At 66.9% G+C, this 55,834-nt stretch carries 53 protein-coding genes (1 of these 53 cut by a window edge); 17 read left to right on the top strand and 36 right to left on the bottom strand.

The annotated features are described in order from the left end of the window. Positions 1-520, top strand: partial view of an amino acid ABC transporter ATP-binding protein gene (locus AAG801_RS07620; protein ID WP_101490176.1) — the 3' portion only. The gene continues 218 nt to the left of window position 1, outside the view; 520 of the gene's 738 nt are visible here — the last part of the coding sequence; its start codon lies off the left edge, out of view; the stop codon is at positions 518-520. Positions 521-586: 66 nt separating this feature from the next. Here AAG801_RS07620 and AAG801_RS07615 read toward each other — a convergent pair whose 3' ends face one another. The 4 genes from AAG801_RS07615 to AAG801_RS07600 all read right to left on the bottom strand — a co-directional run bounded on the left by AAG801_RS07615 (position 587) and on the right by AAG801_RS07600 (position 4,567). Next, on the bottom strand, positions 587-1,534 hold the full coding sequence (locus AAG801_RS07615; protein WP_341887848.1) for a nucleoside hydrolase: 948 nt from the start codon (positions 1,532-1,534) through the stop codon (positions 587-589). Positions 1,535-1,605: 71 nt separating this feature from the next. After that, positions 1,606-2,643: a DctP family TRAP transporter solute-binding subunit gene (locus AAG801_RS07610; protein WP_341887847.1), complete on the bottom strand. Its 1,038-nt coding sequence runs from the start codon at positions 2,641-2,643 to the stop codon at positions 1,606-1,608. A gap of 41 nt (positions 2,644-2,684) precedes the next feature. Then, positions 2,685-3,983 carry a TRAP transporter large permease gene (locus AAG801_RS07605; protein ID WP_341887846.1) on the bottom strand — a complete coding sequence of 433 codons (1,299 nt, stop codon included), beginning with the start codon at positions 3,981-3,983 and terminating at the stop codon, positions 2,685-2,687. Further along, complete coding sequence (locus AAG801_RS07600) at positions 3,980-4,567, bottom strand: TRAP transporter small permease (protein ID WP_341887845.1); 588 nt, start codon at positions 4,565-4,567, stop codon at positions 3,980-3,982. Before AAG801_RS07600 ends, AAG801_RS07605 begins: the two co-directional genes overlap by 4 nt. A gap of 378 nt (positions 4,568-4,945) precedes the next feature. Here AAG801_RS07600 and AAG801_RS07595 point away from each other — a divergent pair, with 378 nt between their 5' ends. After that, a complete protein-coding gene (locus AAG801_RS07595) occupies positions 4,946-5,428 on the top strand; it encodes a GreA/GreB family elongation factor (protein ID WP_062471040.1) in 483 nt (160 codons plus the stop codon). 79 nt (positions 5,429-5,507) lie between these two features. On the opposite strand, the gene AAG801_RS07590 is transcribed toward AAG801_RS07595, so the two are convergent. Then, the gene (locus AAG801_RS07590; RefSeq protein WP_341887844.1) at positions 5,508-6,974 is read right to left on the bottom strand and encodes a PLP-dependent aminotransferase family protein; all 1,467 of its coding nucleotides are present in this window, start codon (positions 6,972-6,974) and stop codon (positions 5,508-5,510) included. Positions 6,975-7,273: 299 nt separating this feature from the next. Here AAG801_RS07590 and AAG801_RS07585 point away from each other — a divergent pair, with 299 nt between their 5' ends. After that, complete coding sequence (locus AAG801_RS07585) at positions 7,274-7,597, top strand: hypothetical protein (protein ID WP_341887843.1); 324 nt, start codon at positions 7,274-7,276, stop codon at positions 7,595-7,597. 329 nt (positions 7,598-7,926) lie between these two features. Here the strand turns inward: AAG801_RS07585 and AAG801_RS07580 are convergent, their stop codons facing one another. Beyond that, positions 7,927-8,250: a hypothetical protein gene (locus tag AAG801_RS07580; protein ID WP_341887842.1), complete on the bottom strand. Its 324-nt coding sequence runs from the start codon at positions 8,248-8,250 to the stop codon at positions 7,927-7,929. Between the two features lie 378 nt (positions 8,251-8,628). Here AAG801_RS07580 and AAG801_RS07575 point away from each other — a divergent pair, with 378 nt between their 5' ends. After that, positions 8,629-8,904 (top strand): glyoxalase superfamily protein, encoded by a 276-nt coding sequence (locus AAG801_RS07575; RefSeq protein ID WP_341887841.1) that lies wholly within the window; start codon positions 8,629-8,631, stop codon positions 8,902-8,904. Between the two features lie 47 nt (positions 8,905-8,951). Continuing rightward, positions 8,952-9,206 (top strand): hypothetical protein, encoded by a 255-nt coding sequence (locus AAG801_RS07570; RefSeq protein WP_159278616.1) that lies wholly within the window; start codon positions 8,952-8,954, stop codon positions 9,204-9,206. A gap of 335 nt (positions 9,207-9,541) precedes the next feature. Here the strand turns inward: AAG801_RS07570 and AAG801_RS07565 are convergent, their stop codons facing one another. Further along, complete coding sequence (locus tag AAG801_RS07565) at positions 9,542-10,468, bottom strand: alpha/beta hydrolase-fold protein (RefSeq protein WP_341887840.1); 927 nt, start codon at positions 10,466-10,468, stop codon at positions 9,542-9,544. 459 nt (positions 10,469-10,927) lie between these two features. On the opposite strand from AAG801_RS07565, the gene AAG801_RS07560 reads away from it, so the two are divergent. After that, on the top strand, positions 10,928-11,491 hold the full coding sequence (locus tag AAG801_RS07560; RefSeq protein WP_101488608.1) for a hypothetical protein: 564 nt from the start codon (positions 10,928-10,930) through the stop codon (positions 11,489-11,491). 273 nt (positions 11,492-11,764) lie between these two features. On the opposite strand, the gene AAG801_RS07555 is transcribed toward AAG801_RS07560, so the two are convergent. Then, positions 11,765-12,274, bottom strand: coding sequence for a DUF1993 domain-containing protein (locus AAG801_RS07555; RefSeq protein WP_319359073.1), 510 nt, complete (start codon positions 12,272-12,274; stop codon positions 11,765-11,767). Positions 12,275-12,666: 392 nt separating this feature from the next. Further along, complete coding sequence (locus tag AAG801_RS07550; protein ID WP_341887839.1) at positions 12,667-13,059, bottom strand: hypothetical protein; 393 nt, start codon at positions 13,057-13,059, stop codon at positions 12,667-12,669. Positions 13,060-13,884: 825 nt separating this feature from the next. On the opposite strand from AAG801_RS07550, the gene AAG801_RS07545 reads away from it, so the two are divergent. Then, on the top strand, positions 13,885-14,835 hold the full coding sequence (locus tag AAG801_RS07545; RefSeq protein ID WP_341887838.1) for a class I SAM-dependent methyltransferase: 951 nt from the start codon (positions 13,885-13,887) through the stop codon (positions 14,833-14,835). Positions 14,836-15,890: 1,055 nt separating this feature from the next. Here AAG801_RS07545 and AAG801_RS07540 read toward each other — a convergent pair. From AAG801_RS07540 to AAG801_RS07485, 12 genes are all read right to left on the bottom strand, one after another. After that, positions 15,891-16,862, bottom strand: a complete 972-nt coding sequence (locus AAG801_RS07540) for a nitronate monooxygenase family protein (protein WP_341887837.1) — start codon at positions 16,860-16,862, stop codon at positions 15,891-15,893. A 15-nt stretch (positions 16,863-16,877) separates the two neighbouring features. Continuing rightward, positions 16,878-17,810, bottom strand: a complete 933-nt coding sequence (locus AAG801_RS07535; RefSeq protein ID WP_341887836.1) for an FAD-binding protein — start codon at positions 17,808-17,810, stop codon at positions 16,878-16,880. A 2-nt stretch (positions 17,811-17,812) separates the two neighbouring features. Next, on the bottom strand, positions 17,813-18,562 hold the full coding sequence (locus tag AAG801_RS07530) for an electron transfer flavoprotein subunit beta/FixA family protein (RefSeq protein WP_341887835.1): 750 nt from the start codon (positions 18,560-18,562) through the stop codon (positions 17,813-17,815). 37 nt (positions 18,563-18,599) lie between these two features. Continuing rightward, on the bottom strand, positions 18,600-19,598 hold the full coding sequence (locus AAG801_RS07525; RefSeq protein ID WP_341887834.1) for a tripartite tricarboxylate transporter substrate binding protein: 999 nt from the start codon (positions 19,596-19,598) through the stop codon (positions 18,600-18,602). 53 nt (positions 19,599-19,651) lie between these two features. Then, on the bottom strand, positions 19,652-21,604 hold the full coding sequence (locus AAG801_RS07520) for an acyl-CoA synthetase (RefSeq protein WP_341887833.1): 1,953 nt from the start codon (positions 21,602-21,604) through the stop codon (positions 19,652-19,654). A 55-nt stretch (positions 21,605-21,659) separates the two neighbouring features. Further along, positions 21,660-22,658 (bottom strand): tripartite tricarboxylate transporter substrate binding protein, encoded by a 999-nt coding sequence (locus AAG801_RS07515; protein WP_341887832.1) that lies wholly within the window; start codon positions 22,656-22,658, stop codon positions 21,660-21,662. A gap of 44 nt (positions 22,659-22,702) precedes the next feature. Further along, a complete protein-coding gene (locus tag AAG801_RS07510) occupies positions 22,703-23,911 on the bottom strand; it encodes a CaiB/BaiF CoA-transferase family protein (protein ID WP_153280714.1) in 1,209 nt (402 codons plus the stop codon). A gap of 62 nt (positions 23,912-23,973) precedes the next feature. Then, on the bottom strand, positions 23,974-24,792 hold the full coding sequence (locus AAG801_RS07505; protein WP_341887831.1) for an enoyl-CoA hydratase: 819 nt from the start codon (positions 24,790-24,792) through the stop codon (positions 23,974-23,976). Beyond that, the gene (locus AAG801_RS07500; RefSeq protein WP_341887830.1) at positions 24,789-25,931 is read right to left on the bottom strand and encodes an acyl-CoA dehydrogenase family protein; all 1,143 of its coding nucleotides are present in this window, start codon (positions 25,929-25,931) and stop codon (positions 24,789-24,791) included. Before AAG801_RS07500 ends, AAG801_RS07505 begins: the two co-directional genes overlap by 4 nt. A gap of 11 nt (positions 25,932-25,942) precedes the next feature. Beyond that, positions 25,943-27,151: an acyl-CoA dehydrogenase family protein gene (locus AAG801_RS07495; RefSeq protein ID WP_341887829.1), complete on the bottom strand. Its 1,209-nt coding sequence runs from the start codon at positions 27,149-27,151 to the stop codon at positions 25,943-25,945. Between the two features lie 18 nt (positions 27,152-27,169). Then, the gene (locus tag AAG801_RS07490) at positions 27,170-28,360 is read right to left on the bottom strand and encodes an acetyl-CoA C-acyltransferase (RefSeq protein ID WP_341887828.1); all 1,191 of its coding nucleotides are present in this window, start codon (positions 28,358-28,360) and stop codon (positions 27,170-27,172) included. Positions 28,361-28,391: 31 nt separating this feature from the next. Next, positions 28,392-30,527, bottom strand: coding sequence for a 3-hydroxyacyl-CoA dehydrogenase NAD-binding domain-containing protein (locus AAG801_RS07485; RefSeq protein WP_341887827.1), 2,136 nt, complete (start codon positions 30,525-30,527; stop codon positions 28,392-28,394). A gap of 155 nt (positions 30,528-30,682) precedes the next feature. On the opposite strand from AAG801_RS07485, the gene AAG801_RS07480 reads away from it, so the two are divergent. Next, entirely contained in the window at positions 30,683-31,597 is a 915-nt protein-coding gene (locus tag AAG801_RS07480; RefSeq protein ID WP_099795006.1) for a LysR family transcriptional regulator, read from the top strand. 46 nt (positions 31,598-31,643) lie between these two features. Here the strand turns inward: AAG801_RS07480 and AAG801_RS07475 are convergent, their stop codons facing one another. The 9 genes from AAG801_RS07475 to AAG801_RS07435 form a co-directional block, all read right to left on the bottom strand. After that, entirely contained in the window at positions 31,644-32,024 is a 381-nt protein-coding gene (locus tag AAG801_RS07475; RefSeq protein WP_341887826.1) for a cupin domain-containing protein, read from the bottom strand. A 57-nt stretch (positions 32,025-32,081) separates the two neighbouring features. Next, complete coding sequence (locus AAG801_RS07470; protein WP_341887825.1) at positions 32,082-33,260, bottom strand: amidase; 1,179 nt, start codon at positions 33,258-33,260, stop codon at positions 32,082-32,084. Positions 33,261-33,286: 26 nt separating this feature from the next. Further along, positions 33,287-34,297, bottom strand: a complete 1,011-nt coding sequence (locus tag AAG801_RS07465) for an ABC transporter ATP-binding protein (protein ID WP_341887824.1) — start codon at positions 34,295-34,297, stop codon at positions 33,287-33,289. Between the two features lie 61 nt (positions 34,298-34,358). Beyond that, positions 34,359-35,399: an ABC transporter ATP-binding protein gene (locus AAG801_RS07460; RefSeq protein ID WP_341887823.1), complete on the bottom strand. Its 1,041-nt coding sequence runs from the start codon at positions 35,397-35,399 to the stop codon at positions 34,359-34,361. 4 nt (positions 35,400-35,403) lie between these two features. After that, positions 35,404-36,303: an ABC transporter permease gene (locus tag AAG801_RS07455; protein WP_341887822.1), complete on the bottom strand. Its 900-nt coding sequence runs from the start codon at positions 36,301-36,303 to the stop codon at positions 35,404-35,406. Positions 36,304-36,327: 24 nt separating this feature from the next. Further along, a complete protein-coding gene (locus AAG801_RS07450; RefSeq protein ID WP_341887821.1) occupies positions 36,328-37,281 on the bottom strand; it encodes an ABC transporter permease in 954 nt (317 codons plus the stop codon). 35 nt (positions 37,282-37,316) lie between these two features. Further along, positions 37,317-38,978, bottom strand: coding sequence for an ABC transporter substrate-binding protein (locus AAG801_RS07445; protein WP_341887820.1), 1,662 nt, complete (start codon positions 38,976-38,978; stop codon positions 37,317-37,319). Between the two features lie 207 nt (positions 38,979-39,185). Beyond that, entirely contained in the window at positions 39,186-39,428 is a 243-nt protein-coding gene (locus AAG801_RS07440; protein WP_101488631.1) for a hypothetical protein, read from the bottom strand. A 47-nt stretch (positions 39,429-39,475) separates the two neighbouring features. After that, positions 39,476-39,814, bottom strand: coding sequence for a Rieske 2Fe-2S domain-containing protein (locus AAG801_RS07435; RefSeq protein WP_341887819.1), 339 nt, complete (start codon positions 39,812-39,814; stop codon positions 39,476-39,478). A 175-nt stretch (positions 39,815-39,989) separates the two neighbouring features. On the opposite strand from AAG801_RS07435, the gene AAG801_RS07430 reads away from it, so the two are divergent. The 8 genes from AAG801_RS07430 to htpX all read left to right on the top strand — a co-directional run bounded on the left by AAG801_RS07430 (position 39,990) and on the right by htpX (position 47,824). After that, positions 39,990-40,733 carry a peptidoglycan-binding protein gene (locus tag AAG801_RS07430; protein ID WP_341887818.1) on the top strand — a complete coding sequence of 248 codons (744 nt, stop codon included), beginning with the start codon at positions 39,990-39,992 and terminating at the stop codon, positions 40,731-40,733. 148 nt (positions 40,734-40,881) lie between these two features. Further along, complete coding sequence (locus AAG801_RS07425; RefSeq protein ID WP_341887817.1) at positions 40,882-41,094, top strand: DUF2892 domain-containing protein; 213 nt, start codon at positions 40,882-40,884, stop codon at positions 41,092-41,094. 3 nt (positions 41,095-41,097) lie between these two features. Then, entirely contained in the window at positions 41,098-41,619 is a 522-nt protein-coding gene (locus tag AAG801_RS07420; RefSeq protein ID WP_341887816.1) for a sigma-70 family RNA polymerase sigma factor, read from the top strand. Positions 41,620-41,752: 133 nt separating this feature from the next. Then, positions 41,753-42,784 (top strand): dihydroorotase, encoded by a 1,032-nt coding sequence (gene pyrC / locus AAG801_RS07415; RefSeq protein ID WP_070060172.1) that lies wholly within the window; start codon positions 41,753-41,755, stop codon positions 42,782-42,784. Continuing rightward, positions 42,781-43,605, top strand: a complete 825-nt coding sequence (locus tag AAG801_RS07410; RefSeq protein ID WP_341887815.1) for an NYN domain-containing protein — start codon at positions 42,781-42,783, stop codon at positions 43,603-43,605. The genes pyrC and AAG801_RS07410 overlap by 4 nt, the downstream gene beginning before the upstream one ends. Then, a complete protein-coding gene (locus tag AAG801_RS07405; RefSeq protein ID WP_341887814.1) occupies positions 43,581-44,378 on the top strand; it encodes a DUF3025 domain-containing protein in 798 nt (265 codons plus the stop codon). The genes AAG801_RS07410 and AAG801_RS07405 overlap by 25 nt, the downstream gene beginning before the upstream one ends. 93 nt (positions 44,379-44,471) lie before the next feature. Further along, complete coding sequence (locus AAG801_RS07400) at positions 44,472-46,793, top strand: IgaA/UmoB family intracellular growth attenuator (RefSeq protein ID WP_341887813.1); 2,322 nt, start codon at positions 44,472-44,474, stop codon at positions 46,791-46,793. Between the two features lie 158 nt (positions 46,794-46,951). Further along, positions 46,952-47,824 (top strand): protease HtpX, encoded by an 873-nt coding sequence (htpX, locus tag AAG801_RS07395; RefSeq protein WP_101488641.1) that lies wholly within the window; start codon positions 46,952-46,954, stop codon positions 47,822-47,824. A gap of 90 nt (positions 47,825-47,914) precedes the next feature. Here htpX and AAG801_RS07390 read toward each other — a convergent pair whose 3' ends face one another. The 6 genes from AAG801_RS07390 to hmpA all read right to left on the bottom strand — a co-directional run bounded on the left by AAG801_RS07390 (position 47,915) and on the right by hmpA (position 54,333). Continuing rightward, complete coding sequence (locus AAG801_RS07390; protein WP_341887812.1) at positions 47,915-48,922, bottom strand: ProQ/FINO family protein; 1,008 nt, start codon at positions 48,920-48,922, stop codon at positions 47,915-47,917. Positions 48,923-49,149: 227 nt separating this feature from the next. Further along, the gene (locus AAG801_RS07385) at positions 49,150-49,776 is read right to left on the bottom strand and encodes a flavin reductase family protein (protein WP_341887811.1); all 627 of its coding nucleotides are present in this window, start codon (positions 49,774-49,776) and stop codon (positions 49,150-49,152) included. 5 nt (positions 49,777-49,781) lie between these two features. Next, positions 49,782-50,330 carry a VUT family protein gene (locus AAG801_RS07380; RefSeq protein WP_341887810.1) on the bottom strand — a complete coding sequence of 183 codons (549 nt, stop codon included), beginning with the start codon at positions 50,328-50,330 and terminating at the stop codon, positions 49,782-49,784. 8 nt (positions 50,331-50,338) lie between these two features. Continuing rightward, on the bottom strand, positions 50,339-51,985 hold the full coding sequence (locus AAG801_RS07375; protein ID WP_341887809.1) for an NAD(P)/FAD-dependent oxidoreductase: 1,647 nt from the start codon (positions 51,983-51,985) through the stop codon (positions 50,339-50,341). 151 nt (positions 51,986-52,136) lie between these two features. Next, entirely contained in the window at positions 52,137-53,057 is a 921-nt protein-coding gene (gene cysK, locus AAG801_RS07370) for a cysteine synthase A (protein ID WP_341887808.1), read from the bottom strand. A 91-nt stretch (positions 53,058-53,148) separates the two neighbouring features. After that, positions 53,149-54,333 (bottom strand): NO-inducible flavohemoprotein, encoded by a 1,185-nt coding sequence (gene hmpA, locus AAG801_RS07365; protein WP_341887807.1) that lies wholly within the window; start codon positions 54,331-54,333, stop codon positions 53,149-53,151. A gap of 135 nt (positions 54,334-54,468) precedes the next feature. Between hmpA and norR the strand changes: the two genes are divergently transcribed. Next, positions 54,469-55,834: nitric oxide reductase transcriptional regulator NorR (gene norR / locus AAG801_RS07360; RefSeq protein WP_341887806.1), on the top strand; the 1,366-nt coding region annotated here is incomplete at its 3' end.

The following is a 55,834-nucleotide window of genomic DNA, read 5'->3' as shown; positions in this document are numbered from 1 at the left end:
CAAGCTGCGCTCCAAGGTCGGCATGGTGTTCCAGCACTTCGAGCTGTTCCCGCACCTGTCGGTGACCGAGAACCTCACGATCGCGCAGATCAAGGTGCTGGGTCGCACGCCCGACGAAGCCAAGGTGCGTGGCCTGAAGATGCTCGACCGCGTGGGCCTGATGGCGCACAAGGACAAGTTCCCGGGCCAGCTGTCGGGCGGCCAGCAGCAGCGCGTGGCCATCGCCCGTGCGCTGTCGATGGACCCGATCGTGATGCTGTTCGACGAACCCACCTCGGCGCTCGACCCCGAGATGGTCGGCGAAGTGCTCGACGTGATGGTGGCCCTCGCCAAGGAAGGCATGACCATGATGGTCGTCACGCACGAAATGGCGTTCGCCCGCAAGGTCGCGAGCCGCGTGATCTTCATCGACGTGGGCGGCAAGATCCTCGAAGACTGCCCGAAGGACGAGTTCTTCAACCACCCGGAAAATCGTCAGCCGCGCACCAAGGATTTCCTGAACAAGATCCTGCAGCACTGATTCGCTGCCCGCTCAAAGCACAAAGCCACGCTGTCCGCAGCGTGGCTTTTTTCATGGGCGCCGTGTTCAGGGCAGCCGCGCGATGTGCGCCGTCAGCAGGTCGAAGAAGCCCTGCGCATCGCCGTCGACGATCCACTGCACGTTGGCCGGCCGCTTCAGGCTGCCGTGCCAGTCGGCCACGGTCTGGCCGAAGCCCATGCCTTCGCGGCTGTCGACTTCGACGTGGATGCGTCGGCCCTGGAACAGGTCGGGCCGCAGCAGGTAGGCCGTGACGGTGGCGTCGTGCACCGGCCCGCCGGGCATGCCGTAGTGCGCCATCTCCTGCGGCGCGTAGGCGTCGAGGATGTCGGCGACGATCGCGCCGGCGCGGTTGCCCAGCTGGCGCAGCCGCGCGATGCGCGCGTCGCTCGTGAGGATCTTGTGCGTCACGTCCAGCGGCAGCATGGTGATTGGCACGCCGCATTGCAGCACCGCCTCGGCCGCGTGCGGGTCGGCGAACACGTTGAACTCCGCCACCGGCGTGATGTTGCCGCCGTTGAAGTGCGCGCCGGCCATGAGCACCAGCTCGCGCAGGCCGCGCACGATGTCCGGCGCCTGCTCAAGCGCCAGCGCGAGGTTGGTCTGCGGGCCGAGCATGGCGAGCGTCACGCTGTTATCGGGTGCGGCGCGCAGCGTGCGAACGAGGTAGTCGACGGCGCCGCCTTCGGCCAGCGGCACGGCGGGGTCGTGCACGGCCACGCCCGTGAGGCCTTCGCGGCCGTGGATGTTGGCGGCGTAGATCGGTGTGCGCTGCAGCGGCCGTTCGGCACCCGCATAGACCGGAAGCTCCGGCCGTCCAGCCCATTCGCAGGCCAGGCGCGCATTGCGCGAGGTCTTGGCCAGGGGAACATTGCCTGCCACCGTGGTCAGCGCCTGAATCGCCAGCGATTCGGGCGCCGCCAGGGCAAACAGCAGCGCGATCATGTCGTCCGCGCCGGGGTCCGTGTCGATGATCAGGGTGGTGGGATGCAGCATGGCGACATTGTCGCGATCGTCACCACCACCCGTCACCCCGATGCACGGGGAAGAAAGGAACGCGGGGCTGCTTACTTCGCGCGGGCCGCGATGGCCTTCTCGGCCTTCGCCACCAGGTCGGCGCCGACGGTCGACTTCCACTTGTCGTACACCGGGCGCGTGGCCTTCACGAAGGCGTCGCGCTCGGCCGGCGTGAGGTTGGTCACCGTCACGCCCATGGCTGCGATGTCTTTCAGCACGGGCTTGTCGGCTTCGACCAGGCCCTTGCGCGCGATGGCGATTTCCTGCTTGCCGGCGTCGAGCGCGGCCTGGCGCACGATGGCCTGGTCGGCCGGCGTCCACGAGGCCCAGATTTCCTTGTTCACGACGAACACCAGCGGGTCGGCCACGTAGCCCCAGGTGGTCACGAACTTCTGGCCCACCGTGTGCATCTTGAGCACGGTGAACAGGAACAGCGGGTTCTCCTGGCCGTCGACCGCGCCGCTGGCGAGCGCAGGCTGCGCGTCGGCCCAGCTCATCTGCGTGGGGTTGGCGCCCAGCGCGGTGAGCATGTCGGAGTAGATCGGCGAGCCGACCACGCGGATCTTCATGCCCTTGATGTCGGCCGGCGACTTGATCGCGCGCTTCGAGTTGGTGATTTCGCGGAAGCCGTTCTCGCCCCAGGCGAGCGGCACCACGCCGGCCTTGTCGAGCGTCTTGAACATGTCCTTGCCCACTTCGCCCTGCGTGAGCGCGTCGATGGCCGCGTAGTCGGGCATCAGGAAGGGCATGGAGAACAGGTTGAGCTGCTTGACTTGCGGCGACCAGTTGATGGTCGAGCCCACGGCCATGTCGATCACGCCCTGGCGCAGCGCGCTGAACTCGCGCGTCTGGTCGCCTTGAATCAGCGACACGCCCGGGTACAGCTTGATGTTGATGCGGCCCTGGGTGCGCTCCTTCACGAGGTCGGCCCAGATCTTTCCGGCCTGGCCCCACGGCGTGGGCGGGCCCAGCACCAGCGACATCTTGTACTCGGGCTTGTAGGCGGCCTGCGCCATCGCGCCGGTCGAGAACAGGCCGAGCGTGGCGGCCACAGCGGCAAGGCCGAGCAGGGTGCGGCGGAATTTCATGGAAGGTCTCCTCTTTGTAGATGGTCGATGGAACGAAAAAATCAGTAGCCCAGCTTGCGGGGCAGCCAGAGCGCGAGTTCGGGGAAGGCGATCACCAGCACCATCACCACGAACATCGAGAACAGCATCCAGCCCACCCACTGCACGGTTTCTTCCATGCGCACCTTGGCGATGCGGCACGAGACCATGAGGTTGACGGCCAGCGGCGGCGTGAACTGGCCCAGCGCGACCTTCAGCGTGAGGATCACGCCGAACCACACCGGGTCCCACTTGTAGTGCTGCACGATGGGCAGCAGCAGCGGCACGAAGATCAGGAAGATCGACACCCCGTCCAGGAACATGCCCACGGTGATGAGCAGCAGGATCAGCAGCGCCAGGATGCCGTACTCGCCCAAACCGGAGTTGACGATGGCCTGCGTCACCGGATCGATGATGCCCAGCGTCGAGAGCGAGTACGCGAAGATGCCCGCCAGCGACACCACCAGCAGGATCACCGCCGACAGCTCGCCCGACTCGCGCAAGATCACGAACAGGTCGCGCACCTTGATGGTCCGGTGGATGCACATGCCCACGAACAGGCCGTAGAACACGGCGACCACGGCCGCCTCGGTGGGCGTGAACCAGCCTGCGCGCATGCCGCCCAGAATCAGCACCGGCGCCGCCAGGCCCCAGATCGCTTCGCGAAAGCTCTTCCAGAACGGCGGGCGCGGCAGCGTCGATTCGAGCGCGCCCATCTTGTGCTTGCGCGCCAGCCACACGGCCGGAATCATCAGCGCCAGGCCGGCCATCACGCCGGGGATCATGCCGGCCGCGAACAGCGCCGGCACCGAGGCGCCGGGCACCAGCACCGAGTACACGATGAACGCGACCGAGGGCGGAATCAGAATGTCGGTGGCCGCCGCGGCGCCCACCACGCTGGCCGAGAAGGCCGGCGGGTAGCCGGCGCGGCTCATGGCCGCGATCATCACCGCGCCCACGGCGGCGGCGTTGGCCGGGCCCGAGCCCGAGATGCCGCCCAGGAACATCGCCACGGCAATCGCCACCAGCGGCAGCATGCCGGGGCCGCGGCCCACGATGGCGATGGCAAAGTTGACGAGGCGCAGCGCCACGCCCGAGCGGTCGAAGATGGAGCCGACCAGCACGAACATCGGAATCGCCAGCAGCGGGTACTTGCCCAGGCCGGCGTAGAAGTTCTGCGGCACGGCCAGCAGGCCGAACCACTGGGCGTCGGCGTTGGCCAGCGCGATGCAGGCGGCGCCCGCCAGGCCGAGCGCGGCGCCGATGGGCACGCCCACCAGCATCATGAGCACGAAGGCGACGAAGAGCAGGGTGGCGATCACTTGGTGTCGCCCTTGCTGCTGTTGCTGTTGTCGTCAGACTTGTAGTTCGTCTTGCGGCCACGGCGGACCATGAGGCCGATGGCGCGCCCCGCGATGGCGAACGACACGATGGGCAGCCAGATCGAATACCACCAGGCCGGCAGGCCGATGCCGGGCGTGGTTTCCTCGAAGCGGTAGTCGTCCCACACCATGCGGATGCTGAGCGCGCCGATCAGCGCGAACAAGATGGCGATCATCAGCGCGCCGAACTGCGCAAGGCGCTTGCGCCGCGCCATGGAGCCGCTTTCAGAGAAGTACTCGATGCGGATGTGCCGGTCGCGCGCCACGGCGGCCGAGCCGGCCACCAGCGCCAGCATGATCATCAGGAACACCGAGAACTCTTCCGTCCACGCAAAGGACGAGTCGGTGAAGTAGCGAACGATGACGTTGGCGAAGGTAATGAGCGCCAGCGCGCCCATGATGAGGACCGTGAGCCAGTCTTCGATGGCGAGGGGAACCTTGGTCGGTTCGTCGGCGGCTTCGATGTCGGGGGGGAGGGGGCTGGCGGCGTCCAGCGTGGGGCCGGACTCGGGAGGAGTTGTCATCGAAGGAAAGGGCAGCTGAGGCAGGCGCCATGTCACCGGGCGGACGCCGGGACGCGATCCGTACACCTTGACAGGCGAGCAGCGCCCGATCCTAGGGGGTCAATGACCATTCATATATCGGGGGTTTCCTTAGCTGTTGTGGGGCGTTGACGGCCTCGGTTTTGTGGCCTTCGGGGCGTGCACAGGCCACCGGGTACTTCCCTCGGTACGTTCAATGTTCGCGTCAGACTGCGCGCTGTCTTTCAGTCACGACGTCTGACCATCGCCTTCGGGCCCATCGCTGAAGTTAACCTGCAGCCAACAGAAGCGTCGAAGGCTTCTGGAGCCCTTCATAATCAAAACCCGCCCCCCGCTTGTTCGAGATACCGACCTTTCGTCATGGATAAATTCTTGCTGCAACAGCAGGTGCTGGAACGGCTCGCCGAAGACCTGCTGCAAGCCGAACAGGCCGTGCGGGCAGCCCATGAGACGGCGACTCACGAAGAGAACATCGCCGAAAACAAATACGACACATTGGGACTCGAAGCCGCCTACCTGGCTACCGGCCAAGCTCGGCGCGCCGAAGCCATACGCCAGGCGATGGCCAATTGGCGCCAATTCCGCCCGCGTCCCTACGACGCCAGCATAGGAATACGGCTCGGCGCGCTGGTCTGCCTGGTCGATTCCGACGACAAGCAGCAACAGCTCTTTCTCGGCCCGGATGGGGGCAGCATGACGTTGGTCAGCGGCACTCAGCTTGTTCAGGTCATCAGCAGCGAAGCCCCTTTGGGCAGGGCAATGCTGGGCAAATGCGAGGGTGATGAGGTGTCGATACAGGTCGCTCCAATCCGACAGCAGTTTGAGGTGCTGCGGGTTCTTTAAGCCGCGACTGGACAGAAGCGGCGCGCGTGACGTTGAGAGTCAGTCGAAGGCGGCGGACCTCGACCTGCGTTGACGCTAACTAGGGTCTCGACGAACGTTGCTCGAAGATTGGCTCCGATTTCCCAGTTGTAGATTTCAGCTGCGCGTTGGCGAGATCTCCAAGACTCCTGATAGCCCCTTCCAAGCGCGGGTCGCCGAGATACCCGTAGTTGATGCGCAGGTGCCGGGTGTATCGGCGGTCGGCTGAAAACAGATGGCCCGGCGCTACGCCTATGCCGAGCCGAAGAGCGTCCTGGTGCAGTGCGAGCGAGTCGACACCTTCTGGCAGCGCGAGCCACAGGAAATAGCCACCCTCGGGGCGCGTGACCCGCGTTCCAGTCGGAAAGTATCGATCGATAAATCGCAAGCATGCAGCCTGCTGGCGGCTGAGCGAATGCCGCAGGGCGCGCAGGTGACGATCGAAACTCTTGTGTTGCAGGTACTCCTGCAACGCCAGTTGCGAAGGGAGTGCCGTCGCCAGCGAGCTCATCAACTTGTTGCGACCCAAAGTGGCTGCAAAGCGACCGCCCGCTACCCAACCGATGCGATATCCGGGTGCCAGGGATTTCGAGAAAGAACTGCAGTGCAGCACCCAGCCAGCCCGGTCCCAGGCCTTGGCTGGCGGCGGTCTCCGATCCCCATGCGCGAGCTCGCCGTACACGTCGTCTTCGATCAGCGGTATGGCGCGAGTGGCGAGCATGCTGACCAGTTGCTCTTTGGCTGCGTCGCTCATGGTGCAGCCCATTGGATTCTGGAAGGTCGGCATGAACCAGCAGGCCTTCACCGGATGCTGGTCGATCACGCGAGCAAGAGAGTCGAGATCTACGCCTGTTCGCGGGTGCGTCTCAACCTCGACCGCGCGAAGACCGCGCCGCTCCAGTGCCTGCAACGCACCATAAAAGGTTGGCGTTTCGATCGCCACGAGGTCGCCTGGCTGCGTCACCGATTCGAGCGCAAGATTGAGGGCTTCCATCGCCCCGCTGGTGATGACCAGTTCAGATGCAGGAACATCCATCCCGACGCTGCCGTAACGCAGGGAGATCTGATGGCGCAATTGGGCGTTTCCTGGAGACAAATCTTCGACGGTTTGCCAAGGATCCATCCGCTTGAGCGCTCGCGTCAGGCCGGCGGCAAGTTGCTCGAAGGGAAACAACTCTGGCGACGGAAAGGCCGAGCCGAGCGGGACCATATCGCGCTCGCGAGCCTGCGCAAGGACCTGAAAGACAAGCGACGAGACGTCGACCGACATGGACCGCAGGACAGGCTCGCTGGCGGCGAGTTCGTTGGCCGGCATTTCCGCGCCCGCTCGAACGAAGTATCCCGACCGCTGCCGAGCTTCGACAAGCCCTTGCGCCTCCAGCAGGTAGTAAGCAGAGAACACGGTGGACGCACTGATGCCCATTTGCGACTTCAGTTCGCGCACGGAGGGAAGGCGATCGTTCGCCTTCAGGCTACCCGCGCGAATACGCTGAGCGATGTTGTCGGCAAGCTTCTCGTAGCGGTTCATGGGCATCTCTTTCTGATACGGTCGTTCTGGACCGATCCCGAGATTGTCATATCAGACGTCGGCCTGCCCCGGCGCGACTATCGGCCTCCTTGCATCTGATACGAAAATTTTCAGCTGATCTGGTTCTGTACGTATCAGCCTGGAAGATGAACACTCGACAGCACGATGAGAGTGCTTCTGTGGTGCAGGCAGACTGCTCCGCCTTTCGACCCATGTCTTGCGTGCCTTTCGACGCGCCTTGCGGACGCCCATTTAGCTCACCGCAACCGTTTCGTTAGATTGATTGATTGATTGATTGATTGAATTTCCGTTTCTTCATCGGTCTATCGAGCTACTCGCCGCACTCGGGCACTTCGCCGTCTGTCACCATTGATATCCCTTCAATCATGAATTCAATCCCTATCTCTTTTGTTATTTTCAAAGTTCTCGTGCTCAGCGTGGGCATGTATTTAGCCGTCAAGTGGCATTACGAACGGGGACAGAAGGACAAGAATCAAAAGACAGCTGCAGTGGTACTGACATCCATCAAGGTGGGCGGGGCGTTCGTCGCTTCTGCGTTCCTCGTGCTCTTCCTCACCTTTGAATTTTGCAATTGGATGGGTCTGGACCTGGCCATGCAGTGATTGGAAGTTTTCGGTCGATAGCCCGGATACGGTGCGACCAACGGCACGACCCTTTCAGAGACGGACATCGACACGATGGCGCGGTATTTGGCTGGCATGCCGACGTGCGAGGCGAGCTCGCCGATGGCAAAGCTCTCGCCCAGAATTCAGGTCAAGTGATCGCCTAGCTGCATAGTCTCTGCTCCTGCGCCAACCTGCGTTGGTGCCGGGCATCAGGCCGGTGGCCTTCTTGCCAGCAGCCTTGAGGCGGCGCCGGAACTCGATCTGGCCATCTTCGATTTTCATATTCGATGAGCCCGCCGAGTGGCTGCTTGTGGCCGCAACGAGCCCTAGTCATCGACCTCAACAATCTGAGGCCCCAATCGACTGAGCTCGTTCCGCTGACTCTCGGTGAAGGTGCGTCGCGCGAGCACAAGCGACTGCAACCCGGTGATGCCTGCCAATGCCGCGATGGTCGCAATGGAGAGCCGCGAGGCGTCGAGCGCAATTTGCTGGATGCCTCGCAGACCGCAAAGCGGAATGACCTTATCGTCCGCCAAAGATACATCCATAAGAGTGACCGCAAAGACCTCCGCGTCCCATACGTAGCCGCCACCGACGGCTTCCACGCCGTCGAGAATCGACTGATTGGCTTGGCTCTCTTCAGGCGTCATTTTCGGTTCACTGTATTGAAGGCGGCGGGAAGCAGGCGCGCCCCGTCTGGAAAGCTGAGAGGCGCCGACGAACTTCCGCTCTTGGCCGACTGCAGCCGGTCGCCTTGCCATCGCAAAGGGCGCTGCTCTCGACAATTTCGCGCGATCATGAAAGCTAGAGCTGGAATGGATTGACACACCCCCCGAGGCAATGGAAAAGGCCCATTTAGGATGTGTGAATCCCCGTCCCACCATCAAAAATTCCTACGGATTTCGGTTGGGGCCCAGTGTCGATTCATGTACTTCATTGTGAATATGGGCCCTTCGATAATCCGGAGACGCACAACGTGCGTCTGATGAGTCCGCGCACATGAGATTAACTAAAAGGAAACAACGCTTGTGGAGCAACATCGCTTTGGGCCTATGCTGCCACCGTACCTCCAGGTGTCGCGCGAAGGCCGTGTGCAGCACTTGGCCGAACACAGCGGCACCTGCCGCGGTGCAGTTCTGCGCATTGCATGCAACGGAATCGATGGCTTTCATGCCGGGATGGCAGCCAAGCAGTGCGGCCATGCGTGTCCTGGCATCGAGGACACGGGGTGGGGCACGCGTGAGGTGACAGTTCGGCATTCCTTCGGGAATCGGTCGACGTTTGCCAACGCAGTGAGCACGTGACGGGCCGTCCGAATGCCCCGAACCGCCGACGGCCGTGGCTACAGTCGATGGCAGCCCTCGCCGTCGCGACGTTGATCGGCTGGGGGTGCCTTATTGGAGCGATCGAAGTGGTGGAAAGCGTGCGCACCGGGGTGCTCAACAATCGCAAAGGACCTGACATCCTTGCCGTCGAGCAGCCTGTCCTTTACTGGGCCCTGATCAGCTTCTACGCGGCGGCAACCCTGACCGCCGCCGGCTTGGCGCTTTTGGTGATGGCCATTGCCGTGCGCGATCTGATCAGTGCAAGAGGCCCTGAGCGATGAATGCGTCGTCTACGCGCCTGGCGACCTGCGTGCGCGTTGCCGAGGTGTAAAAGTGGCGCGATCTTTCCTATGTCGGCTGGAGCGCGAGATTCCGGCTTGAAGATGGCCCGCGGACCTCGAAGGGTCGAGGTGGTGACGAGCCCGTTGCCGGCTGTCAGTGCGGCGTAGTTCTCCTGGTCAACTCGCAAGCGACTGCGTTGCGACGCCGAATGACTGCTTCTGTCCGAAGCCGGGCTTCCGCTGATTCACAGAAAGAGGGTGTGAGACTGCAGTTTCACTCCTTCCTACATACGCACTCACAAAGAATTGACGAGTTGTCTGTTCGCTGCAATTTGTCAGTGCGCCGAGAGCAGATACTTCATGCCCTGCGTAAAGCCACGCGGCGCGACGGTGAGATGGTCCTCGTCGTTCAGGACCGCTGACTTCAGCTTCAAGCTTGGGTACTTTCTGCTCTGTAGCGTCGTCTCCATCGCCTGGTTGTCGGCAACCATGTCTACCGTCTGGTTGTAGCGCCGAACACCTTTGCGCAGCGCCTCATAGGCGCCGACATAAAGATAGACATTCGCCTTCAGGTCCCGGTTCTGTTTGGCGTAGCTCGCTTCGAGCTTCAAGGCATGTCGCTTGTCGTACCAGAGAGATGGGCTGCCGAGGATATAGCCGTTGAACAAGCCGGGCTCGGTGAAAAGGATCTGCATCCCAAGCAGGGCGCCGTAGGAGTGACCGAGAAAGATTGCTCTGGCCGGGTCGGCCCGGTAGCGAGCGGCGATGAACGGCTTTACCTGGTTGCGCAGATATTCTTGATAGGCGCGCGCCTGACCGTGGACCGCCTTGGCTGGCGCGGTGCTTGGGCCGTTCGGTGTCGGTGTGTAGTCGCGCTGGCGGCTGACCGCGCCGTCCTCGCCCTTTGCGTAAGACAGACCGACGAGGATGAATTCCTCGATCTGAGGCCCTTCAACGTTCAGGCGGCGCCCCAACTGCCGGACGATCGGGAAAGCGTAGTCGGCGTCAGTCACATACAGCACGGGGTAGCGCTGCCGCGGCTGCTTCGCATAGGACGGCGGCAAAGCAATGAAGACTTGGTAGCCGCGGCCTGAAACCGGATCGGGCACGTCCCATACCTCGCTGTCGACAATCTCGTAAGGCCGCCCCTCGCCGGGCTGCACCTTGGGCGTCGTTTGGGCCTGGGCGCGTGCCGGATCGCCAGAGATGCCGAAGCTGGCGATGAGGGCAACCAGCAAGGCATTCAGAAAACGTTGTTGCATGTGATGAGGTCTTCGCAGATCGGGGGAAATTCTGGTGCAGACCGAGAGGATGGCTTTCGTTCGACACCTGTCCCATGTTGAGTGTCTGCTTGTGACCGAATCGTTCCGGCGCAAAAAAACGGACGATTGTTGGCCCTTGGTGACCTTAGGGTGTTCGCGAACTGGGCGGCGTGAGCGAAGGTCCGGTTCTGGCCGATAGCACTCATTCGCGCGAGGCCAGAAGATGTCGGCACCCGCTGCATCGCCGTCCTTCGTGTGCACCCGCTTCAGACTGTTGCGAGACAGGCCTGCACGCCTGGCTATCTCGCGAATGCACAACCATTCATTTCATTTGCATCTTTTACTCAGAGCAAATCAGCCGGCGCATCATGCCTTGTGCATGTCGTATTGATGCACTTTGGGTCTCGGCTCGACCCACCCGGCCGCTCCGGTATCCAACTACTTCAATTGGAGACCCAAATGAAAAAATTCATTCCCAGCGCCATCGCCAGCCTCCTGATCGCAGGGGCAATCTTGCCGGCCGCCGCCAAGGAGAAAGTCGTCGACCGGAGCATCACGGAAGCGGAAGTCCTGGGGGCCCAGCAGGCCTGGTGCAAGGCGCTGGTCGACATCAGCGCTGCGAATTCCAGCGCAGGGCAGCCGGCCGCCAGGGCGCTGGCCGAGAAGGTCATCGACAGCGCCTACGCCTACCAGCTGGGCGCAGTGCTGTTCAAGCCGACGCTCACGACATCGCCGCAGACCTTCCGCACCGCTCGCGACGGCGCGCTGGCGTACTTCGTGGGCGGCAACCCTGCCTTTCCCAACGACACCGGCTTCGCCCTGAAGGGCTGGACCAAATGCGAGATTGCCAACAGTGCCGTGCTCATCCACGGCGACGTGGCCAGCACGCTGGGTAACGTGCTGTTCACCGACCCGGACGGCAAGGTCACCACGGTCGACAAGACCTGGACTTTCGTGAAGGACGGTGCCGGCAAGCTGCGCATCGTCGTGCATCACTCGTCGCTGCCGTACGCCGGCCGTTGAACGCCGCGTTCGAGTGCAGGCAGGCCCAGGCGCTAGTGCGGCGCCTTCAAGGGGACAGAGTCGAGAGCTTGCCCGTTCGCCTCATGTCCGGATGACCGCGTCTCGCGCAACTCTGGCGGTTGGAGATCGGCCTCTGTGCAGACATCGGGGGGGCCGAGTGCGACGTCGGCAACCGCTGCATAGCCGCCATCAGCAGACCAACGTCGAACGCGGAGGCTCTAGTTGCTATCGAGCGGCAGTGGCCAGAGTGGCTGAACGCCTGTCTGTCTTGGGTCAGTAGGCACCCATGTAGTCGCGCTTGCCGATCTCCATGCCGTTGTGACGCAAGATGGCATAGGTGGTGGTCACGTGGAAGAAAAACTGCGGCAGTCCATAGTGCAGAAGGTATGCGCTTGCGGTCAGCTTCTTTTCCTTGGGGGTGCCGGGGCGCAACACGATCTCGCGGCTCTCGCTTGAATCGAATTGCTCAGGCTTGAAGGAGCCGATATGGGCCAAAGCTTTGGCGATCAACGCTTGCAGGTCGGCGAAGCTGACCTCGGTGTCGGGCCAGGACGGCACCTCGGCACCCGCCAGGCGGGAGGCAATGCCCTTGGAGAAGTCTGCGGCGATCTGTACCTGACGCAGTAGCGGAAACATGTCAGGGAACAGCCGCGCCTGCAGCAGCGCATTGGGATCGATATTTTTCTGCGTCGCCTGGTCTTCGGCCTTCTTGAGCACGTCGGACAGGGCGCGCAGCATCTGCTGCATGACGGGAACGGAGGCGTTGTACAGCGGGCTGGTCATGGTGAGTTCACTTCTAAAATTTTGGGCACGATGGCCGGAGTTGGCGTGGCAGAGGCCCTGCCGACCATGCAAGGCTAACAGCACAGGGCGAACTGAATCGCCCCGGTTTTTGTGGCCAGCTTTTCTTCCCGCTGGTAGTCGGAGCAGCCGCGTTGAAGGGCAGTTCACTGGCAAGAAGCGGACGTCAATTGCAGACGCACGACAGGCCGCGATCGCTGCGTAGCCGCCCATCGTGGTATGCGCGCTTCAGACTGATGGCAGATGTTGGTTGCGCCGACGTTGAAGTCGGTTTCCGCTGCAAAGCAGTCGGTCGACCTCTCGCATCGAAGGACCGCATCGGGCCCAAAGCCGACTTTCTGGATCCTCCAAAGCTGCCGTTTGTGCGCGCCTTTTCAACCCCGAATAAGAAGCGCAAGACCCGCCACGAATTGACAAGCTGCGCCGAGCTTCGCGGCCTTCGACGCGCCAAGGAACGACGGCCACGACATGACGCCAGAGGCGCCGAAGACGACGAGAAATATTCCGGACCATGGAGGCGGAACACTCAATGCAATAACGACAAGCAAAAGCAGCTTGTAACAAACGGCCCAAGTCGCTTTGGCGGCAAGCCCGAGCCAGTCCGGGAGGTTGACCGGGCGATTCAGTACATAACGAATGCCCGAATCGAAGTGCTTGCGTGGCCGTAGTTCAATGCTCGGAAGAAGCGCAACGCAAACCCCAATGAAGAATCCGTTAAGCACAGCCAAGACCGGCGACGTACTCACAGCGAACGTGATGGCCGCCACGATTGCGCCCGATCCAAGGAGCCATTTGGCGAATTTGATTCCACCGAAAACAGGCTCAACCACAGCGCCGCACGACGGACATGTCTTCTCGCTCCGCTCACGTTGGCTCTGCCATTCCGGGGAGAAAACTCCAACGGCACTCGAACATTGACTGCACTTCATGGCTAGATCTGCTGCTGAGCGTCGATGTTCGCGAAGGTGCGGGATTGGCTCATCGTTGTTGAGTTCAGAAGGTAGCGTCGAATGTCGGGTTGTGGCCGACCGCCGACCGTCATGCTATCGGGGCGCTTGCGCATTTTCTTGCGTACTTCCCCGCGACTCGCGTCGCAAAGTTGTACCCCAGGTGCTGACTTCGGCCGCTTCTGTCCCGGCGGCCAGGTCCGTCAGAAGCAAATCCGCAACCCCAGAACCGCCCCACCCGTATTGGTGCTGGTCAGGATGTGAGCGAGGCCTGTTTGAAGGGTGCCGCAGCCGGCTAGGTCTGCTGCAGCCGGCGGCTGCGTTCCCGCCCAGCCACTAGGAACACCTGTTGCCGGTCGTCGAGAGCCTCTTCTCGCAAGTGAATGTCCTGCGGCTCGATGGAAGTGAGGCGTTTGCCGATGCGCAGTCCACGTTGGCTGGTTGAAGGATGGCTGGCGGCAAGGCTCGCCCTCAGCTCCTTCGCGATGAAATCGGCTGGTTGGATTTCGTCGCCGGAGCAGGTGTGCTCGTGATCAGCATGCTTCTGGTGCTTCCGGCCTCTTCCGAGGCTTGGCGGTCCAGTTCGCCCATTGAAGTCTTGGCCAGGACCACCGCGATATCCGGTCAGAATTGGAGCCTATGCCTATGCAGCCCCTGTTCGACGCAATCGCTTCAATGTCCGCACCGGTGGATGCGCAGCGCATCTTCCACGGCCGCGGTGGGCTTCATCCCGAGTGCACTCACTTGTCGCTCGACTTTTTCCCGCCGGTTTGGGTGTTGACCAGCTTCAAGCCTGCGACCGACGGCGAACTGGCTGCAATTGGCGCCGCACTGGAGCGTCGCTGGTCACAGTTGGCACCGGGTGAAACGCTGCAATGGGTGTTCCAGTGCCGGCATGAAGGCCAGAGCAGCACACGACTTATGGGCGGTTCGGTGCCCGACCCGCATTGGGTCACCGAGGAGGGCGCTCGCTATCGCGTTAACGTGGGCCGGGGCCAGAACCACGGGCTGTTTCTCGACATGGCCGAAGGACGGCGCTGGGTTCGTGCGTTTGTGAAGGCGCGCCCAGACGCCCGGTCGCGCGTCAAGGTGCTCAACCTGTTTGCTTACACCTGCGCGTTTTCGGTGGTCGCATTGCAGGCAGGGGCCCGGCACGTCACCAACCTGGACATGAGCAAGAGCGCTCTGGCCGTGGGGCAACAGAACCACCGCGCCAACGGCGTGCTCGCCGGCGCGAGCTTCCTCCCTCATGACCTTTTCAGTTCGTGGGGAAAAATCGCGCGCGGAGGCCCTTACGGGCTGGTCATCGTTGACCCACCGAGCTATCAAAAGGGAAGTTTCGTTGCGACCAAGGACTACGCCCGGCTGATTAAGCGCTTGCCTGACCTGCTGGAGCCCGACGGCCTTGTCCTGCTATGCCTCAATGCCCCAGAACTGGGACCAAAATTCCTGCAGGAGCAAATGAGCGCACTGGCGCCGGAGCTGGATTTCGTGGAAAGATTGGCGAATCCAAGCACCTTTCCCGACGTGTCCGACGGGCGGTCGTTGAAGGTGTTGGTGTACCGGGCACCGCCGGGTGTTCAACCTGAGGTCTGAAGGGGGCGCTACGCATTAGCGCCACGGGCGGACGGCCCCATGGAGCGCCTTCGTGTGAATTGAAGCAAGCTGTCGAATGACTGGTCCTGGCCGATAGTACCTATTCGTCTCGCAGGCGCCAACGACGGCAATCGCTGCAAAGCGGATGCCCGCATCGTCTGCCGACGATCAGCATGGAGCGCATAGTTGCCACCGAGGCTAACCCCACAAGCACCTCAACCGAACCGAATTCCCTCCATCACAAGGGCTTCAGCCGTCGCACCCAAAAGAACCTGTTCACCAGGGCGAGCCGCGAAACACGCAGCCCGCAGACCATCCGCTAGCTGCCAGCCTCAGGCGCCCCTCGTCGCGCCCTCTCGCTCACCTGAAACAGCTCCCCCGCCTTGCGAGAAAGTTCAGCCGCAAGCCAGAGCAGGTTGTCCAGCTGTCGAGGCCCGTCACCGCTGCACCAGTCGATATCTTCCCCGTGGCAGACCCACAGAAGAGCTTCGAGTTGCGAGAGGGTGTTTTCGAGAAGATCCGCCGGGTCTTGGGCGTTGTCTTCGGAAGCTACCGGCGTGCGAGGCCGGGCTATAGTCTTGGTAGCCATTTTGTGCGGTCCTTTAGAGGGTAGTGCACGAACTTGGTTAGACGGTCGGGGTGCTGATAACACCTCGGCCGTCGCCTTTTGATACCTCGCATCTGCATCGCTGCTTACGCACCGACGACCTGCCGCGAGGCAAGCAGCCTTCAAACATCTCGGTGGTGGGGGGTGTGGCGCCTTTCTTCTTCCCTTGGTGGGGTGTCGAGTGACAGGGGCATTCACTCTAGAGAAGAACCCGGCGAAGTGGCCGGTTCATGCGGCACGAAGTCTCGGCGAGCGCCAACAAATGCAGCTTCTGCGATGCGCCGAGCACGGACCTTGTGGGCCCGGTGCCGCGCCGGTCCGAAGCGGCTCCGAACGCTCACGCCGATGGGGTGCCTTGCGCAGCGAAATCAAGGAGGAGCCCGAAGGGCGGGGGACATTCGCGGAGCAAGGCGCCCCGTCGGCGGGAGCGCGGCAGAGCCTGAAGCCCTCAGTTCATCCAGCTGCGAGCCCGGTCCAGATGCTCACGGCACTCCCGCACCATGCGCTCCAGCAATTCAGCACACGTCGGGATGTCGTCGATCAGCCCGATGCACTGGCCGGCCGAGACCACGCCGTTGTGCACCTCGCCCGACTCCAGTGCCGCGCGGCCGCGTGCGCCGGCCACCAGCGGGCGGATGTCCTCGAACTCGCAGCCGCCCGGACGGCGTTCGGTGGCCACCACTTCTTCGGAGATCGCGTTGCGGAACACGCGCGCCGTGTTGTGCAGCGTGCGGAACATCAGCTTGGTGTCGCGCTCGGTCGCGGCCACCAGCGCCTGCTTGATGTTGTCGTGGATCGGCGCTTCTTTGGTCACGCAGAAGCGCGTGCCCATGTTGATGCCCTCGGCGCCGAGCGCCAGCGCGGCGGCCATGCCGCGGCCGTCGGCGATGCCGCCCGACGCGATGATCGGAATGCGCAGCTTGCGCGCCGCCACCGGCAGCAGCACGAGGCCGGGCACGTCGTCCTCGCCGGGGTGGCCCGCGCATTCGAAGCCGTCCACGGACACCGCGTCGACGCCGTTGCGCTCGGCCGAGAGCGCGTGGCGCACCGAGGTGCACTTGTGGACGATCTTCACGTCGTGGCGCTTCAGGGCCTCGATGAAGTCCTTCGGGCTGTTGCCCGCGGTCTCCACGATCTTCACGCCGCTGTCGATGATGGCCTGCACGTACTCGGCGTACGGCGGCGGCTTCACCGCCGGCAGGATCGTGAGGTTCACGCCGAAGGGCTTGTCGGTCATCGTGCGCGTGCGCGCGATCTCGTTGCGCAGGTCGTCGGGCGTGGGCTGCGTGAGCGCCGTGAGGATGCCCAGGCCGCCGGCGTTCGACACGGCCGCGGCCAGCTCGGCGCGGCCCACCCATTGCATGCCGCCCTGGATGATGGGGTAGCGGATGCCGAGCAGTTCGGTGATGCGGGTCTTCATCGTTGTCGCAGCCGCTTACAGCGTCGTCACGAGTTCCGGCACCGCCGTGAACAGGTCGGCCACGAGGCCGTAGTCGGCCACCGAGAAGATCGGCGCTTCTTCGTCCTTGTTGATCGCGACGATGACCTTCGAGTCCTTCATGCCGGCCAGATGCTGGATCGCACCCGAGATGCCCGCGGCGATGTACAGCTGCGGCGCGACGATCTTGCCGGTCTGGCCCACTTGCCAGTCGTTCGGGGCGTAGCCCGCGTCGACGGCTGCGCGGCTGGCGCCCAGGCCTGCGTTGAGCTTGTCGGCCAGCGGGGCCATCACTTCGGTGAACTTCTCTGCGCTGCCCAAGGCACGACCACCGGAGACGATGATCTTGGCGGCGGTGAGTTCAGGACGCTCGCTCTTCGTGACTTCACGGCCCACGAAGCTGCTCTTGCCGCTGTCTGCGACGCCTTCAGCCGTTTCGATCGCTGCGCTGCCACCGGTGGCAGCGGCTGCATCGAAGCCGGTCGTGCGAACCGTGATCACCTTGGTGGCGTCGGTGCTCTGCACAGTGGCGATGGCGTTGCCGGCGTAGATCGGGCGCTCGAACGTGTCCGGGCTGTCGACCTTGGTGATGTCGGAGATCTGTGCCACGTCCAGCTTGGCGGCCACGCGCGGGGCGACGTTCTTGCCGTTGGCGGTCGAGGGGAACAGGATGTGGCTGTAGTTCGCTGCGATCGCAAGGACCTGCGCTGCAACGTTCTCGGCGAGGTTTTCAGCGAGGCTGGGGCTGTCGGCCACGATGACCTTGGCAACGCCCGCGATCTGGGCGGCGGCCTTGCCGGCTTCGGCGGCATTGGCACCGGCCACCAGCACGTGGACATCGCCACCGCAGGCCAGCGCGGCGGTCACGGTGTTCAGGGTCGCGGGCTTGACGGTCGCGTGGTCGTGTTCGGCAATAACAAGTGCGGTCATGTTCAGATCACCTTCGCTTCGTTCTTGAGCTTGTCCACCAGGGTGGCGACGTCAGGCACCTTGATGCCTGCACCGCGCTTCGGCGGCTCGCTGACCTTGAGGGTCTTCAGGCGGGGCTTCACGTCCACACCCAGGTCTTCGGGCTTGAAGACGTCCAGCTGCTTCTTCTTGGCCTTCATGATGTTCGGCAGCGTCACATAGCGCGGCTCGTTCAGGCGCAGGTCGGTCGTGATGACTGCGGGCAGCGTGAGCGTCAGTGTTTCCATGCCGCCGTCGACTTCGCGTGCCACGGTGACCTTGTCGGCTGCGAGCTCGACCTTCGAGGCGAAGGTGGCTTGGGGCAGGTCGGCGAGTGCAGCCAGCATTTGGCCCGTTTGATTCGCGTCGTCATCGATGGCTTGCTTGCCGAGGATGATCAGCTGGGGCTGTTCCTTGTCGACCAGCGCCTTCAGCAGCTTGGCCACGGCCAGCGGCTGCAGCTCTTCGGTGGTCTCGACCAGGATGCCGCGGTCAGCACCGATGGCCATCGCGGTGCGCAGGGTTTCCTGGCACTTGGCATCGCCGCAGGACACGGCGATGACGTCGGTCACGATGCCCTTTTCCTTCAAGCGCACGGCCTCTTCGACAGCGATTTCGTCGAAGGGGTTCATGCTCATCTTGACGTTGGCAATGTCCACCCCGGTGCCGTCGCTCTTGACGCGCACCTTCACGTTGTAATCGACGACCCGTTTGACAGGCACCAGAACTTTCATGGCTGTTCCTCTTGAATGACAAAAAATGGGAAAGGGGTTACTCGAGCTTGGCGCCCGACTGCTTGATGAGGCGCTCCCACACGGGACGCTCCTGCTTCCAGGCTGCTGCAAAGAGTTCGGGCGAGCTGTCCTTGATCTCGAAGCCCATGGCCGCCACGCGCTCGCGCACGTCGGGCTGCTGCGTGGCCTTGCGCACCTCGTCGGCGATGCGGTCGACGATGGCCTTGGGCGTCTTGGCCGGCGCGGCAATGGCGAGCCAGCCGGTCACGCGGTAGGCCTCGTCCTTCAGGCCTTGCTCGGCCAGCGTGGGCACGTTGGGCAGCGTGCTCATGCGGCGCTCGCCGGTCACGCCGACGGCCTTGAGCTTGCCGGCGTCGATGTGCGGCTTGGCCGCGAGCGCGCTGGCGTAGGCCATCTGGATCTGGCCGCCGATCAGGTCTTGCACCATCGGGGCCTCGCCCTTGTAGGCGACGTGGTTCATGTCGGCCTGCTGCGTGAGGCTCATGTGCGCGCCGGCCAGGTGTGGGTAGGCGCCCACGCCGTACGAACCGTAGGCGACCTTGCCCTTGTTCGCGGCCACGTACTTCAGCAGCTCGGGGCCGGTCTTGGCGGGCACGCTGGGGTGCACCACCAGCACCAGCGGCGCCATCGCGATCTGGTAGACCAGCGTGAGGTCGCGCTGCGTGTCGTAGGGCAGCTTGTCGTAGAGGAACTCGTTGGTCATGAGCGAGTTGCTCAGCGACAGAACGATCGTGTAGCCGTCGGGCGCGGCCTTGGCGACCATGTCGGTGCCGATGATGCCGGCCGCGCCGGGCTTGTTGTCCACCACGATGGGCTGGCCCATGCTGGCCGCCATCTTCTGGCCCAGCACGCGCGCCAGCACGTCGGTCGCACCGCCGGCCTGGAAGGGCACGACGAGGCGGATCGGCTTGTTCGGGTAGGGCGCCTGCGCATGCGCGGGGGCCAGCGCGAACAGCGCGGCGGTCGAGGCTGCAGCGCACAGCAGGGCGCGGCGGGTCGAGGCTTGATGGGTCATGGTTTGTCTCCCGTTCGGTTTCAGAAAATCGTGTCGAAGAAGAAGCAGGTGAGTCACTTCAGCGCGATGCGCGTCTTGAAGGGCAGCGGTTCCAGGGCCTTCTGCAGCCGCTCCTGCAGCGCCGCGGCTTGCGTGCCTGCTGCGGCGGCGTCGATCTGCACCTGCACGAGGCTTTCGCCTTCCGTGGTCACCGCAGGTTGAGCCGCATCGCTCAGACCGAGTGCCGTGCAGACCTCGGCGACCGTGGCCGCCACCACCTGCCGCGCGGCCATGGCGCGCAGCTCGGGCTTGTAGATCTTGCCGACGTTGGTCATCGGCATCGTGGCGATCACCGACACCCACTTGGGCCGCGCGGGCGCTTCGTCGACGCGTGCTGAAGTGAAGGCCAGCAGCTCGTCTTCGGTGGCCGAGGCGCCGGGCACCAGCGTCGCGAAGATCACGGGCAGTTCGCCCGCGTAGGCATCGGGGGCGCCCACGGCGGCGCACAGCTGCACGGCCGGGTGCGCGCCCAGCGCGTCCTCGATGGTCTTGGGGTCGATGTTGTGGCCGCTGCGGATGATCAGGTCTTTCGAACGGCCCGTGAGGTGCAGCCGCTCTTCGGCGTCCATCCAGCCCAGGTCGCCGGTCGCGAGCCAGCCGTCGGCCGTGAAGGCCTTGGCGTTGTCGGCCGGATCGACAAAACCCGAGAACACGTTGGGCGACTTGAACAGCACCATGCCGGTCTCGCCTTGCGCCACTTCGCGGTCGCTCGCGTTGCCGTTCTCGTCGAGCGCCACGATGCGCACCTGCGCATATGGCAGCCGAAAGCCGACGCAGCCGGCGGGCCCGTTCACGCCGGGCGGCGTGATGGTCGAGATTCCGGCCATCTCGGTCATGCCCAGGCTCTCGTGCACATGCAGGCCGAACAGGCGCTCGAAGCGCGCGGCCAGCTCGGGCGCGAGCACGGCGGCGCCCGTGCGGCAGTAGGTGATGGACGAGATGTCGGCGCCGTCCAGCGGCACATTGGCCAGCGCGGCGAGCACCGTGGGCACGGCCGACAGCGAGGTCGGGCGGTACTTCTCGACCAGCTTCCAGTAGTTGGCCAGCACCTCCTTGTTGCGCAGCAGCGAGGGCGTCGGAATGATCACCTCCACGCCCGCCGACAGCGCCGAGAGCGAGGCCGGCAGCACGCCCGCCACATGGAACAGCGGGTAGCCGTTGATCGAGATGCCCTGCTCGTTCATGCCCGCGAGCTGCACGCTGGCCCAGGCGGTGAACACCTGCGCGCCGTGGCTGTGGCGCGCGAGCTTGGGCGCGCCCGTGGTGCCGCCGGTGTGGAAGTAGGCGGCGATGTCGGTGGGGGCGATGTCGCGGCCGCTCACGAGGCGGTCCGAAGGTTGTGCGGCGCGCAGCACGTCGAACTCGGCCACGCCTTCGGGCAACGCACCTGCGGAACCCGGCGCTTCGTCGTGCGGCGCCACGCGCAGCACGGTGGTGAGCGTGGGCACCTGGCCGCGCAGGCGCATCGCCTTCGACCACATGCCCGATTCGCTGTCCGAGCCGTACGCGATAAGCACCTTGGCGCGCGCCGCGGTCATCAGCGCGATCAGCTTCTCGTCGGTGAGCAGCGGGTTCAGCGGCTGCACGATGCCGGCTGCCTCGCCGCCCCAGAGTGCCAGGTGGTACTCGAGGCAACCGGGCAGCAGCACCGCGACCGCATCCTGAGGCCCCACGCCCAGCGTGTGCAGCAGGTTGGCGGTCTGGTGGATGCCCGCGAGCAGCTGCGCATACGACCAGCGGATGGGTTCATCCGCCGGGTTGCCGCTGCGCAGAAAGGTGAGCGCGGTCTTGTCGCCGAAGGCCGCGCCGGAATTGCGGAAGAGCTCGTAGGTGCTGCGCACCGTGAGCGCTTCTTCCAGCGGCGTTGCTTCGAGCGCGCGGATGTCGGCGAGCCCGCGCACCGGAAACCGGGGGCGGAACGGTGTGCCGATGACGTTGTTGTTGTTCTTGTCGTTGCCTGTTGTCATGGTGTCTCCTTGAGGTCGTCTGGCCGGCTGCGGACGGGGTGCCCCGTCGTGTGTCTTACTGGTTCGTGATCTTGTTGTCGCGAATGACCTTGCCCCAGCGCTCGAAGTCCTGGCGCATGCGCGTGGCGGTCTGCTCCGGCGTGCCGTAGGCCGCGAAGGAGCCCACGCTCTGCAGCTTCTCGCCGACTTCCTTGTCGGCCAGCGCCTTCTTCAGCTCGGCGCTCATGCGGTCGACCACGGCCTGCGGCGTGCCGGCCGGGGCCAGCAGCCCGCCCCACGAGGTGGCGTCGAAACCGGGGAAGCCCTGCTCGGCCACGGTCTTCACGTCGGGCAGCAGGCTCACGCGCTTGCCGGAGCCCACGGCGATCGGGCGCAGCGTGCCGGCGCGGATGTGCGGGATCACGGCCACGAGGTCGGAGAACATCGCGGGCACCTGGCCGCCGATGAGGTCGGTCACGGCCGGGGCGCTGCCGCGGTAGGGCACGTGCTGCATCTCGAACTTGCCGATGTTCTTCAGCTGCTCGGTCGTCAGGTGGCCGAAGCTGCCGGCACCTGCGGTCGTGTAGTTGAGCTTGCCGCCGTCGGCCTTGGCCTTGGCGATCAGGTCCTGCAGGCCGTTCACGCCGGGCAGGGCCTTCGGGTTCACCACCATCACGATCGGCAGGTCGTACACCGTGCCCACGGGCGTGAAGTTCTTGAAGATGTCGTAGGGCACGGTGCCGTACAGGTGCGAGGCCAGCAGCGTCGGCGTGGCCAGCATCACGAAGGTGTAGCCGTCGGGCGCGGCCTTGGCCGCAAAGGCCGCGCCGATGGTGCCCGAGGCGCCGCTGCGGTTGTCGACCAGGATGTTCTGCTTGAGCGACAGCGACATCTTCTGCGCCACGATGCGCGAAGCCACGTCGGTCGGGCCGCCGGGCGGGAAGGGCACGACCAGCGTGATGGGCTTGGTCGGCCAGGCCTGGGCGAAGGCGCTGCCGGCCAGGAGGGGGAGGGCCAGCGCGATCAGGGCGCGGCGAATGGGATTACGGGGGGAGCTAAGGAACGGAAAGGCCATGGACTTCTCTTCAGGGATGCGGGCGTTGTCTTCGCTGTGTGCAATCAGACGACGCCGTTCGTTTTCAGCGCTGCCAGCTTTTCATCCGACAGGCCGAGCAGGGACTTCAGCACGTCGTGCGTGCCTTCGCCCAAAGTGGGCGGCGCGCTGCGCACGGGCAGGCGCTCGCCATCGAAACGGTAAGGGGGCGCCAGCACGTCGACTTCGCCGGCCACCGGGTGCGGCTGCTTGGTCACCAGGCCGGCGTCGGTCGCGCGCTTGGAGTTCAGCGCCTCCAGCAGGCCCAGCACCTCGCCGCAGGGGATGCCCGAGGCGTTGAGCTTTTCGAGCAGCGCGGCGCGCGGGCGCTTCGCGAGTTCGGCGTGCAACTCGGGCAGCAGCACGGCGCGGTTGGCCGAGCGCAGGATGTTGGTCTTGAAGCGCTCGTCGGCCGCGAGGTCGGGGCGCTCGATCACCTCGGTGCAGAAGCGCGAGAACTGCGCGTTGTTGCCCACGGTGATCACCAGCGGGCCGTCGGCCGCGTCGAACACGCCGTAGGGCACGATCGACGGGTGCGAGTTGCCGTAGCGCGGCGGGTCTTCGCCCATCAGCAGCGCTTCGAGGCCGTAGTAGGCGGTGATCATCAGGCCGCAGTCGAACAGCGCCATCTCGATGTGGCGGCCGGTGCCGGTCTTCTCGCGCTGGTAGAGCGCGGCCAGCACGGCCTGCGCCGAGTACATGCCGGTGAACAGGTCGACGGCGGCCACGCCGAACTTCAGCGGCGGCTGGTTGGCTTCGCCGTTCAGCGCCATCAGGCCGGCCTCGCCCTGCACCACGAGGTCGTAGCCGGGGCGTGCGGCCTCGGGGCCGGTGCGGTCGTAGCCCGAGATCGAGCAGTAGATGAGGCCCGGGTTCTCCTTGCGCAGCTGTTCGTAGCCCAGGCCCAGCTTGTCGATGCCGCCGAACTTGAAGTTCTGCAGCACCACGTCGCACTGCTTGGCGAGGTCGCGCGCGATCTGCTGGCCTTCGGGCGTCTGCAGGTCGAGCGTGACGGAGCGCTTGTTGCGGTTCACGCTGTTGAAGTAGGCGGTCTCGGTCTTGCCTACGCGCAGGCCCCAGTCGCGCGTGTCGTCGCCGCGGCCCGGGTGCTCGACCTTGATCACCTCGGCACCCATGTCGGCCAGCACCATGCCGCACCAGGGGCCGGCGAGGATGCGGGACAGATCGAGGACGCGCACGCCGGCGAGCGGCAGCGAGGAATTCAGCGAGGGCATGGGAACAACTCCAGGAAAACGAAAGACCCCCGCATCTGCACGCGAGGGGAGAGCGCGTTGCGTCAGGACGCGTCGGGCTTGGGCGAGCGGCGCAACGCGACGAAGTCGGCCTTGCGCTTGCCGAGGAAGGCGCCGATGCCTTCGGCGGCTTCGGCGTCGGCCTGCGACGTCACCATGTAGACCGCTTCGGCCTCGAGTTGTTCCTCGAGCGTTGCGCGATGGGCCTGTCGGCACAGCGTCTTGATGCGTGCGCTCGCGCGCTGCGGGCCTGTGGCCACCTTGGCCGCGAGTGCGATGGCTTCGGCCAGCGCGCCGCCCTTGTCGGTCAGGCGGTTCACGGCGCCCATCGCATGCAGGCGCTCGGCCGTCAGGCGGTCGCCGGTGAGGCACAGCTCGGTGAGCACCTGGCGCGAGACGAACTCGGCGAGGAAGGCCGTGGCGCCACCATCAGGCGTGAGGCCGACCTTGATGTACGCCACCGTGTAGAACGCATCGCGCGTCGACACGAGCATGTCGCAGGCCAGCGCCATCGACAGGCCGGCACCGGCCGCGCCGCCTTCGACCGCCGCGATCACGGGCTTGCCGCAATCGCGGATCGCGCGGATCAGGTCGTGCAGGCCTTCGAGCTTCTCGCGGCGTTCGGCCTCGGGCAGTTCGCGGCGCTTGGCCAGCAGGTTCAGGTCACCGCCCGAGCAGAAGAAGTCGCCCGCGCCGGTGAAGACGATGGCGCCCACCTCGGGGTCGTTCTGCGCGTCGGTGAGCGCGGCGGAGAGTTCGGCGTACAGCGTCGGCGTGATCGCGTTGCGCGCGGCCGGGTTGCTGTTGGTCAGGATGCGGACGGCGCCTTCCTGGCTGATGAGAACGGTCTTCGCGTCGCTCATGCTGCCAGCTCCTTGCCGAGCGTGATGTAGCGCTGAAGGTGGTGGTCTTCGTCGCCGAGTTGGTGGTCGATCATCACGAGGCGCTTGGCGTAGTGGGGCAGCGGCAGCTCCCAGGTCATGCCGATGCCGCCGTGCATCTGGATGCTTTCTTCGGCCACCAGCGCGCCGATGCGGCCGATGCTGAACTTGGCGGCCGACAGCGCACGCTCGCGCGCCACGCGGTCGCTGCCGTCGATGGCGGCTGCGGCGTTGATCACGGCCGAGCGGGCCTGTTCGATCTCGAGCAGCAGGTCGGCCATGCGGTGCTGCAATGCCTGGAAGCTGCCGATGAGGATGCCGAACTGCTTGCGCGTGCGCAGGTATTCGAGCGTGGCGGTCTTGGCGGCTTCCATCGCGCCCAGTGCTTCGGCGCACAGCGCGAGCACACCGCGGCCGATGGCGCGTTCCAGCGTCGCAGCGCCCTGGCCTTCAGCGCCCAGCAGCGCGTCGGCGCCGAGCGTCACGCCGTCGAGCGTGAGTTCGGCCACGCGGCCCCCGTCGATCGCGGGGCAGCCGCGCACCGTGAGGCCGGCGGTCTTGGCGGGCACGAGGAAGAGCGAGATGCCGGCTTCGTCGTCCACGTTGCCCGAGGTGCGGGCCGACACGAGGAACAGGTCGGCCTGCTCGCCTTGCGGCACCACGGCCTTGGCGCCCTTGAGCACCCAGCCGTCGCCGCTGCGTTCGGCCTTGGTGGCCACGCGCGTGCGTTCGTAGTGCGTGTCGGCTTCGTCGTGTGCGAAGGCCGCCACGGTCACGCCGTTGACGATGTCGCCGATCTTCTCTTTCTGCGCATCGCTGCCGGCGGCGCTGACCGCCTCGCCGACCATCACGGCGCCCAGCAGCGGTTCGACCACGAGGCCGCGGCCCAGCGCTTCGAAGACCACGGCAATGTCGAAGCCGCTGCCGCCGAAGCCGCCGTCGGCCTCGCTGAACAGCGCGCCGATCACGCCGAGCTCGGCGAAGTTCTGGAAGATTTCCTTGCTGAAGCCGTGCTCAGACTTCGCGATGCGGTCGCGCGCATCGAAGGCGTACTGCTCGGCGATGAAGCGGTTCAGGCTGTCGGCGAGCATGCGCCGGTCTTCGGTGTGTGCGAAGTTCATGCCGTTTTCCTTTAAAGACCCAGAATCATTTTTGAAATGATGTTCTTCTGGATTTCGTTCGAGCCGCCGAAGATCGACAGCTTGCGGTTGTTGAAGTAGCGCGACGCGGCGGCCTTGGCATAGGTCGGGCCGAAGGTCTCGCCGGTGAAGCCGTCCTGCAATGCCTCTGCAACAAAGGGGCGGCCATAGACGCCCATGGCGCGGCGGGCCAGCGACGAAATCTCCTGGCGAATTTCCGTGCCGCGGATCTTCAGCATCGAGCTTTCCGCACCCGGCACGCCGCCGCCCGCCACGGCCGCGATCACGCGCAGGTTCGTCGTCTTCATGTTCTCCAGGTCGATCTCGACACGCGCCAGGCGTGCCGCGAAGGCCGGGTCGTCCGCGAGCGGCTTGCCGTTCTTGGTCTGCGAGGCGGCGATGCCCTTGAGCTGTTCGAGTGCGGCCACCGAGAAGCCCACGCCCGCGATGTTGGTGCGTTCGTAGGTCAGCAGGTACTTGGCGCAGGTCCAGCCCTTGTTCTCTTCGCCCACGAGGTTCTCGGCGGGCACGCGCACGTCGGAGAAGAACACCTCGTTGACTTCATGCTCGCCGTCGAGCGTGATGATCGGGCGCACTTCCACGCCGGGCGAGGTCATGTCGACCAGCAGGAAGCTGATGCCTTCCTGCTTCTTCGCCTCGCGGTTGGTGCGCACCAGGCAGAAGATCATGTTGGCGTGCTGGCCCAGCGTGGTCCAGGTCTTCTGGCCGTTCACGATGTAGTGGTCGCCCTGCGCATCGATGCCGCGCACGGCCGTGGTCTTCACCGCGGCCAGGTCGGAGCCCGCGCCGGGTTCCGAATAACCCTGGCACCACCAGTCGGCGCCGCTCAGGATGCGCGGCAGCCAGTAGCGCTTCTGCGCTTCGTTGCCGTACTTGATGAGCACCGGGCCCAGCATGTTGACGCCGAAGGGCACGATGCGCGGCGCGAAGGCCAGCGCGCATTCGTGTTCGAAGATGAACTTCTCGACCGCGGTCCAGCCGGGGCCGCCGTACTGCTCGGGCCAGTGGTTGGCGAGCCAGCCGCGTGCGTTCAGGATGGCGTGCCATTCCTGCATGTCGGCCTTTTCCAGGATCTTGCCGCCGCGCACCTTGTCGGACAGCCGCGCAGGCAGCTTGTCCGCCAGGAAGGTGCGCACTTCGCTGCGGAAGGCTTCTTCTTCGGTCGTGAAGTTCAGGTCCATCGCGGACTCCTCAATGAATCAATAGATTTCGAACAGACCAGCGGCGCCCATGCCGCCGGCGATGCACATCGTGACCACGGCGTACTTGGCGCCGCGGCGCTTGCCTTCGAGCAGCACGTGGCCCGTGAGGCGTGCGCCGGTCATGCCGAAGGGGTGGCCGATGGAGATCGCGCCGCCGTTCACGTTCAGGCGTTCCGACGGAATGCCCAGCTTCTCCTGGCAGTAGATCGACTGCGAAGCGAAGGCTTCGTTGAGTTCCCACAGGTCGATGTCCTGCACCTTCAGGCCGTGGCGCGCGAGCAGCTTGGGCACGGCGAAGACCGGGCCGATGCCCATCTCGTCGGGCTCGCAGCCGGCCAGTGCCAGGCCGCGGAACGCGCCCAGCGGCTTCAGGTTGGCGCGCTCGGCGTCCTTGGCTTCCATCATCACGCAGGCCGAGGCGCCGTCGGACAGCTGCGAGGCGTTGCCGGCGGTGATGAACTTGTCTTCGCCCATCACCGGCTTGAGCTTGGCCAGCGCTTCGTAGGTGGTGCCGCGGCGGTTGCAGTTGTCTTCCGTGGCGGTGACTTCGCGGTGCGTGACTTCCTTGGTGTCCTTGTCGGTCACGGCCATCGTGGTGGTGCAGGCCACGATCTCGTCCTTGTAGCGGCCGGCCAGTTGCGCTTCTTCGGTCTTGCGCTGGCTCTCGGCGGAGAAGCGGTCCTGTGCCTCGCGGGTAATGCCGTAGCGCTTGGCCACGATGTCGGCGGTGTCGATCATCGCCATGTACAGCTCGGGCTTGTGCTCGAGGATCCACGGATCGAGGCTGAGGTCGCCACCGTCGCCGGGGCTGCGGCCACGGATCTGCGAGATGCTTTCCACGCCGCCCGCGATCATGGCCGGCGCGCCGTCTACGACGATGCGGCCAGCGGCCATGGCAATGGCCTGCAGGCCCGAGGCGCAGAAGCGGTTCACGGTGGTGCCGGCGATGCTGATGGGCAGGCCCGAGCGGATGATCGACTGGCGCGCGATGTTGCGGCCGGTGGTGCCTTCGGGGTAGCCGCAGCCGAGGATGGCGTCCTCGATCAGGGCCGGGTCCAGGCCCGAGCGCTCGACCGCGGCCTTCACCGCGAACGAGGCCAGCGTGGCGCCGGAGGTGATGTTGAATTCGCCGCGGTGCGCCTTGGTGAGGGGGGTGCGGGCGGTAGAAACGATGACGGCTTCACGCATGGGTTTGTCTCCTGGGGGCTCTTGCTACGGGTTACTCGGATTGATTCAGGCTGGCGAAATCGGCGCCGCGTTCGACCAGCTCCACGAGCAGCGGCGACGGCTTCCAGAAAATCGGGTCGGCCTTGGCGAACTCGCGGATGTCGGCGAGCACCTTGGGCAGGCCCACGGTGTCGGCGTACTTCATGGGGCCGCCGCGGTGGCGCGGGAAGCCGTAGCCGTAGAGGAAGGTCACGTCCACGTCGAGCGGGCGCAGCGCGATGCGCTGGAGCACGACATTCGCGCCTTCGTTGACCATGGCGGCCATGTAGCGGCGCATGATTTCTTCTTCGGTGAATTTGCGCGGCGTGATGCCGGCGCGCTCGCGCTCGGCGTCGATGATGGCCAGCACCTCGGGGTCGGGCACGCCGGTGCGCGCGCCTTCGGGGTACAGGTAGTAGCCGCGCTGCGTCTTCTGGCCGAACCAGCCGCGTTCGCAGATGCGGTCGGCCACCTGCACGTAGCGCGCCTGCGGGTCGCGCGTGGCGGCCTTGCGCTTGCGCGTGGCCCAGCCGATGTCGCCGCCGGCCAGGTCGGACACCTGGAACGGGCCCATCGGGTAGCCGAAGTTGCGCACGGCCGCGTCGATCTCGTAGGGCGAGGCGCCGTCTTCCATCATGTGGTCGGCGGCCTGGCGGTACACGGCCAGGATGCGGTTGCCGATGAAGCCGTCGCACACGCCGGCGCGCACGGGCACCTTCTTGAGCTTCTTCGCAAGTTCGAAGCCGGTGGCGACCACGTCGGCGCTCACCTTGGCGGGCACCACGATCTCCAGCAGCTTCATGATGTTGGCCGGCGAGAAGAAGTGCAGGCCCACCACGTCCTGCGGACGCGAGATGCTGGCGGCGATCTCGTCGATGTCCAGGTACGAGGTGTTGGTGGCGAGCACGGCGCCCTTCTTGCACACGCGGTCGAGTTCGGCGAACACGGCCTTCTTGACGCCCATCTCCTCGAACACGGCCTCGACCACGATGTCGACATTGGCGAAGGCGTCGTAGCTGGTCGAGCCCGAGAAGCGCGCCATCACGGCGGCCTTGGCTTCGGCGGTCATGCGGCCCTTGGCGATGAGGCCGTCGTACACCTTCTCGACGTGCGCACGGCCGCGCGCCAGGCTGGGCTCGTCGCGCTCGACCATGGTCACGGGCAGGCCCGCGTCGAGCATGGCCACGGCGATGCCCGCACCCATGGTGCCGCCGCCGACGATGCCGGCCGAGGCGAGCGCGCGCGGGCTGGCCGAGCGGGTCTCGGGCGCCTTCAGCACTTCGCGCTCGGCGAAGAAAGCGTGGATCAGGCCGGCGCGCTGCGGGCTGTCGATGCACTGCAGGAAGAGCTGGCGTTCGAGCGCCATGCCTTCGTCGAAGGGCAGCGTGAGCGCGCCTTCGACGGCTTCGATGATCTTCATCGGCGAGAACAGGCCGCGGCTCTTCTTGGCGGTGTCGGCGCGCGCGGCGTCGAGGGCGGCGCGGGCTGCGTCCTTGTCGGCCAGGCCGGCGGCTTCGCGCGTGCGGCGCACCGGGGCGCTGGCGGCGACGAGTTCCTGTGCGTAGGCGAGGCCTTCGGTACGTGCATCGGCGTCGGTGCCGAGGCGGTCGACGAGGCCGAGCGTCAGCGCTTCCTTGGCGCCCGCATGGCGGCCGCTGAGCATCAGTTCGAGCGCGGGCTTCACGCCGATCAGGCGCGGTGCGCGCTGCGTGCCACCCGAGCCGGGCAGCAGGCCCAGTGCCACTTCGGGCAGGCCCAGCTTGGCGGTGGGGGAGGCGAGGCGGTAGTGCGCCGACAGCGCAATCTCCAGCCCGCCGCCGAGCGCGGCGCCGTGGATGGCAGCGACCACCGGCTTGGTGCAGTTCTCGATCTTCAGGCAGACCTCGGGCAGCGATGGCTGCTGCGGCGCCTGGCCGAACTCGCGGATGTCCGCGCCGGCGATGAAGTTGCGGCCCGCACCGACGATCAGCACCGCCTTGGCGCCGCTGTCGGCCTCGGCCGCGTCGATGGCGGCTGCCAGGCCGCGGCGCACGTCCACGCCCAGGGCGTTGACGGGCGGGTTGTCGATGGTCACCACACACACGTCGCCTTGACGCTGGAAGGTGACGGGACCGTTGGACGTGGAAGGGCTGGGAGTGGGGGTGGCCATGTGCGTGTCGCTTGTCTCTTGCTTGCGTGGCAGGCCCTCGTGAAGCCGAGGGGTCCGGGGCTCTGGGGAGCCCTGCATTCTTGGCCGGTATCTCGGCTTTGACAATTGCATAGGTGGTTGACAGACTGTCAAAGAATTTTTGACACAATCCGCCCATGGACCTGCAATCGCTCACCCTGCTGGTGGAAATCCTGGACGCGGGCAACCTGAGCGCGGCGGCCCGCCGGCTCAAGATGACCCGCGCCAACGTCAGCTACCACCTGAACCAGCTCGAGCGCTCAGTGGGTGCGCAGCTGATCCGGCGCACCACCCGCCGCGCCGAGCCCACCGAGATCGGCCTGCGGCTGTACCAGCACGGCGTGGCCATCCAGACCGAGCTGCTGGCGGCGCGCGAATCGGTCACCGCGCTGGGCGAGGGCCTGCAGGGCCGCGTGCGCCTGAGCGTGCCCAGCGGCTACGGCCAGCTCGTGATGGCCGACTGGCTCATCGACTTCAAGCGCCAGTACCCCGGCATCGTGCTCGACGTGGTGTTCGAGAACCGCATTGAAGACCTGCTGCGCGACGAGGTCGACATCGCCATCCGCGTGATCCCCGAGCCGCCGCAGAACCTCGTGGCGCGCGAGATGGGCCCGGTGCGCTATGTGGCCTGCGCCACGCGCGCCTACGCCGAGCGCCACCCGCTGCCCGTGCAGCTCGACGCGCTGCGCGCCACGCCGGTGGTGACGGCCGCCGTCATCGGAAGGCAGCTGCGCATCTCGGCCTACCAGGGCGAGACTCGGCGCGAGGTGATCCTGGAGCCGACGCTGATCTCGGAGAATTTTTTATTCCTGCGCCAGGCCATCCTCGCGGGCCTGGGCGTGGGCCTCGTGCCCGACTACGTGGTGCAGGAAGACGTGCGCCGCGGCGACGTGGTGACCACGCTGGACGACTGGCGCCTGTCGATCTTCGGCACCCAGATGTTCATGCTCTACATGCCGAACCGCCAGCACACGCGGGCGATCCGGACGTTCATCGATTTCATTCTGGCGCGGGTGCGGCCGGAGGAAGCCGAGGCTCAGTCGCAGGGGTAGACGACTTCTTTCGCCGGCCCGCATCGAGGCCGCTGCGCTGGCTTGATCAGACGGGGCGCAACTGCTCCGCGAGCGAGCGGGTCTTTTCGGTGACGGTGCTACCGGTGTGCAGCGTGGTCTTGCGCTCGATGAGCATCAGGTGGCATTCCTCGTCGGCGACCGGGTTGTGCCGCACGCCCTTGGGCACGACGAACATCTCGCCTTCGCCAAGCTCGACGGGGCCGGCTTCCATCTCGATGCGCAGGCGCCCCTTGAGCACCATGAACAGCTCGTCTTCGTCGTCATGGCTGTGCCATGCGAGCGAGCCGTGGACCTTGGCGACCTTGATGTAGGCGTCGTCGACTTCGGCGACGACGCGCGGCGACCAGAACTCGGTGAGCGAGGCGGCGATTTCCTTGGGGGGGGTGACCTGGGTGTTGTTCGACATGGCGCTTCTGTGCGGGACGTGGGAACAGCAGACTAACCCAGGCCACATGGCCCTGTATTACCCCGCGATGCGCTCGGCCAGCGCGATCAGCGACCGGTCCGACCCCGCCGGCCCCAGCAGCGAGAGGCCCAGCGGCGCGCCATCGCGTGTGGCGAGCGGCATCGAGAGCTGCGGAAAGCCCGCCAGCCCCGCGATGCACAACAGCCGGATCGCGCGGTTGCGGTAGTCCTCCATCGAGGCCTCGTTGTCGCTGCGCAGCGGCGCGATGTCGGGCATGGTCGGCATCAGCAGTACGCCGTCGGTGCCGAGCAGCGCGGCCAGGTGCGCGCGGAAGGCGGTACGAAACACGCGCGCGGTCGCCACCTGCGCATCGGTCACGTCGCGCGACCACGCAAAGCGCTCGGCCACGCCCGGGCCCAGCGGCGGCGCGTAGCGCTCGATCAGCGGGCCGTCGGTGAGCCAGGCTTCGCGCGACTGCAGGTAGCGGAAGTTCCAGTACATCGCGTCGAAAGATTCCATCGCCGCGGTCGTGCCCTCTGCCGGGCCGAGGAGGCTTTGCACGCGATCGGCCGCACCTTGCAGTGCTTCGGCCGCGGCAGGCACGGCGAGCGCCCAGACGTCGTCGGGCCGCAGCAGCCGCACACGTTCGGGCAGGGCGGCTGCGTCGGCGTCCAGCAGCACATCGGCCACGCGCGCAAAGGTGCCGATGTCGCGCGCGAACCAGCCGCAGGTGTCGAAGCTGGGCGCGAGGTCGAGCGCGCCTTCGAGGCTCACGCGGCCGTGCGTCGGGCGCAGGCCATACAGGCCGCAGTGGTTGGCCGGCGCGCGCACCGAGCCGCCGGTGTCGGTGCCGAGCGCGAAGTCGCACAGCTTCGACGACACCGCCGAAGCCGAGCCCGACGACGAGCCGCCCGTGATGCGCAGCGGCGCCCCGCCGTTGATCGGCGCACCGAAGTGCGCGTTGTTGCCGTTCATCGAGAACGCGAGCTCGTCGGTCACGGTCTTGCCGGCAAAGCGCGCGCCGGCATCGAGCAGCTTCTGCACGGTCGGCGCGGTGCGCGTCTTGATGCCTGACATCGCGAGCACGATCGGATTGCCGCCGCCCGTGGGGTAGCCGGCCACGTCGAACAGGTCCTTGGCAGCAAAGCTCAAGTCCGCCAGCGGGCCGGTCGAGGCGCGTGGCGCTGGCGCATCGGGGTACGGAACGAAGGCGTGGGCGGGGTCGTGCAACGGCATGGTGGTGGGAATGAAGGGTGGAGGATTCAGGCGACCAGCACGGGCGCGATGGCCGCTGCGGCATCCGTATGGATGCAGCGCACACGGTGGTTCGGCGCCAGCTCGACCACGGGCGGTTGTGCGGCGCGGCAGGCATCGCTGGCCAGCGCGCAGCGCTCCGCGAAGGAGCAGCCGGGCGGCAACGAGGAAAGATCGGGCGGTGCGCCGCCGATGGTTTCCAGCCGCGTGCCGCGCGCCAGTGCGCCGTGCGCGCGGCTCTTGAGCAGCGCGATGGTGTACGGATGGCGCGGCGAGCGGATCAACTCGCGGGCCGTGCCTTCCTCGACGATGCGGCCCGCATACATCACGGCGATGCGGTCGGCCACTTCGACGGCGGCACCGATGTCGTGCGTGACAAAGATCACCGACAGGCCGAGGTCGCGCTGCAGCTCGCGCAGCAGCAGCAGGATCTGGATCTGCACCGTGGCGTCGAGCGCGGTGGTCGGTTCGTCGGCCAGCAGCAGCTGTGGCTTGCAGGCGAGTGCGAGCGCGATCATGGCGCGCTGGCGCATGCCGCCCGACATCTCGTGCGGATAGGCCTCGAGCCGCCGTTCGGGGCTCGGAATGCGCACGCGCTCGAACAGCGCCAGCGCACGTTGTTGTGCCTCGGCCTGGCTGACGGATTCATGGCGACGGATCGATTCGACGATCTGCGCGCCCACCGAGTACACCGGGTCGAGCGCCAGCAGCGGCTCCTGGAAGATCATGGACGCGACCTTGCCGCGGAAGTCGGTCAGTTCGCGCTGCGACATCGCGAGCACGTCGCGGCCCGCCACCTGCACCTGGCCGCCCATGCGCGTGCGGCGCTCGGGGTGCAGGCGCAGCAGGGTGCGCATGGTCACGCTCTTGCCCGAGCCCGATTCGCCGATCAGCGCGACCACCTCGCCGCGCTGCACTTCGAGGCTCACGCCGCTGACCGCATGCACGGGCTTGCGGCCGCCGCTGAAGGTGACGCTGAGGTCGCGCAGCCGGACCATCGGTTCGTTGTTGTCGCTCATTGGGGTACCTTCGTGCTTCGCACTGCGGTGCGAGCTTGCTTGGGGCGGCCCGGCGCGGCGCTCATGCTGCTTCTCTCCGGGCTTCAGTGGCCATCGGATGCCCGCTGCCCGCTTCGTGAATCAGGCAACTCACCGCATGCTGCGAGCCGGTGACGATGCGTTCGGGCACGACCTTGCTGCACACCGGTGCGGCGAGCGCGCAGCGCGGATGAAAGCGGCAGCCCGAAGGCGGGTTGATCGGGTTCGGCGGATCGCCCGCAAGCGCCGCTTCCTCCGTACGGTTGTCGGGGTCCATCGACGGCATCGAGGACAGCAGCGCGCGCGTGTAGGGATGCGCGGGCGCCTCGTACAGCGCATCGGCCGGGCCGATCTCGGCCACTTGGCCCAGGTACATCACCATCACGCGGTCGCTCACGTAGCGCACCACGTTGAGGTCGTGGCTGATGAACACGTAGGTAAGGCCGAACTCGGTCTTCAGGTCGAGCAGCAGGTTGATGACCTGCGCCTCCACCGACTTGTCGAGCGCCGACACGGCTTCGTCGAGGATCACCATGCGCGGCTGCAGCGCGAGCGCGCGCGCGATGTTCACGCGCTGTCGCTGGCCGCCCGACAGCTCATGCGGATAGCGCTCGGCAAAGCGCTGAGGCGAAAGGCCCACGCGCGCGAGCAGGTCGCGCGCCCGCGCCACCGCCTCGCGCCGCGACACACCGTGCACCTGCGGCCCGAAGGCCACCGAGTCCTCGATGGTGAGGCGCGGGTTGAGCGAGGCGTAGCTGTCCTGGAACACCATCTGCACCTGGCGACGGAACTCCTTGAGCGGCAGGTCGCGACTGCCGACCTCGCGGCCGTCGAACACCACCTCGCCGCGCGTGGGCTCGATCAGCTGCATCAGGAGGCGCGCGGTGGTCGATTTGCCGCAGCCCGATTCGCCGACCACGCCGAGCGTTTCGCCCTTCATGACTTCGAAGTCCACGCCGTCGACTGCGCGCACTACGCCGCCGCCGCGGCCCAGCGGGTCTTTCTTGAGCGGGAAGTGCTTGACCAGGCCCGAGATGGTGAGGAGCGGCTGTGCCGGGCCGCCGATGTCTTTCAGTGCGTCCATGGCCTCACCCCTTGTTGTCCATCGCCGAACGCAGGCCGTCGGAAAGCAGGTTGAAGGAAATCGACGTGATGAAGATCATCACGCCCGGCAGCGCCGCCACCCACGGCTGCGCGTAGATCGCCGTGCGCAGCGTGTTGAGCATCAGCCCCCACTCGGGCTCCGGTGGCTTCACGCCCAGGCCGAGGAACGACAGGCCCGAGGCCAGGATCATCGAGACCGCGATCAGACTCGTCGCGTAGACAAAGATCGGACCGAGCACATTGCCCAGCACATGCACCCGCACGATGGTGAAGGGGCTGGCGCCGGAAGCGCGTGCCGCTTCCACGTAGTCGCGGGTGCGCACCTGCGTGGTCACGCTTTCGGCCACGCGCGCGATCTGCGGAATGAACACGATGGTCAGCGAGATCAGCGAATTGACCACGCCCGCGCCCAGCGTGCCCGAGAGCGCGATGGCGAGCAGCACCGAGGGGAACGCGTAGAACACGTCGATCGTGCGCATGATCAGTGTGTTGGTGAGGCCACCCGCATAGCCCGCGACGATGCCGATGACGGTGCCCAACGCGAAGGCGCAGAGCACCGGCGTGATGCCGATGAAGAGCGACAGTCGCGCGCCGACGATCAGCCGCGAGAGCATGTCGCGGCCCAGTTCGTCGCTGCCGAAGGGCAGGCCTTCGGTGCCGATGGGCTTGAGGCGCTTGAGCATGGACGACTGGTACGGGTCGGACGGCGCGAGCCAAGGGCCGAACAGCGCGAGTGCGATCAGCAGCAGCACGACGATGGCCGCGCCGACCGCGACCGGGTCGCGGCGAAAGCGCAGCCAGACCGAGGCCCAGTAGCCGCGGGATCGCTGGGCCGGCAACGGCTCGACTGCGATGGCGGAAGAAGCGGGAAGCACGGAGGACATGGTGTTGCGGCTTTCTTCTCTTCTTCAGGCGCGCGCGATGCGCGGATCGAGCAGCGTCTGCAATACATCGACCAGCAGGTTGAGCACCACGAAGAACATCGCCAGCACCAGGATCGTTCCCTGCAGCAGCGGCAGGTCGCGCTGGAAGATCGCCGAGTTCAGCAGGAAGCCGGTGCCGGGCCACGAGAACACGGTCTCGATCAGGATCGAGCCGCCGAGCAGGTAGCCCAGTTGCAGGCCCATCACGGCGAGCGCCGTGGGCGCCGCGTTCTTCACCATGTGGCGGAACACGCCGAAGTGCGTGAGCCCCTTGGCGCGCAGGCCCACGATGAATTCCTGGTCGAGGATGTCGGCCACCAGCGCGCGCACGGTGCGCGCGATGATGCCCATCGGGATCACCGACATCGTGAGCGCCGGCAGCAAGAGGAACTGCAGGTGTTCCCAGTCCCAGGCCCAGTCGCCCGAACCGCTCGGGCCCGCGCCCGTGGCGGGCAGCCACATGAGCTGCGACGAGAACACGATCACCATCACCATGCCCAGCCAGTAGTGCGGCACGCTCACGCCGAGCACCGAGAACATCGAGGCGAATCGGTCGATCCACGAGTTGCGGAAGTAGCCCGCCACGAAGCCGAAGAGGCACCCCAGAACGAAGCCGATGAAGGTGGCCACCACCGCCAGCCGCAGCGTGTTGCCCACCGCGGTGAACACTTCGCCGGCCACCGCGCGGTTGCTCGCGATGGACACGCCCAGGTCGCCGTGCAGCGCGCGCCAGACCCACAGCGCGAACTGCTCGGGCAGCGAGCGGTTGAAGCCGTAGAGCTCGCGCAGCTGCGCCTGCAGGTCCGCCGAGGCGTCGGGCGGCAGGATGGACACCAGCGGATCGCCGGGCGCGATGTGCACGAGCAGAAAGCACACGAGGGCCACGCCGATCATGATCGGCACGGCGTAGATCACGCGGCGCAGGAGGTAGGTGAACATGGGGTGGCTGGCTCGTGGCTGGCTACGGGAGAAGGTCAGTCCATCGTCATGGTCGCGATGTCGATGAACCAGCTCTTGGGCTGCACCACGTTCTTCACCTTGGCCGACATGGCGCGCGGCCCCACGTCGTGCGCGATCCACACGAAGGGGGCGTCGTCCACGATGTGCGTGTGCAACTTGGCCAGCGCGGTGTCGCGCGCCTTGTCGTCGAAGCTGGTGCGTGCATCGGCCACCAGCTTGTCGACCTCGGCGTTGCCGTAGTAGCCCCAGTTGTTCGACACCGGCGGGAAGGCCTTGGTGCTCACGAAGCGCACCATCGCGAAGAACGGGTCCATCGCCGCGAAGCTGATGTTGACCGCGCTGGCGCCGTTGGCCGACGCATCCTTCGCGCCCTTGCGCCAGTTGGTGAAGAGCGTGTTCCATTCGATGACGTCGAACTGCACGTCGAAGAAGCACTGCTTGAGCGACTGCTGCGCGAATTCGTTCATCGGCAGCGGCTGCATCTGGCCCGAGCCCGAGGCCGAGATCTGCACCTTCACCTTGATCGGCTTGGCGGCCGAGTAGCCGGCCTGCGTCATGAGCGCCTGCGCGGCCTTCACGTCGTACTTGATGTCGAAGCCGGGCTTGCCGAACCAGGGGTGGCCGGGCGGCACGGTGCCCTTGGGCTCGGCCATCATGCCGCCCAGGAGCTGCTTCATGCCGCCGCGGTCGATGCAGAGGTTGGCGGCCTGGCGCACGCGCTTGTCGAGCCAGGGCGAGCCTTCGGCGAACGACAGCTGCCACGGCCACACGTGCGGCTGTGCATTCGAATAGACCTTGAAGCCGCGCTGCGTGATCTGCGCCATGGCGTCGGGGGCGGGCGCCTCGATCCAGTCGACCTGCCCGCCCAGCAGCGCGGCGGTGCGCGCGTTGGCTTCAGGCATCGGAATCATCACGACCTTGTCGATCTTCGGCGTGCGTTTGGCGTCCCAGTAGGTCTTGTTGGCAGCAAGCTCGAGGCGTTCGCGCGCCACGAAGCGCGTGACCTTGAACGGGCCCGAGCCGGCCGGGTCGGCGGCAAAGGCGGTCCAGGCGGCCTTGGCCTTGTCGGCGGGCGTTGCGCCGGCGGCGGCATCGAACTTCTTTTGCCACTGGGCGGGCGAAGCCATGAACAGATTGGTGAGGTTGATCGGCAGGAACGCATCGGGCTCGCTGGTGGTGAGCTCGACCGTCACGTCGTCGATCTTGCGGGCCGACTTGAGCGTGGGCATGCGCGATGCGGTCACGCCCACCTGGCTGGGGTCGAACTGCGGGGCTTCCTTGTCGAGCACCTTCTGCACGTTCCACACCACGGCATCGGCGTTGAAGGCCGAGCCGTCGTGGAACTTGACGCCGGGGCGCAGCTTGAAGACCCACTTGGTCTTGTCCTTGGCATCGACGGCCCACGACGTGGAAAGTCCGGGAATCAGCACGCTGGGTGCATCGGCCTTCGACAGGTCCCACTGCGTGAGCGCGTCGTAGATCGGAATGCCGGTGAAGCGGTTGCCTTCGAAGCCCTGGTCGGGCTGGCCGAGGGTGCGCGGGATGTCGGCCGCGGTCATGGCGATGCGCAGTGTTTTTTCCTGCGCCAGCGCGGCCGGCGCGGCGAAGACCAGGGTGGCGAGCGCCGCGCAGGCGGCCAGGGGTTTCAGGGACAGGGCGGGGGCAGCACGCTTCACATGGAACTCCGGTGGGTGGGGGGGTGACGGAAAGGACGAAAACCCCTCAAGCACGACATGTGCCAGCCGACGGATATCCCCTGGCCGACTCAGGCGATCTCGCGCCGCGCGCAGCGCAGGCCCACCTCGACTCCCATGTCCGCGATCGGCAGCCGCGCGAGCTGCCAGTCAGGCCGGTGGAGTCGTGCGACCGGCGGAAGCCGAGGCTCAGTCGCAGCGGTAGACGACTTCCCCGGCCGGCACGCCCTCTGCCGCTACTTCCGACAACGTGCTGCTCAGGAAGCGCATCGGCGCACCGAAGTTGCGGCAGTAATTCTCGGCGTCCTGCGCGGTGGGCGACTTGAACACGCCGTCGGCCAGGAAGGTGACGCGCGGCGCGGGCCGCGAGACGCAGCCTGCGACGATGAGAAGGGCCGGAACGAGGACGGAGAAAGCAGCGAATCGGCGCATGGGGCAGGGCGGAAAGAAGAGGTCGCGACTGTAGCGGCTCGAAGGCCTCAGTCGGCCAGCCACACGCTGCCGTCCGACGCTTCGCGCAGCGCCAGCTGCGTGAGCCGCGCGCCCCGGCAGGGGCCGCCGACGCAGCGTCCGGTGTCGGGCTCGAAGATCGCGCCGTGCCGCGCGCACATCAGGTAGCGCCCGGAGCTTTCGAGGATCTGGCCTTCGAAATCGAGCGGGCCGCCCGCGTGCGGGCACTGGTTCAGGTAGCCGTGCACGGCGCCCTGCCAGCGCACCGCGAAGGCCGGCGCGCCGCCGGGCGCGGTGAACAGGGCCGCAAGGCCGCCGTCGGCGAGTTCGGTGGCGATGGGCTGGGCGGTCGGGGCGGGCGCGGTCATGGAGCAAGCCTACCAAGGTCCGCCACCGGCCTGCCGCTTGGGGGGAAACCCCTGTGTCATCACATGTTCCGGCTATGTCATCCGACCAATAGACGCAGGGGGCGTGCCGTTTCCACAATGCACCCGCTCGCATTCCTTCGTCCGTGCATCCTTGTGTCAAGGGGGATACCCACCGATGAGCACGCTGAAACAGGGCTGGCGCGGGGCCGATGTCCGCCGCCTGCAGGACGCCCTGAACCGCAAATTGCAGCCCAGCCCCGGCCTCGTACCCGATGGCGACTACGGCCCCGTCACCCGGGCGGCCGTGCTGCGTCTGCAGGCCGCGCACTGGCTGTGCGAGGACGGCGAGGCCGGCCCCTGCACCCGCAACGTGGCCTTCGACAACGAAACCCACGCGCCGCTGCTGCACCCCGTGGCGCTGATTCCGCAGCCCGTGCACGCGCTGTGCTGGGCGGCGGCCACGGCGATGCTCACGCGCGCCACCGTGCAGACCGTGCTGGCGCGCACGCCCTCCGAGCTGATGGGCGCTGACGGCGCACTGCGCCGCCGCGTGGACAGCGACCGCCATGCAGCCGGCAGTGACAACGACGATGACGACAACCATCGCTTCGCCGCCGCGCACGGTCTCACGCTGCGGCCTCACGGCCCGTGGACCGTCGCTGCGCTGCGCACCGCGCTGCACGCCGGCCCCCTGATGTTCGACCTGCGCTGGGGCACCAAGGGCGGCGCGCCCGCCGGCCAGCCGGGCCACATGGTCGTGCTCGTGGGCATCCGCGGCGACAACGACCCCGGCGGGGGCGGCACCACGCTGCGCGTGTTCGATCCCTGGCCGCCGGGCCGCGGCGCGCGCAGCTCGACCAGCCATGTGCGCTGGATGCAGGCCGTGGCCGACCGCGTCTGCGGGGTGTTCCAGCGGTAGCTGTGCCTCATGCGGGTGGGTGTTGCCGCGAGCGCATGAAAAAATCCTGACTTTCCGCGAACCGTTTCGGCAGGTGGCCGCCTCTTTCCATGCGGGAGGGGCGTTCTGTTCCCCCGCACTCACACGTCACGGATCGAAGGAAACCACCATGCTCTACGTCAAGAATGTCCCCGGCTGGGAACGCGCCCTGCGCATCGCCCTGGGCCTCGCCGGCCTCGCCTTCGCCGCCATGAACTGGCCGGCGGACGCCCTGGCCGCCGCGGTCGGCCTCATGGGCGCGATGCTGGCGCTTACCGGGCTGGTCGGCTTCTGCCCGATGTGCGCGATGCTCGGGCGCAAGCTCGACCAAGAAGGACGCTGACCCATGGCTGCCGCCACCATCGACCGCACCTGCCTGATCCTGGCCGCGCAGACCGGCGATCCCGTCGCCATCGAGGGCCTGCTCGCCGCCTGCCAGACCGACGCGCGCCGCTACGCCCGCCGGCACTGCCAGGCCAGCGACGTGGACGACGCCGTGCAGGAGTCGCTGCTCGTGGTCGCGCGCCGGGTGCGCGGGCTGCAGGCGGCCGCGGCGTTCTCGTCGTGGCTGTTCACCGTCATCCGGCGCGAATGCCTGCGCCTGCAGCGCGCGATGTTCCGGCACGACCCGCTCGATGAAGACGTGGTCGAACGCCAGCTCGCGGCCCGCAGCGACGACGCGCTGCGCATCGACCTGGCCAACGCGCTCGAATCGCTGCCGGCGCACTACCGCGAGGTCGTGCTGCTGCGCGACTTCGAGGAACTCACCATCGCCGAGATCGCCGGGCGCCTGGGCGAGCCCGGCGGTGCGGTGAAGAGCCGGCTGCATCGTGCGCGCCTGCTGGTGCGCGAGTACCTGCTGGGGTAGGGGCTGCCGCGGGGGACACCGCGGAACCGGCTTTGCCGGGCCGCAGGTGTCGCCCCCGGCGAGGGGGTTGGCGAAGCGACACGAAGTGCGCGCAGCCTGGGGGAGTTCCCATTCCAGCGACAATCCCGGGGCCATGACAGACACCCTCACGATCACCCGCCCAGACGACTGGCACCTGCACGTGCGCGATGGCGCCGCCCTCGAAGCCGTCGTGCCCCACAGCGCCCGCCAGTTCGGCCGCGCGCTGATCATGCCGAACCTGCGTCCGCCCGTGACCACTGCCGCTCAGGCCGTGGCCTACCGCGACCGCATCCGCGCCGCCGTGCCCGCGGGCACGTCCTTCGAGCCCGTGATGTCGCTCTACCTGACCGACAAGCTGCCGCCCGAAGAAATCGCCCTCGCCGCCGAAGCCGGCGTGCGCGCGCTCAAGCTCTACCCGGCCGGTGCCACCACCAACAGCGATGCCGGCGTGACCGACATCCGCAAGACCTACAAGACGCTCGAAGCCATGCAGAAGCACGGCTTGCTGCTGCTGGTGCACGGCGAAGTGACCGACCCCGCCATCGACCTGTTCGATCGCGAAGCGGTGTTCGTCGACCGCGTGATGATTCCGCTGCGCCGCGACTTTCCCGAGCTGAAGGTGGTGTTCGAGCACCTGACCACGAAGGAAGGTGCCCACTACGTGCGCGACGCCGACCGTTTCACGGCGGCCACCATCACGGCGCACCACCTGCTGTACAACCGCAACGCCATCTTCACCGGCGGCATCCGCCCGCACTACTACTGCCTGCCCGTGCTCAAGCGCGAGACGCACCGCGTCGCGCTGGTCGAGGCCGCCACCAGCGGCAGCGACCGCTTCTTCCTGGGCACCGACAGCGCGCCGCACCCCGCGCACCTGAAGGAGCACGCGCTCGGCTGCGCCGGCTGCTACACCGCGCTCACCGCCATCGAGCTGTACGCCGAGGCCTTCGACAGCGTGAACGCACTCGACAAGCTCGAGGGCTTTGCCAGCTTCCACGGCCCCGACTTCTACGACCTGCCGCGCCACACCGACACCATCACGCTCAAGCGCGAAACCTGGACGCTGCCCGAGACCGTGCCCTACGGCGAAGCCACGCTCAAGCCGCTGCGCGGCGGCGAGACCGTGAACTGGAAGCTCGCATGACACCCGTCACGCCCCTGTCGTCGCTGCGCGTCATGCTGCTGATCGACGCCGACAACGTCTCGGCCGACGTGATCGAGCAGGCCGTGCAGCGCACGATGGAAGACTTCGGCGCCATCCACGTGCGCCGTGCGTATTGCAACGCCGAGATGGCCGTGAACCGGCAGGCGCTGTTCAAGCGGCTGTCGGTGCGGCCGATGGTGAACCTGTCGGCGGGCAAGAACAGCACCGACATCGCGCTGGCCGTCGACGCCATCGACCTCGTGATCGCCGAGCGGCCCGACGTGGTGGTGCTGGTGTCGTCCGACTCCGACTTCGCGCCGCTCGTCATCCGCTTGCGCGAAAAAGGCTGCCGCGTCTGCGGCATCGGCCAGCAGGGCAAGACCGGCGAAGAGACCGTCGGCGTCTACGACAGCTTCATCGACATTCCGCACCACGGCGTGAAGCCGGCCGTGCGCACCGCGCCGGCCAGGAAGACGACAGCCGCCGCGAAGAAGACGCCGGCCGCCAAGACGGCACCCGCGAAGAAGGTGGCCGCCAAGACCGCGCGCAAGACGGCGACCAAGACGGCCAAGCCCGCTGCGCCGCCGCCACCGCCGCCGGTGCCTCCAATCTCCGAAGCGGCCGAGTTCATCCTGCAGGCCATGCCCGCGCTGCGCCGCGGCACCGACGTGCCGCTCAACGACGTGGCCAAGGCCCTGCGCACCGCCGGCCTGCTCAGCAAGAGCGGCAGCTCGCTCAAGCTGTTCGACAAGCTCACGGCCGAGTTCGCGGTGATGCAGCATCCCGACCGCATCCGATGGACGGGGGCGCCCGCGCCTTGAGCCCGGGCCTGCCGGCGGTCGCGGCCATCGAGTGGGCCGCACCCTGGCTGGCCCCGTACCGCGATCCTGGCGAAGCCGTGGCGCGGGCCATTGCACAGGGCGGCACCGTCGCAGCCGCGCTGCAGGCGGCCAAGCCGCCTGCCGTGCCCGACTTCGTCACGCAAGATGCATTGCCCGAAGGCCAGGCCTACGAGGCCCACATCTTCCGCACGCGCACCGTGCCCACGCGCGACAACCTGCACGACTTCTTCAACGGCCTCGTCTGGCTGGCCTTTCCCGAGACCAAGCGCCGGCTCAACGAACTGCAGGCCACCGAGATCGCGCGCGCCGGCGTCGGCGCCACGCGCGGGCCGCTGCGCGATGCGCTCACGCTGTTCGACGAAAACGGCGCCGTGCTCGATGCACCGCCTGCGCTGTGGGAGGCGCTGATCGCGCGCGACTGGCAGGCGTTGTTCGTCACGCAGCGCAGCCTGTGGCAGGACGCACGCCTGCTGCTCTTCGGTCATGCGCTGCTCGAAAAGCTGGTGACGCCGCGCAAGCCGATCACCGCGCATGTGTTGTTGACGCACCGTGCGACGGGCTCCACCGCCTTCGACGATGCAGCGATGGCGAGAAATATCGATGCGAAACAGCTCGAAGCGAAGCCTTTCGTTCCTATTCCGGTGCTCGGCGTGCCCGGCTGGTGCGTCGAAAATACATCGGCTTCGTTCTATGCCGACCCGCAGGTCTTTCGACCCTTGCCGGGCGCGTTGTCAGAACCGAAGTCGCGCTAGCGTTGACGGGCCCGGGAGGGGCCTTCGTCAGGCGCATGCATCACGCGCCACGCGCGCGCCGTACGTTCACATGCCAAGGGAGAGGCCAAAAAGATGGACACCATCATCATCGTGCTCAAGGTCGGGCTGATTCTTTACGGGATCTACAGCTTCATCGTCTACATGTCGCGCCGCTCCGACAACCGGAGTGCCCTGAAAGACTTCCGCAATGCGCCGGTGCTGCGCCGCATCACCGACGAAGAAAAATCGGCACTGCAACCCTTCCTGATGGGGCAGAAGCTCACGGTTGACGACAACGTGCGCGAACTCAGCGGTGCGTTCCTGCGCCATGGCCTGTCGACGCAGGGCTCGTCCACCGAGCACGACACCATCGGCGACGTCGATGTGCTGCTGCCCTACGACGCCATCGACTACATCGAGCCGCACAACCAGGCGCTGGTGGTGCTGGCCGGAAAGTCCGCCGTCGTGATCCGCCTGAACGGCTTCGATCTGTTCGAAGGCCGGCAGCGCGCGCAGCGCCAGCAGGCGCAGGACCAGCAATGGAAGCGCGGCGAGATCGGTGCGCTCCCGTCGCTGGATGAAGTCGGCGCAGACACCGGCGCGGCCATGCCCGAAGCCGTGGCCGCCTCGATCGCGACCGACCCGAATGCGCGCTACCAGCGCGGCGAGGTCGACATCCTGAGCCAGCGCACCGAAACGCCCGAAGAGGTCGAGAGCCGCATGGGGCGCGGCGGCTGGGCCTCGGCCTTCGCCTGGCTGCTTGCCTTCGTGCTGTTGTGGGTCGCCACCTGGGACGCCACGCAAGCGGTGAGCGTCTACCTGATGGGCGCAGGCGGGCTCGCGGGCCTGTGGGCCGCGTGGCTGTTCGTGCGCACGCCGCCGGCAACGGCGCCTGCGCGGCAACCGCAGCCGGTGAACCGCGTGCGCGGCATGCTCAACCAGATCGCGGTGGTCAACGCCAGCAACGCGTCGGTGCAGAACGTGGGGCTCTTCATCGGCGACAAGCTGAGCCTGGTGCTGCCTTCGCATTGGCGCACGACGGCGTCGGTCCCTTACGGCGAGGTGATCGAAGCCGAGCTGCGCACCAGCGACTTCAGCGCCGTGAGCTTCGGTTCGAAGTGGTCGGTGGCCGACGAATGGCGGCGTTTCCGGCCCGCGTACTGGGGCCGGCACCTGCTGCATCTGGTCATCGGCCTGCTCGCCATCGGCGCGGTCGTGCTGTCGGCGCCCGACCCGCGCGGCGAAGCCGCACTCGCTGCGCAATGGCTCACGAACGGCGGCGCCACGGCCACCTATGGCGATGCAGGGCAACTCGCCGACAAGTTGCCGCGATGGGGCAGCCGCGCGCGCATGGAAGGCCAGGGCCGGTGCGAGATCGACATGAATGGCCGTGGCGAAGAACACACCACCCGCGGCGTGCCGGTCATCGACTGCACGTCCGTGCGCTGGAACGGCACCGCACCCGTCGTCCCCGCACTGGACATCCCGCCCAGCGTGCTGGCGCTCGGCGAGCCCGGCTTCCTTCGCGCGACCGAGAACCACGCGATGGCCAGCCTGATCGCGATGCTGCGCATGCAGCAGATGGGCGGACAGGCCTCCGACCCGCTCGCGGCCTACCGTGCGCGCGAGAGCGTGCCGTTGACCGTGCGCGGCTTCGACCGCTCGGTGGCGATGATCGACGCCGCCTGCAAGGACGCCGCCGGCCTGTCGCCCGCCGCCTGCGAACGCCTGCAGCGCGAGCTCGTGCGCGCCATCGACGCCACGGTCGACAAGGACGGCGTCGACACGCCGGTGAACACCTGGCAGGCACTGGCCACGAGCGCAGCAGCAGGCCAGGAGAACGCCGACCTCATCCTGTCGCGCCAACAGCTGGCGTCCGTGCAGCGTGCGCTGGCGCAAGCGGTCGACAGCGTGGTGGCCGCGAAGATCGAGGCCGCGCGTCCTGCCATCGTGCCCGCCCAGGGCGGCGTGTTGCTGGCGTCTTCCATGCGCATCGACAACGCGCCGGTGCAGCAGCCCGGCGAAGGCAACGACGATGTGCCGGGCGCGACCGCGGGCGCGCCCGACGTCACCGAAGACGACAGCGATACCGACAGTTCCCTGCTCGCCCGCTGGGCTCGCCTGCAGCGCAACGCCACTGCGGAAGGCCTGAAGCCCTTCACGCTCGAAGGCCTGGTCACCGCCAGCGGCAAGGACGCTGCCGGCACGCCGTGGGTGCGCATCGACCCGAGCCTCGATGCTTCGCGCATGACCGCTGCGGGCGCGCACGTGCTGTGGTGGCTGTTCGCCGCGGGGCTGGTGCTGGTCAACGGCGTGCTGTTTGCGCTGCGCTGGACGCAGGACAGCCGCCGCCGCGCCCGGCTCGACGCTGACATCGCCACCCGCCCGGCACCGGGCGCCACCGGCCTTTTCTGACAGGCCTTGACTCCGGCGGGGAATATCGGGGCGCCAGAACTTTTGCTCCTATCATGGCTCCACCGGATGCAACACCGAGGGCCTCCCCGTCGCGCGCGGCTTGAAGAGGGCCCCGGGGCCCTTATCTAGGTGGCAGATTTCCCCACGGAGAATTCAACTTGAAACGTATCCTTCTGTTTGTCCTGACCAACGTGATGGTCGTCGCGGTGCTCGGCGTGGTCGCCAGCCTGCTCGGCGTCAATCGCTTCCTCACGGCCAACGGCCTCAACCTCACGGCGCTGCTCGGCTTTGCGCTGATCATGGGCTTCGGCGGCGCGATCATCTCGCTGCTCATCAGCAAGCCCATGGCCAAGTGGACGGCCGGCCTGCGCATGATCGACAACCCCCAGTCGCCCGACGAGGCCTGGATCGTCGGCACGGTGCGCAAGTTCGCCGACAAGGCCGGCATCGGCATGCCCGAGGTCGGCATCTTCGAGGGCGAGCCCAATGCCTTCGCCACCGGCGCGTTCAAGAACTCGTCGCTCGTGGCCGTGTCCACAGGCCTGCTGCAGGGCATGACGCGCGAAGAGGTCGAGGCCGTCATCGGCCACGAAGTCGCGCACATCGCCAACGGCGACATGGTCACCATGACGCTGATCCAGGGCGTGATGAACACGTTCGTCGTGTTCCTCTCGCGCGTGATCGGCTACGCGGTCGACAGCTTCCTGCGCCGCGGCGACGACCGCTCGTCGGGCCCCGGCATCGGCTACTACGTGAGCACCATCGTGCTGGACATCGTGCTCGGTTTTGCCGCCGCGATCGTGGTGGCCTGGTTCTCGCGCCAGCGCGAGTTCCGCGCCGACGCCGGCGCCGCCGCCCTCATGGGCAATCGCCAGCCGATGATGAACGCGCTCGCCCGCCTGGGCGGCCTGCCGGCCGGCGAACTGCCGAAGGCGGTCGAAGCCATGGGCATCACGGGCGCGATGGGCAAGCTGTTTGCGACGCATCCGCCGATCGAAGAGCGTATTGCAGCGCTGCAGAACGCGCGCTGAGCCAACTGCCAGAGACGGCCAACGCCGTCGCCATGAAAAAAGCCGCCACAGTGATGTGGCGGCTTTTTTCGTTGGGACTGGCGCGTGGCGTCAGTCCGCGGTGGGCGCTTCGGGCGCGGCCGGGGCGGCTTCTGCTTCGGGCGCAGCGGCTTGCACTTCAGTCGCTTCCGGTTCTGGTGCTGCTGCCGCAGCAGCCGCGGCAGCTTCTGCCGCCGCCGCTGCCCGCTTCTGATCGTCACGCACTCGCTGCAGCGTGCGCGTCACGTCGGCGGGCTTCATGCCGTACATGTCGGCGAACTCCTGTTCGCTGCGGCCGCTGGCTTCGAAGGCGCGCAGCAGGGCTTCGCGCTTGGCGGCCTGCTGGGCGAGTTCGGCCAGGGCTTCGTCGACGATGGCGTTGGTGTTGGCGTCGCGCGAGCGCACCAGCACGGCATACGCCTCGTGGTCGAGGCCCGAGGCTTCGATGGCCTTGGCGATGCGCGTCACCAGCTGCGGGCGCAGGTCTTCGCCGGGGTTGCGGTGCGAGCGGCGGCGGTGCAGCTCGAGGATGGCGTGGTGCACGTGCTCGGGCGCGACTGGGTCGAGCGCGTTGCCGTCGAGGTCATGGCGCGCATGGCCGGCGGCCACGCTCTCCAGGTAGCGCGTGGAACGCGCATGCTGGCCCATCGCGACCTTCAGGTCTTCGGCCTTGAAGTCTTCGGGATGGCGCGCGATCAGCTCTTCGTACACGCCGAGCTTGAGCGGCACGAAGCGTGCGCCGAAGAGCTGCGGGTACAGCGCGAACAGGCGCTCGAGCACCGGGTTGACCTTGCGCGGTGCGCGCTGGGTTTCCGGCTGTTGTTGCTGCTGCTGCGGGCCGCGCGGCTTGCGCCCCTGCTGAGGCTGCTGCTGCCCCTGCGGGCGCTGCTGCTTCGCCCGCGGCGGGCGTTGTTGTTGTTGCTGCTGTGGCTCGGAAGCGGGCTGCGCAGCCGACGCGTCAGCGCCTGCGTCGGGGCCCGCGCCCGTCTTCAGCTGTTGCAGCTGCTCGGCCAGGTCCTGGCGCGGGCGCCGTGCGTTGCGCGCGTTCGTGTTCGGGGCGGCGGTGGATGCGTCGGTCATACGTGGGATCGGCGGTGGGCGCGATGGGATGGAAAGAGGAACAACAGAAAGCCGGTTGCCCGCGGGCAGAAGGTGTGAATGAATCCGGCGTGCCCGAGCAGCCCGCCCGGGCGCGCTCGATCAAGGCGCAAAGCGCAGCCATAGCTTGGGCTATGGCGAGCATTTGCAACGCCGAGCGGGTGCGCCTGGGTGGGATGAGCGGGCATGGCGGGTTCGTTCACACCTTCTCAACGGGGCCGGAACATCCTGAACATATTGTCGGCGCTGATCTCGAAATAATCGGCCGGACCGCCGCCGCGCAGGATGGGCTGCGCCGCTGCGGTGTCGTAGATGCCGTTCTTGAGCAGGTGGCGCGCGATGTGCACGCCCACCACTTCGCCAAGCACGAGCCAGGTCTGCACCGGCACGCCATCGACGCCTTCGAGCTGGATCAATTGCGTGAGACGGCATTCGAAGGACACGGGGCTCTCGGCCACGCGCGGCGCGGCGATCTGATTCGACGCCACCGGCGTGAGGCCCGCGAGCTCGAACTCGTTCACTTCGGGCGGCACGGCCGCGCACGACTGGTTCATCCGCTCGGCCAGCGGGCGCGTGGCGAGGTTCCAGCCGAACTCGCGGGTCTGGCGGATGTTGTGCAGGCTGTCCTTGGCGCCGATGCTCGCGAAGCCGACGATCGGCGGCGTGTAGTTGAAGGCGTTGAAAAAACTGTAGGGCGCGAGGTTGAGCACGCCGTTCTCGTCCTGCGACGAGATCCAGCCGATGGGACGCGGGCCGACCATCGCATTGAACGGATCGTGCGGCAGGCCGTGACCCTTGGCGGGTTCGTAGTAGTGGAAATCGTCGTTGGACATCATGGCTCTCAATGGCTCAGGGTCGCGGTGCGCGCGGCCGTGCGGCCGATCAGCAGCCGGAACGGCAACAGCATCAGCACGCCGACACCGAGCTTCACGCCCAGGTCGCCGAGCGCCCAGGTGAGCCAGGGGCCGTCGGTGCCTGCGAAGGCGATGCCCCAGAAGACGATGCTGTCGAGCACGGCCGCGATCACCGTAGCCACCAGCGGCGCGCGCCACCAGAGGCCGCGGCGCAGGCGGTCGAACACGCGGATGTCGAGCAGCTGCGAAGCGATGAAGGCCAGGCCCGAGGCGGCGGCGATGCGCGCCGGTGCGAGCAGCAGCGACACCGCCACGGCCACCGCAAAACCGACCCAGGCCACGCGCCGCGCCATGCCGGGGCCGAAGCGCCGGTTGACGAGGTCGCTCACGAGGTAGGCCACCGGGTAGGTGAAGGCGCCCCAGGTGAGCCAGTCGTTGATGGCGAACTGCACGAGGATGTTGGACGCAAGCACCACGGCGGCCATCGCCAGCGTGGCGACGGCCAGCTGGCCGGTGGTGGGGCGCTGAAAGTGCATCATCAAACTCAAACAGCCCTGCCGAGCACGCTGCGCGCCACGGCCTCGGCCACCTTGATGCCGTCCACGCCGGCCGACAAAATGCCGCCCGCGTAGCTCGCGCCTTCGCCGGCCGGGTAGAGGCCGCGCACGTTCAGGCTCTGCAGGTCGTCGCCGCGCGTGATGCGGATCGGCGACGAGGTGCGCGTTTCCACGCCGGTGAGCACGGCGTCGTGCGTGTCGAAGCCCTTGATCTTGCGACCGAAGGCGGGAAAGGCCTCGCGCATCGCCTCGATGGCGTAGGCGGGCAGGGCCTGGTGCAGGTCGGTCGGCGTCACGCCGGGCTTGTACGACGGGATGATGCTGCCGAGTGCGGTCGACGGCTTGCCGGCGATGAAGTCACCCACCAACTGGCCGGGCGCGTGGTAGTTGCTGCCGCCGAGCACGTAGGCGTTGCTTTCGAGCTGGCGCTGCAGCGCGATGCCTGCGAGCGCATCGCCCGGGAAGTCCTTCGGGTCGATGCCCACCACGATGCCGGCATTGGCGTTGCGTTCGTTGCGCGAGTACTGGCTCATGCCGTTGGTGACCACGCGGCCCGGCTCGCTGGTGGCCGCGACCACGGTGCCGCCGGGGCACATGCAGAAGCTGTAGACCGAGCGGCCGTTGCTCGCGTGGTGCACCAGCTTGTAGTCGGCCGCGCCCAGCAGCGGATGGCCCGCATGGCGGCCCCAGCGGGCGCGGTCGATCAGTCCCTGCGGGTGCTCGACGCGGAAGCCGATCGAGAAGGGCTTGGCCTCGATGTACACGCCGCGCGCATGCAGCATCTCGAAGGTGTCGCGCGAGCTGTGGCCCAGCGCCATCACGACGTGGTCGGCGCGCAGCTCGCTGCTCTGGCCCGTCGTCTGGTCGAGCACGGTGAGGCCGCGCAAGTGCTTGCCGGTGGGGCCGTCTTCGATCTGCACGTCAGTCACGCGCTGCTCGAAGCGGATCTCGCCGCCGAGCGCGACGATCTGCTCGCGGATGTTCTCGACCACCTTCACCAGCTTGAAGGTGCCGATGTGCGGATGGGCGACGTACAGAATTTCGGGCGGCGCGCCGGCCTTCACGAACTCTTCCATCACCTTGCGGCCGAGAAAGCGCGGGTCCTTGATCTGGCTGTAGAGCTTGCCGTCCGAGAAGGTGCCGGCGCCGCCTTCGCCGAACTGCACGTTCGACTCGGGGTTGAGCACGCTCTTGCGCCACAGGCCCCAGGTGTCGCGGGTGCGCTGGCGCACGGTCTTGCCGCGTTCGAGCACGATGGGCTTGAAGCCCATCTTCGCGAGCATCAGCGCCGCGAAGATGCCGCAGGGGCCGAAGCCGATCACCACGGGGCGCGTCGCGTCATCTCGATCAGCAGGCGCATGGCCCGGCGGCGTGTAGCGCATGTCGGGCGCGGGCTGGATGTGCGGGTGGCTGGCGTGCTTGGCGAGCAGCGCGGCTTCGAGCGCCGCGTCGGCCAGCTGCACGTCGCAGATGTAGACCGTGAGCAGGTCGACCTTGCGGGCGTCGAAGCTGCGCTTGTAGACGGTGTGGGAGGCGATCGCTTCAGGCGGAACGTCGAGCGTTCGGGCGATCAGGGTGACCAGCGCGTCAGGCGCGTGGTCGAGCGGGAGTTTGAGTTCGGAGATTCGCAGCATGTCGTGGGGCTTGTGGTTATCAAGCAGCCGGGCATTTTAACGTCGCCATGCTGGAACACCGCGGAACCGGCTTTGCCGGGCCGCTGGTGTTGCCCCCGGTAGGGGGTTGGAGAAGCGACACGAAGTGCGCGTAGCCTGGGGGCGAGCCAGATTACGCGGGCAGGAAGCCCTCGACGGACAGGTAGCGCTCGCCCGTGTCGTAGTTGAAGCCCAGCACCACCGCATCGGGCGCCAGCGAGGGCAGCTTCTGCGCAATGGCCGCGAGCGTTGCGCCCGACGAGATGCCGACCAGGATGCCTTCCTCGACCGCGCAGCGGCGCGCCATTTCGCGCGCCGGTTCGGCGTCGACCTGCAGCACGCCGTCGAGCAGCGAGGTGTCGAGGTTCTTCGGAATGAAGCCCGCGCCAATGCCCTGGATGGGGTGGGGTGCCGGTGCGCCGCCCGAGATCACGGGCGAGGCCACGGGCTCCACCGCGAACACCTGCAGCTTGGGCCACTTCTTCTTGAGCACCTTCGCCACGCCGGTGATGTGGCCGCCCGTGCCCACGCCGGTGATGAGCACGTCGATGCCGTCGGGAAAGTCGGCCGCGATTTCTTCGGCCGTGGTGCGCACGTGCACGTCGACGTTCGCGGGGTTGTTGAACTGCTGCGGCATCCATGCGCCGGGCGTGCCGGCCACGATTTCCTCGGCGCGGGCGATCGAGGCCTTCATGCCGCCGGCGCGCGGCGTGAGGTCGAAGGTGGCGCCGTAGGCCAGCATGAGGCGGCGGCGCTCGACCGACATGCTATCGGGCATCACCAGGATCAGCTTGTAGCCCTTGACGGCCGCGACCATCGCCAGGCCGATGCCGGTGTTGCCCGAGGTCGGTTCGACGATCGTGCCGCCGGGCTTCAGCGCGCCGCTCTGCTCGGCGTCTTCGACCATCGCGAGCGCGATGCGGTCCTTGATCGAGCCGCCGGGGTTGGCGCGCTCCGACTTGATCCAGACCTGCTGCTTCGCGTGACCGAACAGACGGTTGATGCGGATGTGCGGCGTGTTGCCGATGGTCTGGAGGATGTTCTGGGCCTTCATGGAATCTCCTTGGATCAATGCGGTTGTTCAAGCGGACAGCGCGCATTGTGAGACCAGCCCGCGACCGTTTCAGCGCAGGGCTTTGCTTCCCTCAGGCTTCCAGGGCTTCCAGCGGCCCGAAGAACTCGTAGCGAAGCTGCTGCTTGGGCACGCCGAGCGCCAGCCCGTTGGCGTACACCGCCTTCATGAACGGCTTCGGCCCGAGAAAGTACAGGTCGACGTCGCGGTCTTCCGGCAGCAGCCCGGCCAGCAGCTCGCGGGTGACGAAACCGGTCGCGTGCGGCGTGTCGGTGTCGCGCGGCGCGTCGTAGACATACAGCGGCTTCACGTTCGCATGCCGCTGCGCGAGCGCGTCGACGCGGGCGCGGAACGCATGCGCACCGCCGTGCCGTGCCGCATGAACGAAGTGCACCGGCCGGCCCGTGTGCGCCATCGATTCGAGCATGCTCATCGCGGGCGTGATGCCCACGCCGCCCGTCACCAGCACCAGCGGACGTGCCTGCTCGCCGGCGGGCTGCAGCACGAAGTCGCCGCACGGTGCCTGCGCCTGCAGCCGCGTGCCGATCACGGCCGCCTCGTGCAGCCAGTTCGAGGCGCGACCGCCTTCTTCCTTCTTCACGCTGATGCGGTACCACGGCTTGCCCGGTGCGTCGGACAGCGAGTAGTTGCGCCGCACCGGCTGGCCGTCGATCTCCAGCACCAGCGTGAGGTACTGCCCCGGCGAGAAGGCCAGCAGCGCGCCGCCGTCCACGGGCTCCAGGTAGAACGAGGTGATGACCTCGCTTTCGTCTTCGCGGCGCGCCACACGGAACTCGCGCGTGCCGCGCCATCCGCCGGGTTGCGCCGCGTTGGCGCTGTAGACGGCTTCTTCCGCCGCGATGAGCAGCCCCGCCAGCGATTCATAGGCCTCGCCCCACGCGGCGATCACCTCGTCGGTCGCGGCATCGCCGAGCACCTCCTTCACGGCGCGCAGCAGGTAGTGGCCGACGATCGGGTAGTGCTCGGGCAGCACGCCCAGCGCCGCGTGCTTCTGGATGATCCGGGGCAGGGCGCCGGCGATCTCGTCCAGCCGGTCGATGTGCGCGCCGTAGGCGATGACGGCCCCCGCCAGCGCGCGCGCCTGCGTGCCCGCGGCCTGGTGCGCTTCGTTGAAGAAGGCCTTCACCTGCGGATGGCCCTCGAACATGATCTTGTAGAAGTGGCTGGTGATGGCCTCGCCGTGGGCCTTCAGCGCGGGCACGGTGGACTTGACGATGGCGATGGTTTGCGGGTTCATGGTCTGGCGCTTCCTCTGTTGAGATGCCTTTGTCATCTCACGATCCGTGCCAGCCGGAAGGCCGTTGCAAGTGCTTGACGCCATTGGGGATTTATCAGGTGTGGTCAAATTCACCACAACTTCAGCGTTGTATTTATGACCACGATACGTGTCAATTCGACCACCGAGGCCCCGCCGCCCGAGCCCGAAGCCGAGGCCGCCCGCTACCGATCGCTGCTCGCCGCCGCGCGTGGACTGGTCCGCTGCGATGCCGCCGCGCTGCTGCAGCTCGACGTCGATGTGCTGAAGCCCGTCGCGGTCGACGGACTGAGCGATGAAACCCTCGGGCGCCAGTTTCCCGTCGCCGCCCACCCGCGTTTCGCACGCCTGCTCGGCAGCGAACGGGGCCTGCGTTTCGCCCACGACAGCAACCTGCCCGACCCCTACGACGGCCTCGTCGCCGGCCAGCCGGGCATCCTGCCGGTGCACGACTGCATGGGCGCGCCGCTGCGCCTGCGCGGCGCCCTCTGGGGCCTGCTCACGCTGGATGCCCTGGAACCGCACGCCTTCGATGCCGTGAGCCCGGCGCAGATGGAGGCGTTGGTCACCCTCGTCGAAACGGGCATCGAAGCCGCCCACACGATCCGCGAGATGCAGGCGCGCGCGATGCGCGAGCAGGCCGTCGCACAGGCGCTGCGCGCAGGCCGCGGCGCGCCCCGCGAGCTGCTGGGCAGCAGCCCGGCGATGAAGCAGCTGTGCGACGAGATCGACACCGTCGCCGTGTCCGACCTCACGGTGCTGCTGCTCGGCGAAACCGGCGTCGGCAAGGACCTCGTCGCGCAGCGCCTGCACGCGCGCTCGCGGCGCAGCGAGCAGCCGCTGGTGCAGGTCAACTGCGCGGCGCTGCCCGAGACGCTGGCCGACAGCGAACTCTTCGGCCACAAGCGCGGCGCGTTCACCGGCGCCGTGCAGGACCGCGACGGCAAGTTCGAGATCGCCGATGGCGGCACGCTCTTTCTCGACGAGGTCGGCGAGCTGCCGCTGAGCGTGCAGGCCAAGCTGCTGCGCGTGCTGCAAAGCGGCGAGGTGCAGCGGCCCGGCAGCGACCGCATGCACAAGGTCGACGTGCGCGTGATCGCGGCCACCAACCGCGACCTGCCCGCAGCGATTGCGCAGGGGCGGTTTCGTGCCGACCTGTACCACCGGCTGTCGGTCTATCCGCTCGTCGTGGCGCCGCTGCGCGAACGCGGGCGCGACGTGCTCGTGCTGGCCGGCAGCTTTCTCGAGGAGAACCAGCACCGGCTGGGCGCGCGCAACCTGCGGCTCTCGCCGGCGTCGAAGGCCGCCCTGCTGGCGCACGGCTGGCCGGGCAACGTGCGCGAGCTCGAGCATGTGATCAGCCGTGCGTCGCTGCGGGCGTTCAGGGAACAGCCGCGCGGCTCGCGCTGGACGGCCATCGAACCGCACCATCTGGCATTGGAGACCGCCACCTCGACAGCGCCGGTGGCATCGCCTGCGCGGG

The organism is Variovorax sp. YR752, assembly GCF_943372545.1.
This window is presented reverse-complemented; position numbering and strand designations above follow the sequence as displayed.

Excerpts from the sequence above, each read along its gene's own strand:
- AAG801_RS07615 (WP_341887848.1), bottom strand. The coding sequence starts at position 1,534 with ATGCTGCATCCCACCACCCTGATCATCGACACGGACCCCGGCGCGGAC.
- AAG801_RS07610 (WP_341887847.1), bottom strand. The coding sequence starts at position 2,643 with ATGAAATTCCGCCGCACCCTGCTCGGCCTTGCCGCTGTGGCCGCCACG.
- AAG801_RS07600 (WP_341887845.1), bottom strand. The coding sequence starts at position 4,567 with ATGACAACTCCTCCCGAGTCCGGCCCCACGCTGGACGCCGCCAGCCCC.
- AAG801_RS07595 (WP_062471040.1), top strand. The coding sequence starts at position 4,946 with ATGGATAAATTCTTGCTGCAACAGCAGGTGCTGGAACGGCTCGCCGAA.
- AAG801_RS07590 (WP_341887844.1), bottom strand. The coding sequence starts at position 6,974 with ATGAACCGCTACGAGAAGCTTGCCGACAACATCGCTCAGCGTATTCGC.
- AAG801_RS07580 (WP_341887842.1), bottom strand. The coding sequence starts at position 8,250 with ATGACGCCTGAAGAGAGCCAAGCCAATCAGTCGATTCTCGACGGCGTG.
- AAG801_RS07570 (WP_159278616.1), top strand. The coding sequence starts at position 8,952 with ATGGCAGCCCTCGCCGTCGCGACGTTGATCGGCTGGGGGTGCCTTATT.
- AAG801_RS07565 (WP_341887840.1), bottom strand. The coding sequence starts at position 10,468 with ATGCAACAACGTTTTCTGAATGCCTTGCTGGTTGCCCTCATCGCCAGC.
- AAG801_RS07560 (WP_101488608.1), top strand. The coding sequence starts at position 10,928 with ATGAAAAAATTCATTCCCAGCGCCATCGCCAGCCTCCTGATCGCAGGG.
- AAG801_RS07555 (WP_319359073.1), bottom strand. The coding sequence starts at position 12,274 with ATGACCAGCCCGCTGTACAACGCCTCCGTTCCCGTCATGCAGCAGATG.
- AAG801_RS07545 (WP_341887838.1), top strand. The coding sequence starts at position 13,885 with ATGCAGCCCCTGTTCGACGCAATCGCTTCAATGTCCGCACCGGTGGAT.
- AAG801_RS07540 (WP_341887837.1), bottom strand. The coding sequence starts at position 16,862 with ATGAAGACCCGCATCACCGAACTGCTCGGCATCCGCTACCCCATCATC.
- AAG801_RS07535 (WP_341887836.1), bottom strand. The coding sequence starts at position 17,810 with ATGACCGCACTTGTTATTGCCGAACACGACCACGCGACCGTCAAGCCC.
- AAG801_RS07530 (WP_341887835.1), bottom strand. The coding sequence starts at position 18,562 with ATGAAAGTTCTGGTGCCTGTCAAACGGGTCGTCGATTACAACGTGAAG.
- AAG801_RS07525 (WP_341887834.1), bottom strand. The coding sequence starts at position 19,598 with ATGACCCATCAAGCCTCGACCCGCCGCGCCCTGCTGTGCGCTGCAGCC.
- AAG801_RS07520 (WP_341887833.1), bottom strand. The coding sequence starts at position 21,604 with ATGACAACAGGCAACGACAAGAACAACAACAACGTCATCGGCACACCG.
- AAG801_RS07515 (WP_341887832.1), bottom strand. The coding sequence starts at position 22,658 with ATGGCCTTTCCGTTCCTTAGCTCCCCCCGTAATCCCATTCGCCGCGCC.
- AAG801_RS07510 (WP_153280714.1), bottom strand. The coding sequence starts at position 23,911 with ATGCCCTCGCTGAATTCCTCGCTGCCGCTCGCCGGCGTGCGCGTCCTC.
- AAG801_RS07505 (WP_341887831.1), bottom strand. The coding sequence starts at position 24,792 with ATGAGCGACGCGAAGACCGTTCTCATCAGCCAGGAAGGCGCCGTCCGC.
- AAG801_RS07500 (WP_341887830.1), bottom strand. The coding sequence starts at position 25,931 with ATGAACTTCGCACACACCGAAGACCGGCGCATGCTCGCCGACAGCCTG.
- AAG801_RS07495 (WP_341887829.1), bottom strand. The coding sequence starts at position 27,151 with ATGGACCTGAACTTCACGACCGAAGAAGAAGCCTTCCGCAGCGAAGTG.
- AAG801_RS07490 (WP_341887828.1), bottom strand. The coding sequence starts at position 28,360 with ATGCGTGAAGCCGTCATCGTTTCTACCGCCCGCACCCCCCTCACCAAG.
- AAG801_RS07485 (WP_341887827.1), bottom strand. The coding sequence starts at position 30,527 with ATGGCCACCCCCACTCCCAGCCCTTCCACGTCCAACGGTCCCGTCACC.
- AAG801_RS07480 (WP_099795006.1), top strand. The coding sequence starts at position 30,683 with ATGGACCTGCAATCGCTCACCCTGCTGGTGGAAATCCTGGACGCGGGC.
- AAG801_RS07475 (WP_341887826.1), bottom strand. The coding sequence starts at position 32,024 with ATGTCGAACAACACCCAGGTCACCCCCCCCAAGGAAATCGCCGCCTCG.
- AAG801_RS07470 (WP_341887825.1), bottom strand. The coding sequence starts at position 33,260 with ATGCCGTTGCACGACCCCGCCCACGCCTTCGTTCCGTACCCCGATGCG.
- AAG801_RS07465 (WP_341887824.1), bottom strand. The coding sequence starts at position 34,297 with ATGAGCGACAACAACGAACCGATGGTCCGGCTGCGCGACCTCAGCGTC.
- AAG801_RS07460 (WP_341887823.1), bottom strand. The coding sequence starts at position 35,399 with ATGGACGCACTGAAAGACATCGGCGGCCCGGCACAGCCGCTCCTCACC.
- AAG801_RS07455 (WP_341887822.1), bottom strand. The coding sequence starts at position 36,303 with ATGTCCTCCGTGCTTCCCGCTTCTTCCGCCATCGCAGTCGAGCCGTTG.
- AAG801_RS07450 (WP_341887821.1), bottom strand. The coding sequence starts at position 37,281 with ATGTTCACCTACCTCCTGCGCCGCGTGATCTACGCCGTGCCGATCATG.
- AAG801_RS07440 (WP_101488631.1), bottom strand. The coding sequence starts at position 39,428 with ATGCGCCGATTCGCTGCTTTCTCCGTCCTCGTTCCGGCCCTTCTCATC.
- AAG801_RS07435 (WP_341887819.1), bottom strand. The coding sequence starts at position 39,814 with ATGACCGCGCCCGCCCCGACCGCCCAGCCCATCGCCACCGAACTCGCC.
- AAG801_RS07430 (WP_341887818.1), top strand. The coding sequence starts at position 39,990 with ATGAGCACGCTGAAACAGGGCTGGCGCGGGGCCGATGTCCGCCGCCTG.
- AAG801_RS07425 (WP_341887817.1), top strand. The coding sequence starts at position 40,882 with ATGCTCTACGTCAAGAATGTCCCCGGCTGGGAACGCGCCCTGCGCATC.
- AAG801_RS07420 (WP_341887816.1), top strand. The coding sequence starts at position 41,098 with ATGGCTGCCGCCACCATCGACCGCACCTGCCTGATCCTGGCCGCGCAG.
- pyrC (WP_070060172.1), top strand. The coding sequence starts at position 41,753 with ATGACAGACACCCTCACGATCACCCGCCCAGACGACTGGCACCTGCAC.
- AAG801_RS07410 (WP_341887815.1), top strand. The coding sequence starts at position 42,781 with ATGACACCCGTCACGCCCCTGTCGTCGCTGCGCGTCATGCTGCTGATC.
- AAG801_RS07405 (WP_341887814.1), top strand. The coding sequence starts at position 43,581 with ATGGACGGGGGCGCCCGCGCCTTGAGCCCGGGCCTGCCGGCGGTCGCG.
- AAG801_RS07400 (WP_341887813.1), top strand. The coding sequence starts at position 44,472 with ATGGACACCATCATCATCGTGCTCAAGGTCGGGCTGATTCTTTACGGG.
- AAG801_RS07390 (WP_341887812.1), bottom strand. The coding sequence starts at position 48,922 with ATGACCGACGCATCCACCGCCGCCCCGAACACGAACGCGCGCAACGCA.
- AAG801_RS07385 (WP_341887811.1), bottom strand. The coding sequence starts at position 49,776 with ATGATGTCCAACGACGATTTCCACTACTACGAACCCGCCAAGGGTCAC.
- AAG801_RS07380 (WP_341887810.1), bottom strand. The coding sequence starts at position 50,330 with ATGCACTTTCAGCGCCCCACCACCGGCCAGCTGGCCGTCGCCACGCTG.
- AAG801_RS07375 (WP_341887809.1), bottom strand. The coding sequence starts at position 51,985 with ATGCTGCGAATCTCCGAACTCAAACTCCCGCTCGACCACGCGCCTGAC.
- cysK (WP_341887808.1), bottom strand. The coding sequence starts at position 53,057 with ATGAAGGCCCAGAACATCCTCCAGACCATCGGCAACACGCCGCACATC.
- hmpA (WP_341887807.1), bottom strand. The coding sequence starts at position 54,333 with ATGAACCCGCAAACCATCGCCATCGTCAAGTCCACCGTGCCCGCGCTG.